The 55,492-nt window shown below is 58.6% G+C and carries 60 protein-coding genes (2 of these 60 only partly in view); 46 read left to right on the top strand and 14 right to left on the bottom strand.

The window, feature by feature from the left end; translation table 11 throughout:
- The 3 genes from BMY44_RS18090 to rpmG all read left to right on the top strand — a co-directional run.
- Nucleotides 1-267 carry the 3' portion of a hypothetical protein gene (locus BMY44_RS18090; RefSeq protein ID WP_131801590.1) on the top strand. The gene continues 228 nt to the left of window position 1, outside the view, so only the last 267 of its 495 coding nucleotides appear in the window; its start codon lies off the left edge, out of view; it ends in the stop codon at nt 265-267.
- 9 nt (nt 268-276) lie between these two features.
- On the top strand, nt 277-780 hold the full coding sequence (locus BMY44_RS09015) for a hypothetical protein (protein ID WP_089993006.1): 504 nt from the start codon (nt 277-279) through the stop codon (nt 778-780).
- Between the two features lie 97 nt (nt 781-877).
- Nucleotides 878-1,045: a 50S ribosomal protein L33 gene (gene rpmG, locus BMY44_RS09010; RefSeq protein WP_055082637.1), complete on the top strand. Its 168-nt coding sequence runs from the start codon at nt 878-880 to the stop codon at nt 1,043-1,045.
- Between the two features lie 82 nt (nt 1,046-1,127).
- Here the strand turns inward: rpmG and BMY44_RS09005 are convergent, their stop codons facing one another.
- A complete protein-coding gene (locus BMY44_RS09005; RefSeq protein WP_089993003.1) occupies nt 1,128-3,101 on the bottom strand; it encodes a PEP/pyruvate-binding domain-containing protein in 1,974 nt (657 codons plus the stop codon).
- A gap of 252 nt (nt 3,102-3,353) precedes the next feature.
- On the opposite strand from BMY44_RS09005, the gene BMY44_RS09000 reads away from it, so the two are divergent.
- Entirely contained in the window at nt 3,354-4,337 is a 984-nt protein-coding gene (locus tag BMY44_RS09000; RefSeq protein ID WP_207510502.1) for a membrane dipeptidase, read from the top strand.
- A gap of 87 nt (nt 4,338-4,424) precedes the next feature.
- On the opposite strand, the gene BMY44_RS08995 is transcribed toward BMY44_RS09000, so the two are convergent.
- Both BMY44_RS08995 and BMY44_RS08990 read right to left on the bottom strand, forming a co-directional pair.
- A complete protein-coding gene (locus BMY44_RS08995) occupies nt 4,425-5,222 on the bottom strand; it encodes a Bax inhibitor-1/YccA family protein (RefSeq protein WP_089992998.1) in 798 nt (265 codons plus the stop codon).
- Nucleotides 5,223-5,360: 138 nt separating this feature from the next.
- Nucleotides 5,361-5,576 carry a DUF1127 domain-containing protein gene (locus BMY44_RS08990; protein ID WP_242650509.1) on the bottom strand — a complete coding sequence of 72 codons (216 nt, stop codon included), beginning with the start codon at nt 5,574-5,576 and terminating at the stop codon, nt 5,361-5,363.
- Between the two features lie 114 nt (nt 5,577-5,690).
- Here BMY44_RS08990 and BMY44_RS08985 point away from each other — a divergent pair, with 114 nt between their 5' ends.
- The gene (locus BMY44_RS08985) at nt 5,691-6,539 is read left to right on the top strand and encodes a LysR family transcriptional regulator (RefSeq protein ID WP_089992995.1); all 849 of its coding nucleotides are present in this window, start codon (nt 5,691-5,693) and stop codon (nt 6,537-6,539) included.
- Here the strand turns inward: BMY44_RS08985 and BMY44_RS08980 are convergent.
- Complete coding sequence (locus BMY44_RS08980) at nt 6,536-7,495, bottom strand: NADPH:quinone oxidoreductase family protein (protein ID WP_423219748.1); 960 nt, start codon at nt 7,493-7,495, stop codon at nt 6,536-6,538. The genes BMY44_RS08985 and BMY44_RS08980 overlap by 4 nt on opposite strands.
- Nucleotides 7,496-7,760: 265 nt before the next feature.
- On the opposite strand from BMY44_RS08980, the gene BMY44_RS08975 reads away from it, so the two are divergent.
- The 3 genes from BMY44_RS08975 (at nt 7,761) to BMY44_RS08965 (ending at nt 10,342) form a co-directional block, all read left to right on the top strand.
- A complete protein-coding gene (locus BMY44_RS08975) occupies nt 7,761-8,132 on the top strand; it encodes a helix-turn-helix domain-containing protein (protein ID WP_089992990.1) in 372 nt (123 codons plus the stop codon).
- 70 nt (nt 8,133-8,202) lie between these two features.
- Nucleotides 8,203-9,018: an inositol monophosphatase family protein gene (locus tag BMY44_RS08970; RefSeq protein ID WP_089992988.1), complete on the top strand. Its 816-nt coding sequence runs from the start codon at nt 8,203-8,205 to the stop codon at nt 9,016-9,018.
- Nucleotides 9,011-10,342: an 8-oxoguanine deaminase gene (locus tag BMY44_RS08965; RefSeq protein WP_089992984.1), complete on the top strand. Its 1,332-nt coding sequence runs from the start codon at nt 9,011-9,013 to the stop codon at nt 10,340-10,342. Before BMY44_RS08970 ends, BMY44_RS08965 begins: the two co-directional genes overlap by 8 nt.
- Here BMY44_RS08965 and guaD read toward each other — a convergent pair.
- Nucleotides 10,339-11,625: a guanine deaminase gene (gene guaD / locus BMY44_RS08960; protein WP_089992981.1), complete on the bottom strand. Its 1,287-nt coding sequence runs from the start codon at nt 11,623-11,625 to the stop codon at nt 10,339-10,341. The genes BMY44_RS08965 and guaD overlap by 4 nt on opposite strands.
- Before the next feature lie 88 nt (nt 11,626-11,713).
- On the opposite strand from guaD, the gene mgtE reads away from it, so the two are divergent.
- The 11 genes from mgtE (at nt 11,714) to BMY44_RS08905 (ending at nt 24,182) form a co-directional block, all read left to right on the top strand.
- The gene (gene mgtE / locus BMY44_RS08955) at nt 11,714-13,090 is read left to right on the top strand and encodes a magnesium transporter (RefSeq protein WP_089992979.1); all 1,377 of its coding nucleotides are present in this window, start codon (nt 11,714-11,716) and stop codon (nt 13,088-13,090) included.
- Complete coding sequence (locus tag BMY44_RS08950) at nt 13,087-13,638, top strand: 5-formyltetrahydrofolate cyclo-ligase (protein WP_089992977.1); 552 nt, start codon at nt 13,087-13,089, stop codon at nt 13,636-13,638. The genes mgtE and BMY44_RS08950 overlap by 4 nt, the downstream gene beginning before the upstream one ends.
- 33 nt (nt 13,639-13,671) lie before the next feature.
- Nucleotides 13,672-14,484, top strand: a complete 813-nt coding sequence (locus BMY44_RS08945; protein WP_089992975.1) for a TIGR00282 family metallophosphoesterase — start codon at nt 13,672-13,674, stop codon at nt 14,482-14,484.
- A complete protein-coding gene (locus BMY44_RS08940; RefSeq protein WP_089992973.1) occupies nt 14,481-16,277 on the top strand; it encodes an SLC13 family permease in 1,797 nt (598 codons plus the stop codon). Before BMY44_RS08945 ends, BMY44_RS08940 begins: the two co-directional genes overlap by 4 nt.
- Nucleotides 16,278-16,433: 156 nt before the next feature.
- Nucleotides 16,434-17,183, top strand: coding sequence for a YebC/PmpR family DNA-binding transcriptional regulator (locus tag BMY44_RS08935; RefSeq protein WP_089992970.1), 750 nt, complete (start codon nt 16,434-16,436; stop codon nt 17,181-17,183).
- Between the two features lie 37 nt (nt 17,184-17,220).
- Nucleotides 17,221-18,120: a DMT family transporter gene (locus BMY44_RS08930; protein WP_242650508.1), complete on the top strand. Its 900-nt coding sequence runs from the start codon at nt 17,221-17,223 to the stop codon at nt 18,118-18,120.
- Between the two features lie 102 nt (nt 18,121-18,222).
- On the top strand, nt 18,223-18,792 hold the full coding sequence (gene betI / locus BMY44_RS08925) for a choline-binding transcriptional repressor BetI (RefSeq protein WP_089992966.1): 570 nt from the start codon (nt 18,223-18,225) through the stop codon (nt 18,790-18,792).
- Nucleotides 18,789-20,297: a choline-sulfatase gene (gene betC, locus BMY44_RS08920; protein WP_089992964.1), complete on the top strand. Its 1,509-nt coding sequence runs from the start codon at nt 18,789-18,791 to the stop codon at nt 20,295-20,297. The genes betI and betC overlap by 4 nt, the downstream gene beginning before the upstream one ends.
- A 46-nt stretch (nt 20,298-20,343) precedes the next feature.
- Nucleotides 20,344-21,798 (top strand): betaine-aldehyde dehydrogenase, encoded by a 1,455-nt coding sequence (gene betB / locus BMY44_RS08915; protein ID WP_089992961.1) that lies wholly within the window; start codon nt 20,344-20,346, stop codon nt 21,796-21,798.
- 1 nt (nt 21,799) lies between these two features.
- Nucleotides 21,800-23,455, top strand: coding sequence for a choline dehydrogenase (gene betA, locus BMY44_RS08910; protein ID WP_089992960.1), 1,656 nt, complete (start codon nt 21,800-21,802; stop codon nt 23,453-23,455).
- 85 nt (nt 23,456-23,540) lie between these two features.
- Nucleotides 23,541-24,182 (top strand): thermonuclease family protein, encoded by a 642-nt coding sequence (locus BMY44_RS08905; RefSeq protein WP_089992957.1) that lies wholly within the window; start codon nt 23,541-23,543, stop codon nt 24,180-24,182.
- Here the strand turns inward: BMY44_RS08905 and BMY44_RS08900 are convergent.
- From BMY44_RS08900 to BMY44_RS08890, 3 genes are all read right to left on the bottom strand, one after another.
- Nucleotides 24,179-24,619 (bottom strand): SRPBCC family protein, encoded by a 441-nt coding sequence (locus BMY44_RS08900; protein WP_089992955.1) that lies wholly within the window; start codon nt 24,617-24,619, stop codon nt 24,179-24,181. The genes BMY44_RS08905 and BMY44_RS08900 overlap by 4 nt on opposite strands.
- Before the next feature lie 61 nt (nt 24,620-24,680).
- Nucleotides 24,681-26,069, bottom strand: a complete 1,389-nt coding sequence (locus tag BMY44_RS08895) for a helix-turn-helix domain-containing protein (protein WP_089992952.1) — start codon at nt 26,067-26,069, stop codon at nt 24,681-24,683.
- A 31-nt stretch (nt 26,070-26,100) separates the two neighbouring features.
- A complete protein-coding gene (locus BMY44_RS08890) occupies nt 26,101-27,315 on the bottom strand; it encodes a multidrug effflux MFS transporter (RefSeq protein ID WP_089992948.1) in 1,215 nt (404 codons plus the stop codon).
- Nucleotides 27,316-27,494: 179 nt separating this feature from the next.
- Here BMY44_RS08890 and BMY44_RS08885 point away from each other — a divergent pair, with 179 nt between their 5' ends.
- The 9 genes from BMY44_RS08885 (at nt 27,495) to BMY44_RS08850 (ending at nt 34,094) form a co-directional block, all read left to right on the top strand.
- Nucleotides 27,495-29,027, top strand: coding sequence for an acyl-CoA carboxylase subunit beta (locus BMY44_RS08885; protein WP_089992945.1), 1,533 nt, complete (start codon nt 27,495-27,497; stop codon nt 29,025-29,027).
- Nucleotides 29,024-29,233 (top strand): hypothetical protein, encoded by a 210-nt coding sequence (locus BMY44_RS08880; RefSeq protein ID WP_089992943.1) that lies wholly within the window; start codon nt 29,024-29,026, stop codon nt 29,231-29,233. The genes BMY44_RS08885 and BMY44_RS08880 overlap by 4 nt, the downstream gene beginning before the upstream one ends.
- A complete protein-coding gene (locus BMY44_RS08875) occupies nt 29,230-29,616 on the top strand; it encodes a hypothetical protein (protein WP_089992940.1) in 387 nt (128 codons plus the stop codon). The genes BMY44_RS08880 and BMY44_RS08875 overlap by 4 nt, the downstream gene beginning before the upstream one ends.
- On the top strand, nt 29,613-29,987 hold the full coding sequence (locus BMY44_RS08870; protein WP_089992937.1) for a DUF6497 family protein: 375 nt from the start codon (nt 29,613-29,615) through the stop codon (nt 29,985-29,987). The genes BMY44_RS08875 and BMY44_RS08870 overlap by 4 nt, the downstream gene beginning before the upstream one ends.
- A 196-nt stretch (nt 29,988-30,183) precedes the next feature.
- Nucleotides 30,184-30,309 carry a hypothetical protein gene (locus tag BMY44_RS18470; RefSeq protein WP_278246568.1) on the top strand — a complete coding sequence of 42 codons (126 nt, stop codon included), beginning with the start codon at nt 30,184-30,186 and terminating at the stop codon, nt 30,307-30,309.
- 18 nt (nt 30,310-30,327) lie between these two features.
- Nucleotides 30,328-30,675, top strand: a complete 348-nt coding sequence (locus tag BMY44_RS08865) for a hypothetical protein (RefSeq protein WP_089992935.1) — start codon at nt 30,328-30,330, stop codon at nt 30,673-30,675.
- A 340-nt stretch (nt 30,676-31,015) separates the two neighbouring features.
- Nucleotides 31,016-31,216 (top strand): glycine zipper 2TM domain-containing protein, encoded by a 201-nt coding sequence (locus BMY44_RS08860; protein WP_089992933.1) that lies wholly within the window; start codon nt 31,016-31,018, stop codon nt 31,214-31,216.
- An 83-nt stretch (nt 31,217-31,299) separates the two neighbouring features.
- On the top strand, nt 31,300-33,300 hold the full coding sequence (locus tag BMY44_RS08855) for an acetyl-CoA carboxylase biotin carboxylase subunit (RefSeq protein WP_089992930.1): 2,001 nt from the start codon (nt 31,300-31,302) through the stop codon (nt 33,298-33,300).
- Entirely contained in the window at nt 33,297-34,094 is a 798-nt protein-coding gene (locus BMY44_RS08850) for a hypothetical protein (RefSeq protein ID WP_165611808.1), read from the top strand. The genes BMY44_RS08855 and BMY44_RS08850 overlap by 4 nt, the downstream gene beginning before the upstream one ends.
- Nucleotides 34,095-34,182: 88 nt before the next feature.
- Here the strand turns inward: BMY44_RS08850 and BMY44_RS08845 are convergent, their stop codons facing one another.
- Nucleotides 34,183-34,644: a DUF4174 domain-containing protein gene (locus tag BMY44_RS08845; protein WP_089992925.1), complete on the bottom strand. Its 462-nt coding sequence runs from the start codon at nt 34,642-34,644 to the stop codon at nt 34,183-34,185.
- Between the two features lie 99 nt (nt 34,645-34,743).
- On the opposite strand from BMY44_RS08845, the gene BMY44_RS08840 reads away from it, so the two are divergent.
- The 8 genes from BMY44_RS08840 to BMY44_RS08805 are packed head-to-tail and all read left to right on the top strand — an operon-like array spanning nt 34,744 to nt 41,506.
- Nucleotides 34,744-35,715, top strand: coding sequence for a hypothetical protein (locus tag BMY44_RS08840; protein ID WP_089992921.1), 972 nt, complete (start codon nt 34,744-34,746; stop codon nt 35,713-35,715).
- On the top strand, nt 35,690-37,816 hold the full coding sequence (scpA, locus tag BMY44_RS08835; protein ID WP_089992918.1) for a methylmalonyl-CoA mutase: 2,127 nt from the start codon (nt 35,690-35,692) through the stop codon (nt 37,814-37,816). Before BMY44_RS08840 ends, scpA begins: the two co-directional genes overlap by 26 nt.
- Nucleotides 37,813-38,304 (top strand): MAPEG family protein, encoded by a 492-nt coding sequence (locus tag BMY44_RS08830; protein ID WP_089992915.1) that lies wholly within the window; start codon nt 37,813-37,815, stop codon nt 38,302-38,304. Before scpA ends, BMY44_RS08830 begins: the two co-directional genes overlap by 4 nt.
- A gap of 26 nt (nt 38,305-38,330) precedes the next feature.
- On the top strand, nt 38,331-38,930 hold the full coding sequence (locus tag BMY44_RS08825; RefSeq protein WP_089992913.1) for a VOC family protein: 600 nt from the start codon (nt 38,331-38,333) through the stop codon (nt 38,928-38,930).
- Nucleotides 38,927-39,394, top strand: a complete 468-nt coding sequence (locus BMY44_RS08820; RefSeq protein ID WP_089992910.1) for a GNAT family N-acetyltransferase — start codon at nt 38,927-38,929, stop codon at nt 39,392-39,394. Before BMY44_RS08825 ends, BMY44_RS08820 begins: the two co-directional genes overlap by 4 nt.
- A 31-nt stretch (nt 39,395-39,425) precedes the next feature.
- Complete coding sequence (locus BMY44_RS08815; protein WP_089992908.1) at nt 39,426-40,109, top strand: TerB family tellurite resistance protein; 684 nt, start codon at nt 39,426-39,428, stop codon at nt 40,107-40,109.
- Nucleotides 40,106-41,095 carry an endonuclease/exonuclease/phosphatase family protein gene (locus BMY44_RS08810; RefSeq protein WP_089992906.1) on the top strand — a complete coding sequence of 330 codons (990 nt, stop codon included), beginning with the start codon at nt 40,106-40,108 and terminating at the stop codon, nt 41,093-41,095. The genes BMY44_RS08815 and BMY44_RS08810 overlap by 4 nt, the downstream gene beginning before the upstream one ends.
- A 36-nt stretch (nt 41,096-41,131) precedes the next feature.
- Complete coding sequence (locus tag BMY44_RS08805; protein WP_089992904.1) at nt 41,132-41,506, top strand: hypothetical protein; 375 nt, start codon at nt 41,132-41,134, stop codon at nt 41,504-41,506.
- On the opposite strand, the gene BMY44_RS08800 is transcribed toward BMY44_RS08805, so the two are convergent.
- The 4 genes from BMY44_RS08800 to BMY44_RS08785 form a co-directional block, all read right to left on the bottom strand.
- Complete coding sequence (locus tag BMY44_RS08800; RefSeq protein ID WP_089994718.1) at nt 41,503-42,981, bottom strand: Ppx/GppA family phosphatase; 1,479 nt, start codon at nt 42,979-42,981, stop codon at nt 41,503-41,505. The genes BMY44_RS08805 and BMY44_RS08800 overlap by 4 nt on opposite strands.
- 93 nt (nt 42,982-43,074) lie before the next feature.
- A complete protein-coding gene (locus BMY44_RS08795) occupies nt 43,075-45,243 on the bottom strand; it encodes an RNA degradosome polyphosphate kinase (RefSeq protein ID WP_089994716.1) in 2,169 nt (722 codons plus the stop codon).
- A gap of 41 nt (nt 45,244-45,284) precedes the next feature.
- The gene (locus BMY44_RS08790) at nt 45,285-45,953 is read right to left on the bottom strand and encodes a P-loop NTPase family protein (protein WP_089992901.1); all 669 of its coding nucleotides are present in this window, start codon (nt 45,951-45,953) and stop codon (nt 45,285-45,287) included.
- Nucleotides 45,954-47,048, bottom strand: a complete 1,095-nt coding sequence (locus tag BMY44_RS08785) for an AI-2E family transporter (RefSeq protein ID WP_089992899.1) — start codon at nt 47,046-47,048, stop codon at nt 45,954-45,956. It abuts the gene before it with no gap.
- Nucleotides 47,049-47,315: 267 nt separating this feature from the next.
- Between BMY44_RS08785 and proS the strand changes: the two genes are divergently transcribed.
- From proS to BMY44_RS08745, 8 genes are all read left to right on the top strand, one after another.
- Nucleotides 47,316-48,656, top strand: a complete 1,341-nt coding sequence (gene proS, locus BMY44_RS08780) for a proline--tRNA ligase (protein ID WP_089992896.1) — start codon at nt 47,316-47,318, stop codon at nt 48,654-48,656.
- Nucleotides 48,656-49,156 carry a hypothetical protein gene (locus BMY44_RS08775; RefSeq protein WP_089992892.1) on the top strand — a complete coding sequence of 167 codons (501 nt, stop codon included), beginning with the start codon at nt 48,656-48,658 and terminating at the stop codon, nt 49,154-49,156. The genes proS and BMY44_RS08775 overlap by 1 nt, the downstream gene beginning before the upstream one ends.
- A gap of 72 nt (nt 49,157-49,228) precedes the next feature.
- On the top strand, nt 49,229-49,822 hold the full coding sequence (locus BMY44_RS08770) for a DUF2937 family protein (RefSeq protein ID WP_089992889.1): 594 nt from the start codon (nt 49,229-49,231) through the stop codon (nt 49,820-49,822).
- Nucleotides 49,819-50,526, top strand: a complete 708-nt coding sequence (locus tag BMY44_RS08765) for a ThuA domain-containing protein (protein ID WP_089992886.1) — start codon at nt 49,819-49,821, stop codon at nt 50,524-50,526. Before BMY44_RS08770 ends, BMY44_RS08765 begins: the two co-directional genes overlap by 4 nt.
- Nucleotides 50,527-50,583: 57 nt before the next feature.
- Entirely contained in the window at nt 50,584-51,867 is a 1,284-nt protein-coding gene (locus BMY44_RS08760) for a lipoprotein-releasing ABC transporter permease subunit (protein WP_089992884.1), read from the top strand.
- Entirely contained in the window at nt 51,860-52,546 is a 687-nt protein-coding gene (locus BMY44_RS08755; RefSeq protein WP_089992881.1) for an ABC transporter ATP-binding protein, read from the top strand. The genes BMY44_RS08760 and BMY44_RS08755 overlap by 8 nt, the downstream gene beginning before the upstream one ends.
- A 3-nt stretch (nt 52,547-52,549) precedes the next feature.
- Nucleotides 52,550-53,530, top strand: coding sequence for an Ldh family oxidoreductase (locus tag BMY44_RS08750; protein WP_089992878.1), 981 nt, complete (start codon nt 52,550-52,552; stop codon nt 53,528-53,530).
- A gap of 106 nt (nt 53,531-53,636) precedes the next feature.
- Nucleotides 53,637-54,029: a c-type cytochrome gene (locus BMY44_RS08745; protein ID WP_089992875.1), complete on the top strand. Its 393-nt coding sequence runs from the start codon at nt 53,637-53,639 to the stop codon at nt 54,027-54,029.
- On the opposite strand, the gene BMY44_RS08740 is transcribed toward BMY44_RS08745, so the two are convergent.
- Complete coding sequence (locus tag BMY44_RS08740) at nt 54,026-54,727, bottom strand: DUF1194 domain-containing protein (protein WP_089992872.1); 702 nt, start codon at nt 54,725-54,727, stop codon at nt 54,026-54,028. The genes BMY44_RS08745 and BMY44_RS08740 overlap by 4 nt on opposite strands.
- Before the next feature lie 120 nt (nt 54,728-54,847).
- Between BMY44_RS08740 and BMY44_RS08735 the strand changes: the two genes are divergently transcribed.
- Together BMY44_RS08735 and BMY44_RS08730 are read left to right on the top strand one after the other, a co-directional pair.
- Nucleotides 54,848-55,489 (top strand): DUF3047 domain-containing protein, encoded by a 642-nt coding sequence (locus BMY44_RS08735; RefSeq protein ID WP_089992869.1) that lies wholly within the window; start codon nt 54,848-54,850, stop codon nt 55,487-55,489.
- Nucleotides 55,486-55,492 carry the 5' end (the start) of a CE1 family esterase gene (locus tag BMY44_RS08730; protein ID WP_089992866.1) on the top strand. It continues 782 nt past the right edge of the window, so the window shows 7 of its 789 coding nt (coding positions 1-7); its start codon is at nt 55,486-55,488; the stop codon falls past the right edge of the window. Before BMY44_RS08735 ends, BMY44_RS08730 begins: the two co-directional genes overlap by 4 nt.

Genomic DNA, 55,492 nt, shown 5'->3' with positions numbered 1-55,492 from the left:
GGCTTTCGGCGCAATGTGCGCGAAGTGTCGCTGGGGCCGACAGCCTTGCGGGCACCGAAAGTGCCGCTGAGCCGACGGATGGTCACTGTGCCTTATGAGCAGATCACCGACATCGCTCGCCAACGGATTTTCAGGGATACAATTCTGGTAATCAGTCACACCGGCGGCGAAATCCGCATTCCGCGTCTTTACCTTCCCAGTGCGGATGCGTTTACACAGATCGAAAGCGAATTAATGACACGCTGGGCTGCTGCCCGGCGCACCTAGGATAAGCCGATGCAAGACCTGACATTCAATTACAAGAACCGTCCGTTTGTGATGATCTTCTTGATCTTATTCGGGGCCGTCTGTGCGGCCGTGTTTGTTTACATGGCGCTTTCCGAGGATGATTTGCGGCTGGGTTTTCTCGGGGTGAGTGCTTCTGGGCTGGAGGCCACGGCGCTGGCGTGGTTCTTTGCTGTGTTCATGGCGGGTTTGGCTGTCTTCGGTGTCTACGGACTGGTGCGCATGTTGCAGACACCGCGTCAGATCAAGCTTGGTGCAACGCAGATGCAGGCCCCGAAAGCGCCGATCAGCAAGACCGTCATCACTGTGAACTATGCCGACATAGATAAGCTTCGGACCGAGGATGTGTTCGGACAGAAGATGCTTGTTATCGCCCACAAGGGCGGCAAGCTGAACATCACCAAAAGCTATTTGGCCGACAAGACGGCGTTCGACACGATCAAAGCGGAACTGAATGCGCGCCGGGACGCGGCGGCAGGGGTGCAGCTTCTCTAAATAGCGGTTGACTCATGGCTGATCCCGCGTAAAAGGCAGCTTCTAACGGAATTTCACGCGTGGCCGCATCTTTTGCCCGCGAGCTGGAGACACTGACATGGCGAAGCCAACCACGATCAAAATCCGCCTGAACTCAAGCGCGGGAACGGGCCACTTTTACGTGACGAAGAAGAACGCGCGCACGATGACAGAAAAGATGGTCGTCAAGAAATATGACCCCGTTGTGCGCAAGCACGTCGAATACAAGGAAGGCAAGATCAAGTAAGTTGATCGCCTTTGATGCAGACAAACCCGCACCGTCAGGCGCGGGTTTTTTTGTGCCTGAATGATCTGCTAAGCGCGAAGGTCTAGCCGACCCAGGGCCGCGCCTGTTTGATCGACAAAAGCCCGTTCCGATCCACCTTGAATTCGATATCCATCGCGAATGTCGGATCGTCGGTGCGCCCGTAAAGTTTCGCGAAATGGGCCTGTATCAGGCGCATCTGTTCGGTCAGCAACAGCAAGTCGTCCGGCTGGATCACGGTTTCACCTTCCCCCACCAGCGATGACCGGCGGACATAGATCATCTCGTATGGCCGGTCAGGTGTGCCGTTCAGGTCTTCCATGATCAAAAGCTCTTCTGCCGTCTCGTCGCCTGTCGGATTGGTGATCAGGTCTTCGCCCACCTGCGCGTTCACATAATAGCCGGGGAAGTTGTCGAAATAGAGGTTTCTGGTGATCGCGACCCCGTTGACCCGTTCGTCATCATAGTTGGGATGCACCAGCACACCCATGGCTGCTGTGAGATGGTCGATGCGATAGAATTCGCGTTCTTCAAAGGCGCGGAAATTCCACAGGCTTGCCCAGACCTGCTTGATGGATTTTTCGATGTGCCCTTCATCCAGCCGGTGCGTGTAGCTGTCATAAAGCCCGGCACCGGTGAACCCGATGGTGTCTTCCGCGTTTGCGCTTGATCGGCAACGCGGTGTTGTTCCGGCGGGAAAGGCCTTGTGCATGACATCCAACTTGCCGCGGATGTCGTTGGGCACCGGCGCGTCCTTTATGGTTCTGCGGAACGCTTTCAGCAGGTCCTTGCGCACCTCACCGTCCTGAAAATCACGCCGGGCCATCGTGCTTAATATCTGGTCGTACAACCCGTTCACCGTCATGAACGTGTGATAGAAGGAAAAGGGCACAGCAAACCCGTTGGGAACATAGCGCGGATCAATAGCGCGGCGCAGTTCGGCGACACCCGTCGCCTTGCCACCAAAGGCATCGCTAGCGCTGAAGGGCAGGTCATTTAGCGTGACAGTGTCGGTTGCTTTCAGATTGCGCGGTGGATAGGTCACTTGCGCCGGGCGTCGCGCATCGTAAGTGTCGCGTACTTCTTGGGGCGTGGCCTCCCTGATTTCGATGCGATCCGGTGTGACGGCCATCCACACGGTCTTGCCAATAAAATCGCTGAGAGGCGGTAAGGACGCGGCGTTTACCAGATAGGCATTCGGAATACCGTTCTGCTGGGCGCGCAGGTTGACGTGCGACAACGGCGTCTGCGGGGCCGAGGTGATGACACCGGCGACAAGTGGCAAATCATTCGGCAAGCGGTCGTAAATCACGATATCGGTGGCAGCAGCGGGTCGCGACTCTGTCCCGTTCAGGACGCGCAGTTCCCCGACAGCTTCTCCGAGGTTCAGTGGGTTGTAGGTGATCGACTCGAAGATGTCAGAGGTTGCGACCGTCGGCACGGCGTTCTGCGCGAAACGCTCTGCCTCGCGCGCGAACAACCGTTCCTGCAAATCGCCTGACGGATGATAGGCGAGCAGGTCCGCGGCAAACGGCATGCCATCTCGCAGCAAGCGATAGGCGCGGCTGACATGTGCAACGCTGACCGGATCGGTCGGCCAGAATTCCAGCGCGTACAGACCGGGTGATCCATCGGGGCGGGTATAGCTGTCGAATGCCAGCACGGACCCGACAAGAAACTGACGGTCCTCGGTAAAATAGGTAATCCTGTTGAACTCCGCAGTGGACAGGTCATAGCCCAGCACGTCTGTCACGAAATGATAATGCAACGGATGCTTGTTGCTGTTCATAAAGACCAGCCGCATATCGTCTGTCCCCACATCCGTGATGACGAACTTCAGCTCGCGCACACCCAATGCCCCCGGCACATCGTCCCGCACCGCAAATGCATCAAACGTGGCGCGGTCGGGGATAACGGTCAGGCTGTCGGTCTGCGGATCGATCTTGCCCAACGGTCCGCGATCAGGTGGCGCGATGCTGCGCGCATCATGCGGCAAAGCGGGCAGGCGCGGATGGGTCGGGGCGTGGCGGATTCGCATCTGTGTCCTCGTCAACGTGGGATATCTTCCCTTATGACGAATTTGCCTGCGCAATCCTTGGGCTGTCCATCCGGCACGGTGCAATCAGGCCTGATAATAACCAGTTGTGCCATGCAAACCGCCGACTTGCGGCCCATTGACGTTTGACACGGTCGCATTCGCCACGCTTATTGGGATCTGATCGCGTAGCAGGGAATGACGAATGATGGCAAAGACACAGCACGCTGCAACCGACGGCGCGGGGTAGGCGGGATGTACCGGATCGATTGCCTGCAATATGCGAACTGGTCAGAGAAGATTTTCCGCCAGATGCGCGAAGGCGGCGTTGACGCCGTGCACGTCACCATCGCCTATCACGAGAATTTTCGCGAAACCGTGCTGAATATCGAACGGTGGAACCGGTGGTTCGAACAGTTCCCTGACCTTATATTTCAAGGTGCATGGGCGCGTGATGTGGAAAAGGCGCGGGCGACCGGGCGCACCGCGATCTTTTTCGGCTTTCAGAACCCCAGCCCCATGGAAGATGATATTGGTCTAGTTGCGGTCCTGCACCGATTGGGTGCGCGTTTCATGCAGTTGAGCTACAACAACCAGTCGCTGCTTGCGACAGGCTGTTACGAGGCCGAAGACCCCGGCATCACGCGCATGGGCAGGCAGGTGATCAAGGAAATGAACCGGGTCGGCATGGTCATTGACATGAGCCATTCCGCGGATCGTTCGACGATCCAAGCGGCGGATCTTTCGCAGCGCCCCATCGCGATCACACACGCCAATTTGCATGCATGGCAACCCGCGCTGCGCAACAAGCGCGATGATGTCATCCGTGCGGTCACGCAGAACGGTGGCATGATGGGCTTTTCACTTTATCCCCATCACCTCAAAGACAAGTCGGCCTGCACACTGCAAAGTTTTTGCGAAATGATCGCGCGCGCGGCTGACGAGTTCGGTGTCCAGCACTTCGGGATCGGATCGGACCTGTGTCAGGACCAGCCCGACTCGGTCGTGGAATGGATGCGGGTGGGGCGCTGGACAAAAGAGATCGACTATGGCGAAGGCAGTGCAGCAGCGCCCGGCTTTCCGGATATGCCGGAATGGTTCCGCGACAACCGCGATTTCGGCAATATCTCTGATGGGCTGCACGACATCGGGTTCGACAAGGACGAGGTGGCGGCCTTGATGGGCGGGAACTGGTTCCGCTTTTTCGAGGATAGTTTTGGTCCAGTGAGACCGGATTAAGGCGGCTCATGCCGTTTGGACAGGTACGAAAAAACCCCGCCTGACATTCGGTCAGGCGGGGTCATTTTGTTCAGTGTCAGAGAGGTGTTATTCTCTGTTGCCCAGCAACTGCAGCAGGAACATGAACATGTTGATAAAGTCGAGATACAGGCTCAATGCGCCCATGATCGCAGCCTTACCCAGCCATTCCTGATCGCCAGCGGCGGCGTGCTGGATGTAGATGTTCTTGATGTTCTGCGTGTCATAAGCGGTCAGACCGGCAAAGATCAGCACACCAAGGATCGAGATCGCAAGGTCCAAGCCGGCAACCGGGGCACCTGTAAAGTAGGCAACGCCGATGTTCAGCAGGGATGCAGCGATCAGACCGATCACACCCATGATGAGGAAGCTACCCCAACCAGAGATATCTTTCTTTGTCGTGTAACCCCAGAGGGACAGACCGGCAAAGGCGATCGCGGTCACCAGGAAGACCTGGATGATCGAAAAGCCGGTAAAGACAAGAAAGATGGAACTGATCGACAGACCCATCAGAACAGCAAAGACGTAGAACGCTGTCTGGACCCCGGCTGCGGACAGGCGATTCATCGCCGCGCCGAAGCCGAAGAAGATAAAGGCAAGCGGCGCAAGCATGATAACCCAGCGCAGCGGCGACAGGTAGATCGCGGCACCAAGGCCGGACAACATCGTTCCGTTGCCGAGTGTTGCGGCAGCGGCAGCGGGATCATTCGTGACAGCCAGGCCGGAAATGGCCCAAGCGGCGGCAAATGTAATGAACATGCCCACGGACATTGTGCCGTAGACCTTGTTCATGTGGGCGCGTAGGCCCTCGTCGATCGCAGCCGCGCGGACCCCGCCCGCCGTCCGGATTGTTTGGTATTCAGCCATAGAGACCTCCAAAAAGAAAATTCCGGGCGCCGATTATCGGCATCCATGGCGTCGATATTGGCATGAAACGGGGCTAATTCAAGGGCCTTACGCGGTGCTTTCGCCTTAATCCGACCGATTTGCGCGGGAATGTCGCAGCTATCGACGAAACCAGTGGTCAGGCGCGTCCCAGATTGGCCGCTTTGCCTCTTTTTGGGCCTCTTGGGCATTTACGCCGATATCGGCGCGCAAGTGGGCGTCAAGGTCGGCCAGCGCGCGACGCTGCCGTGCAAGCGCGTGCATTTGCCTGAGCATGGCGAATACGCCGAAACGGGTGTGCCGCCGGGTGCGGAGGGTACTGTCCAGATATGCCATTACTTCAACCTTTCTGATGTGTTTGCGTCAATGCATGTCCATGCTTGATATATCGATGCTTGCAATGCATAAGTAAAACGAATGATTTTGAATTGAGACATCAGGAGTTGTGATATGTTGCGCAATCTGGACATGACCGCGCTGCGTTCCTTTGTAACGGTGGCCGAGTCCGGCGGGGTGACCCGTGCCGCGGGTATGCTGAACCTGACGCAATCCGCTGTTTCCATGCAGTTGAAGCGTCTGGAAGAAGCACTTGGTCTGCAATTGCTCGACAGATCGGCGCGCACAATCGGACTGACGGCGGCTGGTGAACAGCTTGTTGGCTACGGCCAGCGGATGCTTGCGCTGAACGATGAGATTTATCGCAAGCTGACGGCGCAGGAATTTGAAGGCGAACTCAAGCTTGGCGTGCCGCATGACATCATCTACCCCACGGTGCCGCGCGTGTTGAAACAGGTTGCGGCCGAATTTCCCCGGATGCGGGTCAGGCTGATTTCCGCCCCGACGTTACGGCTCAAGGAGATGTTCGCGCGGGGTGAGTGCGATTTCATCCTGACGACCGAAGACGCGTGCGATCCGAAGGGAGAAACGCTGATTTCTTTGCCGATGGTCTGGGTCGGGGCGGTCGATGGTGTGATCTGGCGCGAAAGACCGCTGCGGATTGCCCATTGCACGAAATGCATTTTCCGCACCGGTGTATTGCGCACGCTGAACGCGGCCGGGGTCCCATGGGAAATGGCTGTCGACTCAGAGCTCGACAACGCGGTCGAAGCCGCCGTCAGCGCCGATCTGGCCGTGACAGCCGCAATTGAAGGGGGCTTGCCGCCGCATACAGTTGTCATCGACCATGGTGGTGCCTTGCCTGATCTCGGCGCGCAGAACATCAATCTTTATGTGCAGCAACCGGGTGCGCATGTCAGCGCAGCAGTCGCCGCGATCATTCGCAAGGCTTACAAGGACTAGGGCGTCACCACGACCTTGCCGGTGGATTTGCGCTTTTCCAGCAGGTCAAGCGCATCCTGCGCCTGCGCCAGCGGCACAATGTGGCTGACGTGCGGTTTCAGACGGCCATCGGCCCACCATGTCATCAGCTCGGCAAGACTGTCGAGCAATGCCGCCTGATTGAACTTGAGATATCCGCCCCAATAGAATCCGATCACGCTGATGTTCTTGACCAGAATGATGTTGGCCGGAATTTGTGGCACGTCGCCACTTGCAAATCCGATTGTCAAAACGCGGGCTTCGCGGTTACAGGCTCGCAAGGCGGCTTTGAACAGATCGCCGCCCACAGGATCATACACCACATCCGCGCCGCCAAGCGCCTTGACCGCCGCGAGGATGTCATCGTTATCGCTGTCAAGCACATGATCGGCACCGGCGGCTTTCGCGACGGCCAGTTTATCCGCGCCGCGTGCAACAGCGATGACAGTCGCACCCAGCGCTTTGCCAACCTCGATCGCTGTCAGCCCGACACCGCCCGCCGCACCCAGAACCAGCAGCGTTTCATCCGCGCGCAAGTGCGCACGTCTGGTAAGTGCAAGGTGAGACGTGCCGTATGCAACCATGAACCCTGCGGCAACCTCAGCGGGCATTTTGTCCGGAACAGGCAAACACAGATCCGCCGGGAACACGCCCTGCTCGGCAAGCCCGCCCTGACCGCCGAAAACTGCGACACGCGCACCGATTTCGGGATGCGTCACACCTTCGCCGACTTCCAGAACGGTGCCGCAGACCTCCAGTCCCAAGGTGAAGGGAGGTTCGGGCGTGTCCTGATAGGTGCCCTTTGCCATCAGCAAGTCGGCGAAGTTCAGCCCACATGCCTCTATTTTGAGCAAAACCTGCCCTTTTTTCGGTGTCGGAGCAGCGATTTGGACCAGTTTCGGAGCAGTTTGCGGGGTCTGGACCTGAAAGGCGGTGATCATGCGGCGATTCCTTTGTCTACTGTGGTAGTCATACGCATGTGCGGGCGAGGTGCGAGTCGTCTGCCAGGTTTTTGACCGTTTTTCAGTTAACTCTTCCGAAGGAACCTGTCCTTAAGTTATGAAACCGAATGCAACCGTTGCGTGTTTTGCATGTTTTGTTTGATTGAGGTCGCAGATTGGATGCCGGCTCTTGATTCCGAAGCGTATCGACCGGCCCTCAAAGGACACATCGCGGAAGAGCTGCGAAAAGAAGGAAGCAAGCATGAAACACCCAGTTGACGTCCATGTTGGCAAACGTATCCGGCATCGTCGCTGGATGAACGGCACCACGCAGCAGCAGCTCGCTGAAAGCGTCGGGATCAAGTTCCAGCAGATTCAGAAATACGAAACCGGCATGAACCGGGTCAGCGCATCCCGGCTTTGGGATATCGCCACCGTGCTTGAAGTACCGGTTTCATTCTTCTTTGAAGGGTTGGACAGCAAGACGTCCGACCTGGCGGAGCGGTCAGATATTCCGGGGGATATCCTGACTGACAAGGAGGCACTTGAACTCCTGCGCTCTTACTATGCCATTCCCGAAAACCAGCGACGGCGTCTGTTCGATCTGGCCCGCGTGCTGAGTGAGGCGGCATAACAGGGCTTGCCTGATTGGGCGGTGCCTGTCAGCATTATCTACACTTTAATGACGTCAGGCAACGACACGCATGTCACCCGATTCTGCGACCAAAGATGATTTGATCCGCGTGGCGCATTTGCTTGCAGATGCGGCGCGCACCGAAACACTTCGCCTGTTCCGTGTGCCGGGACTGATGGCGGATGATAAGGCCGGTGATGGCCAGCTTTTCGATCCTGTCACCGAAGCGGACCGCGCCGCCGAAGCCGCGATGCGCCGCGTTCTTGAAACAGAACGGCCGGACGATGGCATTCTGGGCGAGGAATTCGGCACGAAACCCGGTTCCAGCGGGCTGACCTGGGTGCTTGATCCGATTGACGGCACGCGCGGCTATATCAGTGGCACGCCGACCTGGGGGGTTCTGATCTCGGTCGCCGACCAAACTGGCCCGCTTTTTGGCATTATCGATCAGCCCTATATTCAGGAACGGTTCGAAGGCGGTTTTGGCCGCGCGACGATGACCGGTCCGCAAGGCACGCAGCCGCTTGCCGCCCGCCGCAAAGTGGGTTTCGCGCAGGCGACGCTGCTCACCACATTTCCGGAAGTCGGAACGAACCTTGAACGGCGCGCCTTCGAAAAGATCGCGTCCGGCGTCAAACTGACCCGCTATGGTCTTGATTGTTATGCTTACGCGCTTCTTGCGGCCGGGCAGGTCGATCTGGTGATCGAAGCAGGGCTGCAGCCCTATGATATCCACGCACCGATCTGCGTCATCGAGGCAGCAGGCGGTATCGTGTCCAACTGGCAGGGCGGGGCTGCACACCACGGCGGGCGCGTGATCGCTGCGGCTAATCCCGATATCCATGCGGTCGCCCTGTCGATTTTGCAAGAAACCGTCGATGGCTGAAGTGCTCTTGAGGGGCGCGCAGCGCATCCTGACAATGGATGACGCTGGCACGGAACTGGCGGGCCACGATATCCTTTTGCGCGACGGCATCATCGCAGCCATTGGTCCTAATCTCGAATCTTCGGGCAGGGTGGTCGACGTGGCCACTTGCGTTGTGACACCGGGACTGGTGAACACGCACCACCATCTTTACCAGACGCTGACCCGCGCAGTGCCGGGGGCGCAGGATGCGCTATTGTTTGGTTGGCTGCAGACGCTCTATCCGATCTGGTCCCGCTTCGGTCCCGAGGAAATGTTTGTGTCGGCCCAAATCGGCCTTGCTGAACTTGCGCTGTCAGGCTGCACGCTGACCTCTGATCACCTTTATCTTTTTCCCAATGGCGCGCGCCTTGATGACACCATCGCAGCGGCCGCAGAGGTTGGCCTGCGCTTTCACCCCACGCGCGGCGCGATGAGTATCGGAGAAAGCGATGGCGGGTTGCCCCCGGATTCGCTGGTGGAACAGGAATCTGCAATTTTGAACGATTGCATCCGTGTTGTTGATGCCTTTCACGACCCGTCACCGGGGGCGATGGTCCGCGTCGGCATTGCGCCCTGTTCCCCGTTTTCCGTGTCGCGCGATTTGATGCGCAATGCCGCCATCCTTGCGCGCGACAAGGGCGTGATGCTGCACACGCATCTGGCCGAAAACGAAGAAGACATTGCCTATTCGCTTGAAAAATTCGGCTGCCGCCCCGGCCAATACGCCGAAGACCTTGGCTGGACGGGGCAGGATGTCTGGCACGCGCATTGTGTCAAGTTGGACACCCACGAAATCGACCTTTTCGCACAAAGCCGCACCGGTGTTGCGCATTGCCCTTGTTCGAACTGCCGGCTCGGGTCAGGTATCGCGCCGGTGCGCCGGATGCGCGATGCGGGTGTGAACGTCGGGCTTGGGGTGGACGGATCAGCCAGCAACGACGCGGGTAATCTGATCGCCGAGGCGCGCCAGGCCATGCTTTTGCAGCGCGTGCAGAACGGGGCCGATGCGATGAATGCGCGCGAAGCACTGTGGATCGCGACGCGTGGCGGGGCCGTTGTGCTGGGGCGCGATGATTGCGGCCAGATCTGTGTCGGCAAGCGCGCCGATCTCGCGATCTGGGACGTCAGCGGCATCGAAAGTGCAGGGTCATGGGATCCTGCGGCCTTGCTGCTTGCCGGGCCACAGCGGGTCCGTGATCTGTTCGTCGAAGGCCGCCAGATCGTCAGCGATGGCCGGATTATCAGTTTTGATGTTGAAACGGCGATCCGGCGACAAAATCAGTTGGCTGCAGCGCTCGCCTAGACACGCACCCCGGCAACATAAACATCCGCGATGGCGCGGTCATCGCCCATCATGATTGTCGGGAACAGCGCGTCCCAGAACCCGTTAGCGCGGATAGCGCGTTGCGCGATTGCCGGGGTCGATTGCAAGTCGATCACGCAGATGTCGGCAGCGGCACCCGCAGCCAAGTGACCGATATGTCCGGATTTTTTCAAGGCTCCCGCCGATCCTTCTGTTGCAAGCCACATCAGTTGTGCAGGGTGCAGGGCAGTGCCGGACAATTGTCCCACCTCGTAGGCGGCCGCCATTGTGCGCAGCATCGAAAACGAAGACCCGCCGCCCGTGTCCGTTGCCAGCCCGACAGCGATAGTTTGCTGCTTGAGCGCGGACACCGGACACAGCCCCGAGCCGATAAACATATTGGATGTCGGACAATGCACGATGGCCGCGCCTGCTTCCGCCAGACGATCACGTTCGCGCGTTGTCAGGTGGATCGCATGGCCGAACACGCCGTTTTCACCCAGCAGCCCGAAGGTTTCGTAAGTTTCCAGATAGTCGCGCGCGTCCGGAAACAGCTCTGCCACCCAGGATAGTTCTGCTGTCTGCTCGCTCAGGTGGGTCTGCATCAATACGTCTGGATGTTCAGCCCAAAGCGCCCCGAGTGCTGCAAGTTGATCCGGCGTCGACGTCGGTGAAAACCGCGGCGTGATCGCGTATGATGCGCGGCCCCTTCCGTGCCAGTGTTCTAGCAAGGCCTTGCTTTCATCATAGGCCCGCGCTGCAGTGTCGCGCAGATTGTCAGGCGCATTGCGATCCATGCAGGTCTTGCCTGCGACAACCGCCATGTTGCGGATGGCTGCCGCATCGAAAAAAGCATCAACGCTTTCGGGATGGATCGTGCAGAAACTGGTCAGCGTGGTCGTGCCGTTCGCAAGTGCAAGGTCAAGCGTGCGCGTCGCGACGTCGTCCGCATAGACCCGGTCACCAAAACGCGCTTCTTCGGGGAAGGTATATGTGTTCAGCCAGTCAATCAGCTGCTTGCCCCAGCTGGCGATGATGCCGGTCTGCGGATAGTGCATATGGGCGTCCACAAAGCCCGCACTGATCAGGTGATCGCCATAATCCACGACCATTGCATCAGGATGTCGCGCACGCAGGTCCGCACCGGTCCCAACGGCGGAAATGACACCATCCTTGATCAGCACCCCACCTGCGCTGTCGTGCTTTGTCACGTCCTCCCATGGGGCGATAAACGGGTCGCCGTCAAAGGAAAGGGTCTGGCCAAGAAGAAGCTGTGTCGTCATGTGGCGCAGACTAGCGATGTCATTCCTGAAACGCCATTGTGGTGGCACGCGGAAACTCTATGTTGTGGCTCAGCTTGCGAGGTGCCCCATGTTAGATAGCGATACCATCGATCCCGAAGACGAAGCCTTCGGCATTACAGACCGCGTGATCGCCGACGTTCTTGCGGCTGTCCAAGCACAAGACGTGGACACGCTCAACGCGATACTTGAGCCGATTCACCCTGCCGACATCGCGCATCTGATTGAACAGGTCGACGCGCGCGACAGACGGGACTTCCTGACGCTCTGGAAAGGCGGGATCGACGGCGAAACCCTGTCGGAACTTGACGAGAACCTGCGGGAAGAAGTGCTGGAAAGCCTCGCCCCCGAAGACCTTGCCACCGTGGTGCGCGATCTGGAAAGCGACGATGTCGTGGACCTTGTCGAATACCTGGACGAGGACCAGCAGGAACAGGTTCTTGACGCATTGGCAGCGCCGGACCGTGTCGCCGTCGAGCAGGCGCTGTCCTACCCCGAGGAATCCGCCGGGCGGCACATGCAAAGCGAACTGGTGCGCGCGCCTGAACACTGGTCTGTCGGAGAGGCCATCGACTACATGCGTTCGGACGTGATCCTTCCGGACCAGTTCTATCACATCATCCTTGTGGACCCGCGTCTAAAAGCAGTGGGTTACGTGACACTTGGGCGGCTGCTGTCCAGCCCGCGCGCGACACGTCTGCGCGACATCATGGAGGACAGCTTTCGCACCTTCCACGTCGCTCAGGATGTGGAAGAGGTGGCGCAGGCCATCAACCACTATCACATGATTACGGCCCCCGTGGTCGACGACGACGACCGGATTGTCGGCGTCATTACCATCGACGATGCAATGGCATTCCTTGAAGAAGAAGCCGAAGAAGACTTGCTGCGCCTTGCGGGTGTGGGTGAAGGCTCGCTTTCGGATGGTGTGCGCGAAACGACGCGCCAGCGATTTCCCTGGCTTGCCGTTAATCTTGTGACGGCTATCCTGGCTTCTATGGTGATCGGCCTGTTCGAAAACACGATTTCCGAACTGGTGGCCCTTGCGGTGCTGATGCCGATTGTTGCGTCAATGGGCGGGAATGCCGGAACACAATCACTGACCGTGGCTGTGCGCGCCATCGCGACACGCGACCTGACCGGCGCGAACGTCTGGCGCGTGATCCGCAAAGAGGCGCTTGTCGGCCTTATCAACGGCATCGTATTTGCCGTGGTCATGGGGGTCATCGGCGCGGTCTGGTTCGGGATACCGCAGCTGGGCTACGTGGTGGCGGCAGCGATGGTTGTGAACCTTGTCATCGCCGGACTGGCGGGCACAATGATTCCGGTTGTTCTGGACAAGCTCAAGGTCGATCCCGCGCTGGCATCGGGTGCATTCGTGACAACGGTAACGGACATTGTCGGCTTTTTTGCCTTTCTCGGGCTTGCTGCGATCTACCTGCTATGACGGATGCGAACATCAAAGCCGCGGCACGAACGGCCGCTTTTGCGCGGCGCAAGGCGGCACACGAGGCCGGGCAGGGCACAGCGGGCTATCTGTCGGAAGTGCTGGCTGGCTATCGCGGCGTGCCGCTGGCCGGTTACATGGCGATGCGCACCGAAATCGACCCGCTGCCCGCGATGGAAGAGGCGGCAGCGCACGGACCCGTCGGCGTACCGGTCATCATCGGGGCCGGTCAAGCGTTGAAGTTTCGCACATGGTCCCCGGGCTGTTGCATGGTTGCAGGAACGTTCGGGGCCGCAATTCCGGAAAGTGGTGACTGGATGACCCCCGAAATCCTGATCGTGCCACTTGTGGCCTTTGATCGCACTGGCGGCCGACTTGGGTATGGTGGCGGGTTTTATGATCGCACGCTCGCGGCATTGCGTGCCAAGCAGCCAACGCTTGCCATTGGTTTCGCCTATGCTGCGCAGGAGGCGGACGCGCTGCCGCTTGAACCCACGGACCAGCCGCTTGATATGATCGTCACCGAAACCGGTGTCATTTCCATCTAGAAGTGCCCCTCGCAAGGACCTACACCTCAAGCTATGAAAATATTGTTCCTCGGCGACATTATGGGTCGCGCCGGTCGCAACGCCATCACCACACACTTGCCGCGACTACGCGATTTGTGGAAGCTCGATTTCGTTGTCGTAAACGGGGAAAACGCGACCAGCGGTGTGGGGCTGTCGGCAGCCCACGCGAAAGTTCTGCTAGAGGCCGGGGCGGACGTGCTGACCCTTGGCGATCATGCGTTCGACCAGAAGGACATGCTGACGTTCATCGAACAGGAACCCCGGATCATTCGCCCGCTCAATTATTCCAAATCGGCTCCGGGTGCCGGGGCGCGGGTTTTCACCGCGACGCGCGGGCGCAAGGTGCTGGTGGCACAGGCGTTGGGGCAGGTTTTCATGAAGCGGCCCTTTGATGACCCGTTTTCGGCGCTCGATGGTGTATTACGCCAGTATCCGCTGGGCGGGGCTGTGCAGGCCAGCCTGATCGACATCCACTGCGAAGCGACATCCGAAAAGATGGCAACGGGCCATTTCTGCGACGGACGGGCCAGCGTCGTGGTCGGATCGCACACGCATGTGCCGACCGCCGATGTGATGATCCTGCCGGGAGGAACGGCATATCAATCCGATGCGGGCATGTGCGGCGACTACAATTCAGTGATCGGCATGGATAAGGCCGAGCCCTTGCGGCGCTTCATCACCGGCATGCCCAAGGCCCGCTTTACGCCTGCCAGTGAAGAGGCGACCCTTTCGGGACTTTACATCGAAACCGATGATCAAACAGGCAAGGCGACGCGGGTCGAAATGATCCGCGAGGGCGGACGCCTTTCACAGGCAAGCATATGACCGATTTTTTCCAGCTTACCGACATGCAGGGCGCAATTCTGACAATGGCGGTCGTGGCCGTCATGTTCCTGATGTTCCTGCGGGAAATCTATCCGACCGAGGTTGTCGCGATGATCGGCGTGTCGATATTGCTGGTCACGGGCGTGTTGTCCTATGGCGACGCCATCCTGACGTTCTCGAACCCGGCACCGTGGACGATCGCGGCGATGTTCATCATCGTTGGCGCGCTGGTGCGCACGGGTGCGCTTAACGAATTGACCCAATTCGTCGAACGGCTGGCCGCGAAAAGCCCCGCGCAGGCCGTCGGTGGTTCGCTGATTTTCGTAGCCTTCGCCAGTGCAATCATGAACAATACGCCTCTTGTCGTGGTGATGATCCCGGTGTTCATCCAGCTATCGCGCACATTGGGTACTTCGGCGTCCAAGCTGCTGATTCCGCTGAGCTATGCAGCAATTGTCGGTGGTACGATGACGTTGCTTGGTACATCAACCAACCTGCTTGTTGACGGCGTTGCCCGCTCGCAGGGGATGGAGCCGTTTTCGATCCTCGAGATTTTCCCCGTCGGCATCGTGGTGGTGGCGTGGACCTTTACCTATCTTTATTTTCTTGGCCCACGGCTGTTGCCGGAGCGGGCGAGCATGGGTGCGATGCTTTCTGACCGTTCCAAGATGCGGTTCTTTTCCGAAGCGGTGATCCCGCCGGACAGCAACTTGATCGGGCGCGAAGTCACGGGTGTGAAACTGTTCCAGCGCGATGGCGTGCGGTTGATCGACGTCATCCGCGGCGATGCCTCGCTGCGGCGCAACCTCAAAGCCGTGACGCTACAGGTCGGCGATCGTGTCGTGCTGCGCACCGCGATGGCCGAACTGTTGTCGCTACAGGCCACACCGGAACTGCGGCGGGTCGATCAGGTTTCGGCGGTCGAGACCACAACGGTCGAAGTGCTGATCACACCGAACTGCAAGATGGTGGGTCGCCGCCTCGGTTCTTTGCGTCTACGCAGGCGGTATGCAGTCTATACACTGGCCGTGCACCGGCGGGACACGAATATCGGCTCTCAGCTTGAAGATATCGTGGTCAAGGTGGGTGATACGCTGCTGCTGGAAGGGACACCGGACGACATCCAGCGCCTGTCGGACGACATGAACCTTGGCGACGTGTCGCTACCGTCCGAGCGGGCCTACCGGCGTGGCCGTGCCCCGATTGCAATCGGCGTGCTGCTGGCCGTTGTCATTCTGGCCGCACTCAACGTGGCACCGATCCTGCTGCTGGCCATGGTCGGCGTGACGATTGTCTTGATGACGGGCTGCATCGACGCGGAAGAAGCGTTTTCTCATATCGACGGGCGGCTTCTTGCGTTGATCTTCGCGATGCTGGGCGTCGGGGCGGCCCTGCAATCGTCTGGTGCGGTCGCATTGATCGCGGACAGCATCGCGCCGGTTATGCAGGTTATTCCCGGCTTCTTCGTGATCCTCTCGGTCTATCTGCTTTCCAGTATCCTGACGGAACTGGTAAGCAACAACGCGGTTGCGGTTGTCATGACACCGATTGCCATCGGTTTGGCCGCCGCGCTGGGCGTGGACCCGCGCCCGCTTGTGGTGGCGGTGATGATTGCGGCCAGTGCGTCATTTGCGACCCCCATCGGCTATCAGACGAATACGCTGGTCTATGGTCCGGGCGGCTATAAATTCGGAGACTTCCTGAAATTCGGCATCCCGCTGAACCTGTCGCTTGCCCCGATCGTGTCCTTCACCATTCCGTTTATCTGGCCGCTGACGTCTGCCGCCCAATAGGTTGCACCAACCGCGTTGATCTGGGGTTCCTCATGGGCCTCTCGATGCTGATCTTCGGATTCATCCTGCGCGCAATGTCCATGTCACAAAGGGTTGCGGCACAACGCGGCGTTGCCATATAGAGGCGCGAGATTGATCTGAGAAGAGGGTTCCGTCATGGCCGGACATTCCAAATGGGCAAACATTCAGCACCGCAAGGGGCGGCAGGACAAGCTGCGCTCAAAGCTGTTTTCCAAACTGTCCAAGGAAATCACGGTTGCCGCAAAAATGGGCGATCCCGACCCCGACAAGAATCCGCGCCTGCGCCTTGCCGTGAAAGAAGCCAAGTCGAATTCCGTGCCCAAGGATGTGATTGATCGGGCGATCAAGAAATCGCAGGGTGGTGACGCCGAGAACTACGATGAAATCCGGTACGAAGGTTACGGCCCCAACGGCGTCGCGGTGATCGTCGAGGCGATGACCGACAACCGTAACCGGACCGCTTCGACCGTCCGTTCGACCTTTTCCAAGAATGGCGGAAACCTTGGTGAAACAGGCTCTGTCGGGTTCATGTTCGACCGGAAGGGCCAGATTATCTATCCGGCCTCTGTCGCTGATGAAGATACGATGATGATGCACGCTATCGAAGCGGGTGCCGAAGACGTGCAATCGGACGAGGAAAGCCACGTCGTCATTTGCGCCGACACGGACCTCAACGATGTGTCCAACGCACTTGAAGCGGCACTGGGCGAGTCTGAGTCGACCAAACTGATCTGGCAACCGACCACCACGACCGAGCTCGACCTTGATGGGCTGACCAAGTTGATGAAACTGGTTGATGTTCTCGAAGAAGACGACGACGTGCAAAGCGTCACGACCAATTTCGAAGCCTCTGACGATGTCATGGAAGCATTCGCCAACAGCTGATCTTGCCAAGCGCGCTGATCGGTGACAGGTCAGTCGCATGGCAGTTCAACCCTCACGCCCGGTCGCAGGCATCCTTTGGATGGCATTGACCGGGTTTTTGTTTGTCTGCGTTACAGCGCTCGTCAAATATATCGGGGATGCCGTGCCAGCGGCGCAAAGCGCGTTCCTGCGCTACGTGCTCGGCCTCGTGTTCCTGCTGCCGATGATCCGTCCCATTCTGGCCGCGCGCCTCACACGACGGCAGGTCTGGCTCTTTTCGATCCGCGGCGTGGCCCATGCGCTCGCCGTGATCTTGTGGTTCTTTGCGATGGCGCGGATCCCGCTCGCGGATGTGACCGCGATGAACTACCTCAATCCTGTCTATGTCTCGCTTGGCGCTGCGCTGTTCATGGGGGAACGCCTGCCGTTCCGCCGCCTGCTGGCCGTTCTCGCTGCCCTGATCGGCGCGCTTATCATTCTGCGACCAGGTCTGCGCGAACTCGACACCGGGCATTTCGCGATGCTGGCCACGGCCATGCTCTTTGCCGTCGGCTATTTGCTGGCCAAGCAACTTTCGGGAGAGGTCACACCAGCCGTCGTCGTTGGCATGCTTTCAATCACTGTCACGATCTGCCTTGCACCGTTTGCGGCTGCGGTCTGGGTGCCGGTCTCGCTTGCCAACATCGGGGTGCTGTTCCTTGTGGCGTGTTTCGCGACGGCAGGGCATTACACCATGACCCTGGCCTTCGCGGCGGCACCGCTGACAGTCACCCAACCGGTCACGTTCCTGCAACTCGTCTGGGCTGTGCTGCTTGGGTATTTTGCGTTCAGTGAATCAATCGACGGCTGGGTGATCCTTGGCGGGGCAGTCATCATGGCGTCGGTCAGCTTTATTACATGGCGCGAGGCACGCGCCAGACGGATCATCACCCCGGCCGTACATTCCACGAAAAGCTGAACAAAAGAGGTGAAATCGGCCTGCGCTCTGACCTTCCTGTCATTTTTATTGATTGACGAGTCAATCAAAATCAGAGACGGATAAGAAGAAAGAGGGGATGTCATGCCAAAACTCGGAATGGAGCCGATCCGCCGCGCTGCATTGGTCGAAGCCACAATTGCAGAGATCGGCGAAGCAGGATCACTCGACGTGACGGTCAGCCGGATTGCCAAACGGGCCGGCATGTCAACGGCACTGGCACACCACTATTTCGGGGGTAAGGAACAGATATTCCTTGCCGCGATGCGCCAGATTCTGCGCGATTTCAGCGCAGAGGTGCGGGCTGAACTGGGCAAGGCCACGACGCCTGCGGCCCGTGCTGCGGCCATCGTCAAGGCAAGCTTTGCGCCCTCCTGCTTTGCACCCGCCACCGTTTCTGCATGGATGACCTTCTATGCTCAGGCGCAGACAAATCCCGAGGCGTTGCGGTTGCTACGGCTTTACCAGCGCCGTCTGCACTCCAATCTGGTCCACGCCTTGCGGCCTATCACGGACCAGCCGGTCAGCGCGGCGCAAACACTGGCGGCACTGATCGACGGGCTTTACATCCGTGCGGCACTGACAGCACCGGATGCTGATCCCGAGGGGCAGGCGCTGGCACTGCTTTCCGTGCTGACAGGGGGGCGCACATGACACGCCCGAACATCCTGATCATCATGGTGGATCAGCTGAATGGCACGCTCTTCCCCGACGGACCTGCCGACTGGCTGCATGCGCCGCACCTCAGGGCGCTTGCCGCGCGCTCTACCCGGTTTCAACATTGCTATACGGCCTCACCACTTTGCGCGCCGGGGCGGGCCTCGTTCATGACCGGGCAATTGCCCAGCCGCACGGGTGTCTATGATAACGCCGCTGAATTCGCTTCCAGCCTGCCGACCTATGCGCACCACTTGCGCCGCGCGGGCTATCACACGTGCCTGTCCGGCAAGATGCACTTTGTCGGGCCAGACCAATTGCACGGGTTCGAAGAACGTTTGACAACGGATATTTACCCGCCCGATTTCGGTTGGACCCCGGATTACCGCAAACCGGGTGAGCGGATTGACTGGTGGTATCACAACATGGGGTCGGTGACGGGCGCTGGCATTGCGGAAATCACCAACCAGATGGAGTACGACGACGAGGTTGCCTATCACGCAACGCGCAAGCTTTATGATCTGGCACGCGGGCACGATGCGCGGCCTTGGTGCCTGACGGTCAGCTTCACACACCCGCATGATCCTTATGTCGCGCGGCGCAAGTACTGGGATCTCTACAACAACTGTGACCATCTTTTGCCAGAGATCAGACCGATCCCCTACGCCGATCAGGATGCGCACAGCCAGCGTATCCTCGATGCGAACGACCATGAAAATTTCGACATCACCGAAGACCAGATCAAACGGGCGCGGCAGGCATATTTCGCCAATATCAGCTACCTTGACGACAAGATCGGGGACTTGCTGCAAACGCTAAAAGACACGCGGCAAGACGCGACGATCCTCTTCGTTTCGGATCACGGTGACATGCTTGGTGAACGCGGGCTCTGGTTCAAGATGTCCTTCTATGACGGCTCTGCCCGCGTGCCGATGATGATCGCCTCGCCCGAGATGGCGCCGGTGCTGGTGACCACACCGGTCAGCAACATCGACGTCTGTCCGACCCTTTGCGATCTCGCAGGCGTGGACATGTCCGAAGTCATGCCGTGGACCAGCGGCGAAAGCATTGTACCGCTCGGGCAAGGCGGTAGCCGGGACACACCCGTGGCGATGGAATACGCCGCAGAAGGCTCGTACGCGCCCCTCGTCTCGCTGCGCTATGGCAAATGGAAATTCAACATGTGCAGCCTTGATCCCGACCAGCTCTTTGACATGGAAAACGACCCTCAAGAGCTGACGAACCTCGCAAACCACCCCGACCACCAGGGCACACTGCAGACGATCAGGGCCAAGGCCGAGGCGCGCTGGGATCTTGCGCGTTTCGATGCCGACGTGCGCCACTCTCAGGCCGGGCGCTGGGTTGTCTACGAAGCTCTACGCAACGGGGCCTATTTCCCGTGGGATTTCCAGCCGCTGCAAAAGGCGTCCGAACGTTACATGCGCAACCACATGGACCTGAATGTCCTTGAAGAAAACCAACGTTTCCCACGTGGAGAGTAATCCCTCTTCATCTGGCCAAACAAACTCCCGCCGGAGGCTCCGACAGATGCAAACACAACCCAAAGCCAGCCATTTCATCGATGGCGAATACGTCGAAGATACCGCAGGCACGCCGATCGACGTGATCTATCCCTACACGGGCAAGATCATTGCATCACTCCATGCCGCCACGCCCCCGATCATCACGCAAGCATTGGCCAGTGCTGAACGGGCGCAAAGGGACTGGGGGGCAATGACAGGCACGCAACGGGGCCGTGTCCTGCGCCGCGCCGCTGACATCATGCGCGCGCGCAATCACGATCTGTCTGTTCTTGAAACCTTTGATACGGGCAAACCCTATCAGGAAACCTCTGTTGCCGACGCAACCTCTGGCGCGGATGCGCTGGAATATTTCGGCGGGCTGGCTGGGGCGATGACAGGCGAACATATCCCGCTGGCAGGCGGGGATTTCGTGTATACGCGGCGCGAACCGCTTGGCGTCTGCGTCGGAATCGGCGCGTGGAATTATCCCACGCAAATCGCTTGCTGGAAGGCGGCCCCTGCATTGGCTTGCGGCAACGCGATGGTATTCAAACCATCTGAAACGACGCCGCTTTGCGCGCTTCAGGTCGCTGAAATCCTGCACGAGGCGGGCGCACCGCCCGGTATCTTCAACGTCGTGCAGGGCATGGGAGACGTCGGCGCGTCACTGATCAGCGATGCGCGCGTGGCCAAGGTCTCGCTCACCGGGTCGGTTCCGACCGGGCGCAAGGTCTATGCTGCGGCGGCCGAAAATATCCGGCACGTGACAATGGAACTCGGTGGCAAATCACCCATCGTCATTTTTGACGACGCGGACATTGATAACGCGGTCTCGGGCGCGATCCTCGGCAATTTTTATTCCACAGGGCAGGTCTGCTCCAATGGCACACGGGTCTTTGTGCAAAAGGGGATTAAGGAGGCGTTCATCGCCCGCCTTGGTGCGCGGTTGCAGGGGGTCGTCATGGGCGATCCGCAGGATCCGACGACGAACTTCGGGCCGATGGTGTCTGATACCCAACGCAAGATCGTACAGGCCTACATTCAGAAAGGTGTCGCCGAAGGCGCCCGTTTGACAGCGGGCGGCAACACGCCGGATCGCGACGGTTTCTTTATTGAACCGACCGTCTTTGCCGATGTGACCGACGACATGACCATCGCGCGCGAGGAAATCTTCGGCCCCGTCATGTGCGTGCTCGACTTCGAGACCGAGGCAGAGGCACTGGCCCGTGCCAACGCCACTGAATTTGGTCTGGCCGCCTCTGTATTTACCAACGACCTTACCCGCGCGCACCGCATGGCCGCCGGGTTTGCAGCAGGTACCTGCTACATCAACACGCACAATCTTGCCCCGGTCGAGGCACCCTTTGGCGGCTCGAAACTCTCTGGTGTGGGGCGTGAAAATTCCAAACTTGCGTTGAACCACTATAGCGAAATGAAAGGCGTCTACGTCGCCATGAACGACGTCGAGGCCCCTTTCTGAAATGCAGGCTGCTTATGTGATTATTGGTGCGGGAAGTGCTGGATGCGCGCTGGCCTATCGACTGGCCGAAGCAGGCAAGGACGTGCTTGTCATCGAACATGGCGGGTCCGATGCTGGCCCGTTCATCCAGATGCCGGCTGCGCTGTCCTATCCGATGAATATGCGTATGTACGACTGGGGGTTGAAAACGGAACCCGAACCGCATCTGGGCGGGCGCACGCTGGCCGTGCCGCGGGGCAAGGTCATCGGTGGCTCGTCTTCGATCAACGGCATGATCTACGTGCGCGGTCATGCGCATGACTTTGATCACTGGGCAGCGCAGGGTGCCGCGGGTTGGGCCTTTGCCGATGTGCTGCCCTACTTCAAACGCATGGAAAACTGGCACGACGGCGGGCATGGTGGCGATCCGTCCTGGCGTGGTACTGACGGGCCGCTCCATGTTTCACGCGGGCCGCGTACGAACCCGCTGACCCGCGCCTTCGTCACAGCTGGACAGCAGGCAGGCTATCGCGTCACCCCGGATTACAACGGCGCACAGCAAGAAGGCTTCGGGGCTTACGATGCCACGATCTACAAGGGGCGGCGCTGGTCCACGGCGAACGCCTATCTGCGTCCGGCTCTCAAACGACCGAACTGCCGGCTGGTGCAGGCGCTTGCCCGCCGCGTCGTGATCGAAAACGGCCGCGCCGTCGGGGTCGAGGTGCTGCGGCAAGGCCGCACCGAAGTCATTCGTGCGGGCCAAGAGGTTATTTTGGCGGCCTCCTCGCTCAACTCACCGAAACTGCTGATGCTGTCGGGCATCGGACCGGGGGCGCACCTGCAAGACCATGGTATCGATGTTGTCGCGGACCGCCCCGGCGTGGGGCAAAACCTGCAAGACCACTTGGAACTTTATATCCAACAGGCCGCAACCCAGCCCGTGTCGCTTTTCAAGCACTGGAACCTTCTGGGCAAGACGATGATCGGGACGCAATGGCTGTTTACCAAGTCTGGTCTTGGCGCCTCTAACCAGTTTGAAAGTGCGGGCTTCATTCGCTCGCGCGCCGGCGTGCCTTATCCCGATATCCAATTCCATTTTCTGCCCATCGCCGTGCGCTATGACGGGCAAGTTGCCGCAGAAGGGCATGGGTTTCAGGCGCATGTCGGACCGATGCGGTCGGTGTCGCGCGGATCGGTGACGCTCCGCTCTGCAAATCCTCTTGATCAGCCAAAGATCTTGTTCAACTACATGTCTGATGCGTCCGACTGGGAAGATTTTCGTACCTGCATCCGGTTAACACGCGAGATATTTGCACAGCCCGTCTTTGATCCGTTTCGCGGCGACGAAATCCAGCCGGGTGCGGCAGCGCAATCGGATGCTGATCTTGATGCGTTCATCAAGGAACACGTCGAGAGCGCCTATCACCCGTGCGGCACATGCCGGATGGGGGCGCAAGACGACAGGCAGGCGGTCGTCGATCCAGACCTGAAAGTGATCGGCGTTGATGGGCTGCGGGTCGCAGATAGTTCGATATTTCCGCGTATCACGAACGGAAACCTCAATGCGCCGTCGATCATGACGGGCGAAAAGGCGGCGGATCATATCCTTGGCAAGCGGCTCGCGCCGTCGAATGATGAACCTTGGGTGCATCCGAACTGGCAGACGTCACAACGCTGAAAGGTTAGCAACCATTCGTTAACCTTTCTTAACAAAACCGCGAAACTGCCGTAGTCTGGTTCCAGCGACCACGAAGACTCGGCTCATGCGATATCTGACATTTTTCTTTTGTTTCTGGGGCTCTATCGCCGCAGCGGACATCAACGGGACCATCAGGGTCATCGACGGCGATACATTCGCTGTGGGCGATACCCGCGTGCGCCTTTTCGGGATCGACGCGCCTGAAAACGGGCAGCCCTGCCGCGACCGTGCCGGGCGTATGATGGATTGCGGCGACTGGGTGAGCGATCAGGTCGCAGCGCTTTATGACGGGCAGCGGACGACCTGCGTCGAAATCGAAAAAGACCGCTATGGGCGCTCTGTTGCGACCTGTCAGGTGCGCGGGCGCGATGTCGGTTCGCAGATTGTCGGCGACGGGCTGGCCTGGGCGTTCTTGCGCTATTCGGATGCCTATGCGCTGGATGAAAAAACAGCGGCGGTCGCTGAACGGGGGATCTGGGCGTTCGAGATTGACAACCCCGCGACCTATCGCGCCGTGCAGGCAGCCGCCCCGGACCCCACCGGCGATTGCATCATCAAAGGAAACATCTCGAACAGTGGCTATATCTATCATATGCCGCACAACCGCGACTACGGACGCACACGGATCAATGAATCCAAGGGTGAACGCTGGTTTTGTACGGAAAGCGAGGCGCGCGCGGCGGGCTGGAGACCGGCGCGAAACTAGCCTTCGACTTCGGACTGGAATTTTTCGAAGAACTGGTCGGCCATCCGGCGGGCAAACCCACCGACGATCCGACTCCCCAGCTGGGCGAGTTTGCCACCGACCTTGGCATTCGCGACATAGCTCAGTTCTGTGCCGCCTTCGACGTCCTTCAAAACGACATCCGCATGCCCCTTTGCAAAGCCCGCGACCCCGCCTTTGCCTTCTCCGACAATACGATAGCTGACATTCTCCACGATATCTTCAAGCCTAACCGAGCCTTGGAACGTCGCAGAAACCGGCCCGACCTTCTGTTTCACGGTCGCCGCAAACCCCTCTTGCGGTGATCCGGTCAGTTCCTGACAGCCGGGAATGCAGGCTTTCAACGTTTCCGCATCGTTAAGCCGCGCCCAAACCGTGGCGCGGTCGGCTGCGATTACACGTGTGCCGTCAAGATCCATCACGAAGTCCTCCCGATATCGGCGCATCTTGCCCGTGACAGGGCAGGAATGACAAGCGAAATCAGGCCACCTGATAGGGCAGTACACCGCGGATATTCGGGTCGACTTGCAACTGGCGTTCCAGCGGTGGCACGGAACGTTGATGGCAGGTCTGTCGTTCGCAAATACGGCAGGAAATGCCAATCGGTTCATAGGCTTGTGCGGTGCTGATCTGCAAATGATCGGCGTAGACCAACGCGCTGGCATGTTTGACCTCACACCCCAGCCCGATGGCATAGCGGCGCGTCGGCGTATCAAACGCCCCGCCGGATTTGCTGACATCGCGCGCCAGACAGAAATAGCGCACACCATCCGGGGTTTCGGCCAACTGGCGCAGGAACTGTCCCGGCGTTTCAAACGCCTTGTGCACATTCCAAAGCGGGCAGGCCCCGCCATAGCGGGCGAATTGCAGCGTCGTCGCAGAGTGTCGCTTGGTGATCGTGCCCGCCTGATCCACGCGCACAAAGAAAAAAGGCACGCCTTTGGCACCCGGCCTTTGCAAGGTCGACAGGCGGTGCGCGACCTGCTCGAGCGATGCCCCGAACCGGGCCGCCAATACTTCCAGATCGTGACGGGTTGACTGCGCCGCCTCCAGAAACGGGCCATATGGCATGAGCGCGGCCCCGGCGAAGTAATTTGCAAGCCCGACTTTCGCAATCGCGCGCGACTGCGGCGAATGGAACCGCGCGAGGTCCAGCGTCGCCTCGATCAACTGGTCCTGCGTCAGCAGTGCGACCTGTAAAAGCAGTTGAAATGTGCGCGTTGCAGGGCTTGCGTGTTTGGACAGATAAAGCGTGCGGCTGTGCGGATCAAAGCGGCGGACATCGCCTTGATCGGTGTCTTGCAGAGTGATCTTGTGTTTTAGCAGCGCCGCTTCGGCCTGCCGGGCGGCATCGCCGCCAGATGCGAACCGCTCTGCCGCACGATCCACGGCATCAATGTAGTTATCGCAATAGTGAAAGAAATCGCGCACCTCTTCCCAAGGGCTTGGCTGCAGGCGTGCATCCTCGCGCCCCAGCGCCTCATCCAATGAGGCAAGGCGTTCATGTGATTGGCGATAGGCGGCGTGCAGATCCAGAAAGGCGCGAGCGAGGGCAGGCGCATTGGACGCGGCAAGTCGTAAATCTGCAAGCGACGGCGGTGTCGCGCTAAAGACGGGATCGGCCAAAGCCTCGCGCATGTCGCTGAGCAATCGGGCTTCATCGCCCGATTGCAGTTCTGTCAGATCGAACCCGAAATCCTGTGTCAGCCCCAGCAAGACACCGGTCGAAATCGGCCGGTTATTGTTTTCCATCTGGTTGAGATAGGGCAGGGACACATGCAACGCCGCCGCCATATCCTTTTGCGTCAGCCCAAGACGGCCGCGCAATTCGCGCAGTTTCGCACCGGCATAGAGTTTCTGTGTTGCCATCTTTGCAAACTGCCCTTGCAAAGCCTGCAAATCAAGTCTCGATCACCCGGCCACGCCAGATCACGAACAGAATGCACAAGACCGCCATAAGCGAGGTCACGAACATGATCCATTGCAACGGTAAGGTACCTGTTTCTAAAGTCAGCAATCCCCCGGCGAACTGCGACAGTGCCGCACCTCCGCCAATCATCAACGCGCCGCCCAAACCGCTGGCCGTGCCGGCCAGATGCGGACGTACCGACAACAGACCTGCCGTGGCGTTAGGCAACATCAATCCGTTGCCGAAACCCAGAAACAGGCAAAAGCCGAAAAATAGAAGGGGCGATTGATACCCCAATAACGCAATGACAAGTGACACGCCCAAACCGCCGCTTGTCAGCAACATCCCCGTCAGTGCCATGGCATTCACACCAAACCGCACGGCATAGCGCCCGGAGATGAAATTACCGGCAGCGTAGCCCACGGCAGGGGCCCCGATCGCAAAGCCGCTCATGATCGGTGACATGCCAAAGACGCCTTCGGCAATGAATGACGCACCGCCCAATAAGGCAAAGAACGCACCCGACCCGAACGCCATGCAAAGCGCGTACCCCCAGAAGCGGGGCGAGGCGAATAGTGCGGGATAGCCCGCGATCTGGTCGCCGAAGGACATCCCGCCGTCGCGCACAGTTTCGCCCTGATCCAGAATGCACAAAAGCATGACTGCAACGCCGACAGCCGCCAGAAACAGAAATGTCGCGTGCCAGCCAAAGAATTGGTCGAGCACACCGCCAATGGTCGGACCGATCATCGGCACTAACGCCATGCCCATCGTGACATAGCCAATCATCGACGCGGCCTGATCCTGCGGAACCATATCCCGCACGATTGCGCGGCTTAGCGCCATACCTGATGCAACAGCGGCCTGCAAAATCCGAAAGATTAGGAAGGTTTCCACGGTCGTGGCGAAATAGGCACCCATTGTGGCCAGAACAAATATCGCAAGACCGCCAATCATCACCTTGCGCCGCCCGATCTTATCTGACAGCGGCCCAATGAAGACCTGCATGACAGCTGTCGCCGCCAGATATGCGGATACGGACAACTGCATCGTGGCATAGGTGGTATCGAAATCCGCCGTCATCTGGTTGAGCGAGGGCAGGAAAATAGACATGTTCAGCGCCGAAATCCCCGCCATCAGGATCAGCGTCACAATATGCGGAGGTGTCGTGCGATCCAGAAAACGGACGGTCGGGGCTGTGGTCATCTGACGGAATTAGTGCAGCGACGGGTCCAAGTCCATGTGCATCAGCGCAGGGTTGTGACGCAGTAACCTTTGCAGATTTGCAAACCGAGCATCGCTTGGGCGAAAAACTTTGCAAAACAACGCTTTTCCGGCCCCCCGCCTGTCTGGTAAACGGATGCAACATGTAATGGGGGCACATCATGAAAGATATTCTCGAAGAACTCGCCGATCGGCGCGCTGTTGCGCAGATGGGCGGAGGCGAACGCCGGATTGCATCCCAGCACAGCAAAGGCAAACTGACCGCGCGCGAGCGGATCGAGCTGCTGCTGGATACCGACAGCTTCGAAGAATTCGATATGTTTGTCGCCCATCGCTGCACTGACTTCGGCATGGAACAGGACCGCCCGCCGGGTGACGGGGTCGTCACTGGTTGGGGCACGATCAACGGGCGCATGGTCTATGTGTTTTCGCAGGATTTCACGGTGTTCGGGGGGTCGCTCTCGGAAACGCACGCGCAGAAAATCTGCAAGATCATGGACATGGCCGTCCAGAACGGTGCGCCTGTCATCGGCATTAACGATTCCGGCGGTGCACGCATTCAGGAAGGTGTCGCGTCGCTTGCAGGCTACGCCGAAGTGTTCCAGCGCAACATCATGGCATCCGGTGTGGTGCCGCAGATTAGTGTGATCATGGGGCCGTGTGCAGGTGGTGCGGTCTACAGCCCCGCGATGACCGACTTCATCTTCATGGTCAAAGACAGTTCCTACATGTTTGTCACCGGTCCTGACGTGGTGAAAACCGTCACGAACGAAGTCGTTACCGCCGAAGAACTGGGCGGCGCGTCGACGCATACCAAAAAGTCCTCTGTCGCGGATGGCGCGTTTGAAAACGATGTCGAAGCCTTGTCGGAAATCCGCCGGCTTGTCGATTTCCTGCCGCTTAACAATCGTGAAAAGCCCCCGACGCGTCCCTTTTTCGACGACGTGAACCGGATCGAGGACAGCCTTGATACGCTGATCCCCGACAACGCAAATACGCCCTACGATATGAAAGAGCTGATTACGAAACTCGGGGATGAAGGCGATTTTTACGAAATTCAGGAAGACTTCGCCAAAAACATCATCACCGGTTTCATTCGGCTTGAAGGATCGACTGTCGGTGTCGTTGCAAACCAGCCGATGGTGCTGGCCGGGTGCCTTGATATCGACAGCTCGCGCAAAGCTGCGCGGTTCGTACGCTTTTGCGATGCCTTCGAAATCCCGATCCTGACGCTTGTGGACGTGCCGGGTTTCCTGCCGGGCACCGGTCAGGAATTTGGTGGCGTGATCAAGCACGGCGCGAAACTGTTGTTCGCCTATGGCGAAGCGACAGTGCCCAAGGTGACAGTCATCACCCGCAAAGCCTATGGCGGCGCATATGACGTGATGGCGTCAAAGCATCTGCGTGGTGATTTCAACTATGCATGGCCGACCGCGGAAATCGCAGTGATGGGGGCAAAGGGTGCCACCGAAATCATCCACCGCGCCGATTTAGGTAACGCGGACAAGATTGCGGCCCACACCGCCGAATACGAAACGCGCTTTGCCAACCCATTTGTCGCGGCTGAAAAAGGCTTCATCGACGAGGTCATCATGCCTCATTCAACCCGAAAGCGTATCTGCCGGGCCTTCGCATCATTGCGGAACAAGAAACTTCAGAACCCGTGGAAAAAGCACGACAATATCCCGCTATGACGAACCGGGCCATCATTAGTTCGGCGGTTGTTTTCACGCCGTTTCTGCCTGCCGCGTCGTACGCTGACACGCAATGGGTCGACACGTCAGTGGATTCGCGGCTTGGTGCCCACACCCTGCAAAGCGACGAAGTGCAGCTTGCTGGTTTCCAAGTCATTTCTTCGGGTGACGCATACGAGATCGCCGAAATGGATCGCAGCCAATGAAGAAAATACTCCTGCTCATCGGAACGCTTGTTGTGATCGGGCTTGGCTGGTTCGGGTACTGGATCTATGACATCGTCCAGAACGGCGTGCGCCAATACACGATTGCTGGCGAAACGGTCGGTTTGGCCGGTTACGAAGCCAAGGCAAGCACGGGTGCACCAAATACGGCCGTGGCTACGTTTACCGAACGCCTGATGCCTTTCACGCGCGACACGTTCCCATTCGAAGACGCCTGCAGCGTACTGGCCCAAGATCCGCCAAGCCTGCCGGTCATCGGGATCATCAGCGCCGATATCATCACTGTTGTTGCCTCTGGAGACGATGGTTCGGTGGCGAAAACATACGACGTGACAAACGGCACATGTACGGAGCGGGGGACATGATGCGCCTTGCCGCTGGCATCGCCCTGATCGCAGCACCCGCAGTGGCGCAGGAGTTGACTGCACCTTCGGGGCTGAAACTGAACCTGTATGATGTGATTATCGAAGATGATGCAGCACTCGCGCGGTTCCGCTTCGAGGTGCCTGAGATCGCGGACAATGGCCTGCCATTTGCGGATGTCGCGGATGATCTTCAGGCGCTGTGTAACCAGACGTTGTTGCCCGGTTTGCAACAATCGGGCTGGGACGAAGGGCAGATCGTTGTGCAGCTTTCCGCCGAAAAGGTGGATTTCGGTGCAACGGTTCCGGACATCACCCAATATTTTCAGCCGTTCTCCATCGACGGTGACGCCTGCATCTGGGAGGATTTTTGATGCGGCCGCTACATCTAGCCACAACCCACCGCGATGATGCAAACGCAGCACAGCCTTGCGAAATCGCTTGCCAGGAATATCGCGAATCTGACACGCTCTTTATTGTTTCCTCAAGCGCATCAATAAGCGCGAGAGGCAAACACGGACAAAGACGGCAAAAACGCCGCGCGTCCACGGCAGTAAAGAGCAACAGATTATGTCAAACGGCACAAAGGCCTTTGTGGTCGCAGGATTCATGGCATTGGTCGCAATCAGCGGCAGCCAGGGTAAAGCAGCAAATATCCAATTCGACGACGCGCCCAAGCACGGAATCGTCCGCTAAAACAGACCGGGTGCCGCGATGATGAAACATCGCGGCTTTCCGGGGCGGCTTCCCGGCACGGATTTTCAGTTCATCATCCGCCGGGCGCACAAAGACGGCGCGACGAAACTTGTTGCCCGCACACGTTATCCAGACCGTAAACCGGCCGACAAGCGCGCCGACGCCGGCTTTATGCAGGCCCTGTGGGAGCATTTCGGCGATGCACCCTTCGAGCGGGGGAATCTGGATGCGGGCCGGCTGTCATGGCTTTTCGGGGAAGAGGTGATTCCGGCAGAGGATCCTTTTGACCCTGCCGATTATGGCGCCCTGCTACAGATCGACGTGGCGCGTGCGCGGATCAGCTTTCCAGAGGTATTCGGCAAATGATTCAGGCGTTTATCAGCCGGATCGCGCCGATGCGCGCGCAATCTAAGCGGGAATTCGCTCAAATTGCCGCTGGGTCAACCTTTGTGTGTTCCGACTCGGAAAACTCATGTGAGAGTGAATTGGTAGGCAGCGGTTCCAGCAAGCTTCTGTCTACGTTTTGTCAACACCGTTACCCTTCCCCTTGTCGGTCTGCTTTTACCCAAAGCAGACCGACATCCCATCTTGGGTGGGTATTTCCTGACTTGGCGACAAACCGCTATATGTGGTTTATGTGGCTTGAGTTGGCGGGGTATTTCGTCAACCTGTCGAACGGTAACACAAAACACAAAGGCAATATAAAATGCTCAAGAAATCCTGGATCATCGCGCTTCTCGCAACGACCGGCCTCGCTGGCTGCCTCGAGAATGACGCAGAACGCGCACTTGTCGGCGCTGGCGTTGGCTGCGTTGCTGGCGAAACAATCGGCAACAACAACTGTGTCCAAGGCGCGCTTGGTGGCGCAGTCATCGGCGCATTGGCTGACGACGTCACAGGCCGCTAAGACACTCCAGCAATTGCTGGCACAATTTGAACGCCGTCGGGGTCCGTCCCCGGCGGCGTTTTCTATTTGAAGGACTGCACATCATGTTCAAGAAAATTCTGATCGCCAATCGCGGAGAGATCGCCTGCCGGGTTATCAAGACCGCCAAGAAGATGGGCATCAAGACGGTTGCTATCTATTCCGATGCGGATCGCAACGCATTGCATGTGCAAATGGCGGACGAGGCGGTACATATTGGTCCGTCCCCGGCCAACCAATCCTACATCGTGATCGACAAGGTCATGGACGCCATCAAGAAAACGGGCGCCGAAGCTGTCCACCCCGGGTATGGTTTCCTGTCCGAAAACAGCAAATTCGCCGAAGCACTCGAGGCCGCTGGCGTGGCTTTCATCGGCCCGCCAAAAGGCGCGATCGAAGCCATGGGTGACAAGATCACGTCCAAGAAAATAGCTCAAGAGGCCAACGTCTCGACCGTTCCAGGTTACATGGGGCTGATTGCCGACGCGGAAGAGGCAGTGAAGATTTCCAACGATGTCGGCTATCCGGTCATGATCAAGGCTTCGGCCGGTGGTGGAGGCAAGGGCATGCGCATCGCCTGGAACGATCAGGAAGCCCGCGAAGGGTTCCAGTCTTCCAAGAACGAGGCCGCCAGTTCGTTCGGCGATGACCGGATCTTTATCGAAAAATTCGTCACCCAGCCGCGCCACATCGAAATTCAGGTGCTTGCCGACAGCCACGGCAATGCGGTCTACCTGCACGAACGCGAATGCAGCATCCAGCGGCGCAACCAGAAAGTCATTGAAGAAGCGCCATCACCCTTCCTTGACGAAGCCACCCGCAAGGCAATGGGTGAACAATCCGTGGCGCTGGCGCAGGCGGTTGGCTACACCAGTGCGGGCACCGTGGAATTCATCGTCGATGGGGACCGCAACTTTTATTTCCTTGAAATGAATACGCGCCTGCAGGTTGAACACCCTGTCACCGAACTCATCACAGGCATCGACCTTGTCGAACAGATGATCCGCGTCGCTTATGGCGAAACACTGCCCTTCAAGCAGGACGATCTGAAAATCAACGGCTGGGCGATGGAAAGCCGCCTTTATGCCGAAGATCCCTATCGCGGATTTCTGCCTTCTATCGGGCGGCTGACCCGCTATCGCCCGCCTGTGGAAATGGCGAACAAGAAAAAGGCCGTGCGCAACGATACCGGCGTCTATGAAGGCGGCGAAATCAGCATGTATTACGACCCGATGATCGCAAAGCTCTGCACATGGGCACCGGATCGTGCAACGGCCATTGAAGAAATGAGGCTCGCGCTCGATACGTTCGAGGTTGAAGGGATCGGGCACAATATCCCTTTCCTCGCAGCGGTCTATGAGCACGAGAAATTCACCTCTGGTAACATGACTACGGCCTTTATCGAGGAGGAGTACCCCGACGGATTCGACGGGGTGACCTTGCCCGAAGCGACGCTACACCGCATCGCTGCGGCAACGGCAGCCATGCATCGGCTTGCCGAAATCCGACGCAGCCGCATCAGTGGGCGGATGGACAACCACGAACGCCATGTCGGCAGCGACTGGGTCGTGACCCTGCAGGGACAGTCTTATCCGCTTACTATTGCGGCAGACAAGGAAGGCGCGACCGTCGCCTTGGGTGATGACGATACCTTTCGGGTTGAAAGCGATTGGACACCGGGCGATCCGTTGGCACGGCTGATGGTCGATGGCAGCCCGCTTGTGCTGAAGATCGGCAAGGTGCCCAGTGGGTTCCGCGTGCGTTATCGCGGCGCGGATTTGAAGGTGCAGGTACGCACGCCGCGTCAGGCCGAACTTGCAGCGCTTATGCCTGAAAAGCAGCCACCGGATACCTCTAAGATGCTGCTTTGCCCGATGCCCGGCTTGATCGTGAAGGTCGACGTGGCCGAAGGCGACGAGGTTCAGGAAGGTCAGGCGCTTTGCACGGTCGAGGCGATGAAGATGGAGAACATCCTGCGTGCTGAACGCAAGGGTCGCGTCAGCAAGATCAACGCCGGAGCAGGGGATAGCCTTGCGGTAGATGATGTCATCATGGAATTCGAGTGAACGGCGACAGCGGCATATGGGGCCTGAGCCTAGGGACATGGCAGGTGCTTTTCGCACTTGGCCTGCTCGGGCTTGGTTATCTGCTGACCATCAAGTTCAACCGGCGCAGTATCCTGCGGGTGCTTCCTGGCGTCATCCTCGTGCTGGGGCCTGTGATCTTGCTGGCCTCCAGCGGCATTCTGGCAGTTCTGGGTGCAGATGTGCTCGACATCCGGATCAAGCAGGCGCTGATCGCGGCGATCGCCATTGCCGCAGGCTGGCTTGCGCCATTTCTGTTGCAGGAATACCGGCGGGCTGACGAACGCGATGAACGCATCCGGGACATGCACCGTGCGATCTATGCAGATGTAGGAAGCTTTCTTGAGAATTTTTACAGCAGCGACGATCTTGAGCGGTATCTGGACACGATCAAATCCGAACTGGAAAAGGATGGGAACTATATTCCCTTTATTCCGGTGCCGCGGCGCAGCTTGATGTATCAGTCATTGACCGGGCAGGTCCACATCCTACCGCGTGTGACGATTGACCTGATCGTCTTGTTCTACGCGCAGGTCGATAACGTTGCCGATTTCGTCGAAAACATGAATTCTGACGCGTTTCGCCGCGTACCGGCCGCGCGCCGCGCACTGGCTTATGCCGACTATGTCGCAATGTTGGATTTCGCGCGCTTTCTTGGCGTGTCGACGCAACAAGTCGTGGCAGCATACGACAAAGAGGGGCCGCGCGTGGCGAAAGCCCTCTCAGAACATCTGAAAAGCCCTAGTAACCCGGCCGCGGACCGGTCCGGCCAGTGACGGGAATGGGCAGATATGTGGATGGCTTCAATGTCATGAACAATCCTCCTGTATCGAATATGGGAAGGAATTGTCTGATTTACAAGGGTTATCCGGCCTGGTTCTGCAACCGGCGGTCACGGATTTCCTGCTGGCGCAAGGGCATCTTGTCGATGGTGCGGGAAATTTCGCGCACGTCCCACGGGATCGGCTTGCGGAATTTGACCTGTCCGTCCTTGCCCAGCAAAGCAAGCATGAAGCCACGCGGACGCAGGCGCAGCCGCACGTCGGTACGGGCATCAGGGGCGGTATCGGCGATCATGATGACATCGCGTTCAGCCAGATCCTCTGCCGCTGCCAGCAAAAGCTCCATCTGTTGGCCAAATAGCGGATCGTTCGGGGAATCGGCGAAGACAAGAATTGCGCGCAACTGCCAGCGCAGCGCATCCAGATCGACCTCATCGCCAGCAAAGACATGCGTCGGATCCTCGCTCCAACGCAGCATGATATCGTCAGCCATCGACATGGCGGGCAGCGCAGTCAGCGCCAAAGACAAAAGAAATGTTTTCATACTCTACCATATAGGAGTGTTCCCCCCGAAACCTAAGCCGACGCGCACGAATTGCCAGCGCGATTTCAAGGTTAACGGTATAGTGACCATGGTGCCGATATGTTCTGCCTGATCAAGTCGATTGTGAACAGGGGGCTTCAGGCCGTGGATATTGCATTGCACCTTGGTGCGCATCGCTGCGCCACCACGACGTTTCAGACATTTCTAGACCAGAACCGCCAGCAGCTTGCAGGGCATGGTGTGCAGGTCTGGACACCTGCGAATACGCGGGCGGGATTATTCGACGGGCTGATCTGTCCACCGGATCAGGATGCAACGCGTGAAATCGCGCGGGCGCGGACCATGGCGGCGGGGTTGCAGGCCAGCCAACTTGTCGTGTCCGAAGAAAACATGATCGGGACGCCACGCAACAATCTCGCAGTGGGCGCGCTTTATCCGGGGCTTACACCCCGGCTCCAGCGGTTCGAACAGGTGTTCAAGGGGCAGGTGCGCCGGATCGGGCTGGCGATCCGTTCCTACGAAAGCTACTGGGTTTCCACGATGTCCTACGCTGCTATCCGCGGGCACGCCCTGCCGGACAGGGCAGCTTGTGCGGCACTGGCGACGCAACAGCGCAGCTGGACAGATATTGCCAGTGAAATCAGGGCGTTGTTCCCCAGCGTACCACTACACATCTGGTTGTTTGAAGTGTTCGCAAACCGCCCACGGCGACAATTCAACATGCTATCTGGACGACAGGATATCACCCACTTGCTAGACCAGACGCCCGCATGGAAAAACACAAGCCGTACGGCACGACAGCTGCGCAAGCGGCTCAAGGCGCAAGGGCGTTTGAGCGAACTTGCATTGCTGCCGCTGGGCGATCAGCGATGGCAGCCTTTCACGTCCCTTGAACAACACCACATGGCGGGCCGCTACGCGGATGACATCGCCTATTTTCGCAGCGGGACGGACCCGCTGATTCAATTCACGCAAAACGCAGCCATCAAAGTGTTGCGACGCAATAATACGCGGGCCACCCCCGCATTTGACATCGGAGAATACCATGACGGACACGCAGAAATGGGCTGACCTCGCCGCAAAGGAACTGCGCGGCAAGACGGTCGAAGACCTGACATGGCACACGCTCGAAGGGATCGCGGTCAAACCGCTTTATACAGCGGACGACACCGCAGAGCTTCCGCATATGAACGGAATTCCGGGCGATGCGCCTTATACACGTGGGGTCAAGGCAACGATGTATGCCGGGCGACCATGGACGATCCGGCAATATGCCGGATTCTCCACGGCAGAGGAATCAAACGCTTTCTATCGCAAGGCGCTCGCCGCCGGGCAGCAGGGCGTATCGGTTGCCTTCGACCTGGCCACCCACCGCGGCTATGACAGCGATCATCCCCGCGTCGAAGGGGATGTGGGCAAGGCAGGCGTCGCCATTGATTCAGTCGAGGACATGAAAATTCTGTTCGATGGCATCCCATTGGACAAAGTATCGGTCTCGATGACGATGAACGGGGCGGTGATCCCGATCCTCGCGAATTTCATCGTCACCGGTGAAGAGCAGGGACACGACAGGTCTGTGCTGGCAGGGACGATCCAGAACGACATCCTCAAGGAATTCATGGTCCGCAATACGTATGTGTATCCGCCTGAACCCTCGATGCGGATCATCGCGGATATCATTGGATATACAGCGGACTACATGCCAAAGTTCAACTCGATTTCGATCTCTGGCTACCACATGCAAGAGGCGGGTGCGAACCTTGTGCAGGAACTGGCATTCACGATCGCGGACGGGCGCGAATACGTGCGCACCGCTATCGCTGCAGGGATGGATGTCGACAAATTCGCGCCGCGTCTGTCTTTCTTTTTTGCCATCGGTATGAACTTCTTCATGGAGGCCGCAAAACTGCGCGCCGCCCGTCTGCTTTGGGCGCGGGTGATGGAGGAATTCAAGCCGCAGAACCCCAAATCCGCGATGCTGCGCACGCACTGCCAGACCAGCGGCGTGTCCTTGCAGGAACAGGACCCTTACAACAACGTGGTGCGTACCGCTTACGAGGCGATGGCCGCAGCCCTTGGCGGCACGCAGTCCCTTCACACGAACGCCCTCGACGAAGCCATTGCTTTGCCAACAGATTTCGCCGCCCGCATCGCGCGCAACACACAACTTATCCTGCAGGAAGAAACCGGCATTACCAATGTCGTCGATCCGCTCGCCGGCAGCTATTACGTCGAAAGCCTGACCCACGAACTGGCCGAGAAAGCATGGGCGCTGATCGAAGAGGTCGAGGAAATGGGCGGCATGACCAAGGCCGTCGCGTCAGGAATGCCTAAACTGCGGATCGAGGAATCTGCTGCGATGCGGCAGGCGATGATTGACCGTGGTACCGAAGTGATCGTGGGTGTGAATAAATATCGGCTCGACAAGGAAGACCCCATCGACATCCTTGATATTGACAATGCCAAGGTGCGCGACAGCCAAATCGCGCGGATCGAGAAAACCAAGGCCGGACGGGACGAAGAAGCCTGCGACGCCGCACTGACAGAAATTAGCCGCCGGGCCGCTGAAGGGGGCAACCTGCTGGATGCCGCCGTCACTGCCGCCCGCGCCCGTGCCACAGTCGGAGAAATCAGCATGGCCATGGAAAAGGTGTTCGGACGCCATCGCGCCGAAGTCAAAACGCTCGCCGGTGTCTACGGGGCCGCATACGAAGGGGACGAAGGTTTCGCTGCGATACAGGCCTCTGTCGAACAATTTGCCGAAGACGAAGGCCGTCGCCCGCGCATGTTGGTCGTCAAGATGGGACAGGACGGACATGACCGCGGGGCCAAGGTGATCGCGACCGCCTTTGCCGACATCGGTTTTGATGTCGACGTCGGCCCGCTGTTTCAAACCCCAGAAGAAGCCGCACAAGACGCCATCGACAATGACGTCCATGTCATCGGCATCAGCTCTCAGGCGGCGGGCCACAAGACACTGGCCCCCAAGCTGGTCAAGGCGCTCGAAGATGCGGGCGCGGGTGACATCCTTGTCATCTGCGGCGGCGTTATCCCGCAGCAGGATTACCAATTCCTCTATGACGCGGGGGTCAAGGCCATTTTTGGCCCCGGGACGAACATCCCGCACGCAGCAGAGGATATCCTGAAATTGATCCGGCAAGCACGAGGATGACAAAACGGGCGGTCATCCTGCTTGGTATGGCCGCGGGACTGATCTGGGCCTGCGCAGTGGTCTACTACGGGCTGCAATGGACCCAGATCGGGCGCACCGACACATCGCCACTTGCAGCAAGCGCAACCGGGCTCCTGTTTCCAGGCCTCGTCCTTGTGGCGCTTATTGCCCGTCTGGCGCAGCGGCGTTTCTTTGATGATGCGATGATCGACGGCCAGACATTGCAAGGCGGCGCATTGATCGACCAGCGCGTGCTGTCAAACACCATCGAACAGACGGTTCTTGCCATCTGCATCTGGCCTTGTGCCACGCTATTGTCCGGGGCTGTGGGGCTTCCTATAATTCTGGGCCTGTCATTCTTGCTTGCCAGGCTCTTGTTCTGGATCGGATATCACCTGTCTGCACCGTTGCGCAGTCTCGGTTTCGCAGCCACATTCTATCCGACCATCCTGACGGCGCTTTACGTGCTCTGGCAGTTTGTTCCCTAAGTAAGAAACGAAAGCCACTTACCGTTATGCTGACATTCGATCATATCGCCGTCGCAACCACCGATCTGGCCGAAGGCACTGCCGTGATTGCCGAAAAACTTGGCGTTGCGCTGCAACCCGGCGGCAAGCACGCGCATTTTGGCACCCACAACACGCTGTTGAATCTTGGTGATATCTACCTCGAAGTCATCGCCAAAGATCCGGACGCGCCCGCCACCGGACGCCTGACGTGGTTCGGACTTGATGATTTCACTGGCGCGCCACGGCCCGCGAACTGGATCTGCCGCACACCCGACTTTACTGGCATTCCGCCAGAGGTGGGCAAGCCGGTTGCCTTGCAGCGTGACAATCTGAATTGGGAACTGACCGTGCCTGACGACGGCACGCTGCCGTTCCAAGGGGCCTACCCAAGCCTGCTGCGGTGGGCAGACGGAACCGTCATGCCGTCTGCATCGCTGCCGGACCGGGGGTGTCGCCTTGTGTCATGGACCGTGGTCCATCCTGATGCGGCGGCCATCGGTCCGACCGTGCCGCTTTCGGATGATCGCGTGCAATTTGAAACAGGGCCAACACCCGCGTTTCGCGCCGTGATCCAGACCCCGACCGGAAAGGTGACGTTGACGTGATCCGTCCCGCGACAGCCGATGACGCACCTGCCGTCCGCACGATCTGGAACACGTTGATCCGGGAAACGACCGTCACTTTCAACAGCATCGGAAAGACCGAAGCAGAGGTCGCCGCGTTTCTGGAAAATGGGCCGGTGTTTGTGGCCGATATCGGCGGCGTGTGCGGTTACGCCAGCTTCGGGCCTTTTCGGGCCGGTGTGGGCTATCAACGGATTGCAGAGCATTCCATCGTGTTGACGGATGATGCCCGGGGCAAGGGCTTGGGACGCGGCCTGATGAACGCTATCGCAGAGCAGGCGGAATCGCAGGGGATCAACAGTCTGATCGCTGGCGTCAGCGGTGAGAATACAGCGGGGCAGGCGTTTCATGCGCACCTTGGCTTCAATCAGGTCGGCTATATCCCAGAGGCGGGCTATAAGTTCGGCCGCTACATCGACCTTGTGTTGATGCAAAAACGGCTCTGACATTCGCGCCGACCTGCGCTAGACATTGGGCATGTCACTTTGGTCACGCATTTCTGACGCGATCTCTGCACTTGCTGCAGGCGAAGGCCTGTCATCCGTGTTTGAGAAATTGCGCACGCCACCCGATCGGACCGTGGGTTTCACTATTGCCGTCATCGCCCTTGGTGCCAAGATGGCCAAGGCAGACGGGCAGGTCACACGGGACGAAGTTGCCGCCTTCCGCGAAGTTTTTCACATTCCCAAGACCGAAGAACAGAACGCGGCGCGGGTCTTCAACCTCGCCCGCACGGACGTGGCCGGTTACGATCAATACGCCCAGCGTATCAAGGCAATGTATGGTGATGACACGGCCCCGCTGTGTGACCTGATGGAAGGGTTGTTCCACATTGCCTTGGCCGATGGCGTCTATCATCCGGGCGAGGATGCGTTCTTGCAGGACGTGGCCACGATCTTTGGCTTTGACGAACGACGGTTCAGCCGCATCCGTGCGCAGTTTGTCACTGATGCGGATCGCGACCCATACGATGTTCTGGGGGTCGATCCGGATATGCCGCTGGCCCAGATCCGCGAGGCATGGCGCGCGCAGGTGCGTGATACACATCCCGATCGGCTGATCGCGCGCGGGGTGCCCGAAGAGGCGGTCAAGGTCGCCGAGAAACGGCTTGTCGCAATCAACCGTGCGTGGGAACAGATATCAGAGGCGCGGGCCGCGTGAAGCTGGTCACCTACAACGTGGAATGGTTCGACCGCCTGTTCAACGACAAGGGCAACCTGATCTACGACGGCACGTGGTCTGGGCGCTGGGATGTGACACGGGCGCAGCAGATCGACGCGCTGGCCCATGTGTTTCGGGCGTTGGATGCGGATGCAGTCATGATCATCGAGGCGCCGGATACGTCGCGCGCGCGCAACGGCATGGTCGCGCTTGAAACTTTCGCGGAAACCTTCGGGCTGCGTGCCCGCGAGGCGTTGATCGGATTTGCCAACGACACCCAGCAGGAAATCGCGCTGCTTTATGATCCTGACAAGTTCAGCGCGCGCCATTCACCGCTAGGATCGCCCCGCTTTGATGAAGAATTCCGTATGGACGTTGATATCGACGCCCATCCTGACCCGATCCGCTGGTCCAAACCGCCGCTGGAGGTCGCGCTATCCACCGGCACGCAAACGATTCAGTTGATCGGGGTGCATGCAAAATCAAAGGCACCGCACGGTGCGACGAACCACGCCGAAGCCACACGCATTTCGATTTCGAACCGGCGCAAGCAACTGGCGCAATGCATTTGGCTACGCCAACGGGTCGAACAGCATCTGGCTGCGGAAAGACCGCTGATCGTGATGGGCGATTTCAATGACGGTCCGGGCCTTGATGAGTATGAAAAGCTTTTTGGCCGCTCCAGCATTGAAATCGTGCTGGGCGAAGGCAACGGCACGCAATTGTTTGATCCGCATGCACGCATCGCGCTGTCACGGCGGCTGGGAGCGATCCCAACGACCTCGCGCTTTCGGCGCGAAGGTCAGCCCTATCTGCAGGCGCTGCTCGACTACATCATGGTGTCGCCCGATATCGCGGCACTGAAACCCGACTGGCAGATCTGGCATCCTTTCGACCATCCGGCGTGCTATGAGGATATCGCCCTGCGCGAAGCGCTTCTGGACGCGTCCGATCATTTTCCGGTTATGCTGACCCTGCCGGATTGATTTGGGTTTCGCCGTGACATCTCCTATATTGGGGACATGAAACAGATTGCCGCTTTTGCCCTGGCCCTATCGCTCGTTACTGCGCCTGCAACGGCGCAGGAAGCTGAAGAGGGTGTCGACCTGATGCAGGAAGGGGCCGAGCTTCTTTTGCGCGGTCTCATGAATGAAATGGAACCGGCGATTGATGACCTGAAAGGCCTGATGGAAGAATTCGGTCCCGCAGTGCGTCTTTTTGCTGATGAAATGGGTCCGGTTCTGGCCGAGATGCTGTCAAAGATCGATGACATCAAGCACTACGAGCAGCCGGAATTTCTGCCCAACGGCGACATTATCATTCGTCGTAGCCCTGACGCTCCGCCTTGGGAAGCACCCGACATGACGCCGGACGAGAATGAAGAGATCGAGCTTTAGGACTTGAAGATCACGATTGGTTCCGCCCCGATCGCCGCGGCCAATGCGGCGAAACGAGCCTCTGCAACTTCGCCGTAAAGCGGGCGCGCATGGGCGCTGAGGGTCAGCCGCAGCTCGCCCTTTTTCTTTGACCATTTTAGCGATCCGGGCGGTTCTTCGGCATTCAGCCACAGCATTGCGCCCAGCCGCATCGCCTTGCCCAGAATTTCCGCTTCGCGGCGCTGGTCCAGCGACAGCATTCCGTAAAGCGGCTCCATCCATTTTGCCGTCGCCTTGTTGGAATACCGCGTCAGCAGGGCCAGCCCCAGAAAGATACGCTCGGAATGCTTCAGCCCACCAAGATTCGCACGGGTTGCGTTATCAAACGTGACTTCGGCGCGATAATCGGGGTGCGCGCGCCAACTGACATCGTGAAGCAGGCAGGCCGCGCGGACGATCCGGATACGCTGCCAACCGGCGCGTGGAAACAGCGGAAGCACGAAATCATACAGCAGGCGACCAAAGCCGGGCAGGCGGGCGTCTTTGGCCTCGGCATAGCGGGCGGCTTCGATCAGCGGGTCACGCTCGCGCAATTCGTCGGGCATCTGTTCATACAGCATCCCCTCGCGGATACCGTAGGATGAAACTGCAACGTCCTTGGGTTTGAAGACCCGCACGACCTCTTTCAGGACATCGACGGCGTAGGGCACAAGTGACATCCGGCTATCGGATATGCCGCAGCGACCACGCAATTCCTGCAAATCGGATTGGCGGATGTATTCGCCGGTGCGGCTGATGCGACGCGCAGTCATGCGGTATTCGTGCAGTACGGTCAGCGGATAGCTTCGCCGCTCCATATCCACCCGTGCAATTGCCCGCCACGATCCGCCGACGAGAAACAGGCGCTGTCCTGTCACGAAATCCATTTCTTCGTGCAGACCGGCGACGACCTCGCGGATGTAGGCCTTGCGCGCTTTGCGCCCTCCGGGAATTTCGCGCAGTTTCAGTGGCCCCAGTGCTGATGTGACGCGCCGCCCGACGTTGCCGTCCTTGAGGTCGGCCAGTTCCATCGACGATCCGCCAATATCGCAGACCAGCCCATAAGAGCCAGGCCAGCCAAGCAAAACACCCTGCGCGGACAGCCGTGCCTCTTCCTTGCCGTCGATGATCCAGATTTTTACGCCGGTTTCGCGTTCAACCTCGTCACAGAATTCGCGTCCGTCCTCGGCTTCGCGCACGGCGGCGGTCGCAACGGCAGTGAGCGGCAGAATATCCATGCCCTCGGCAAGCGCTGCGAAACGTCTGATGGCAGACAAGGCACGGACCCGGCCTTCGGGGTTCAGCTTGCCGGTTTCGGACAGGCCCGCGCCAAGAGCGCACATGATCTTTTCATTGTAGAAATACGCAGGCGACCGCGCAGCACCGTCAAACACCACCAACCGTACAGAGTTTGAACCCACATCAACCACACCGACACGGCTGAGTTGCCTTGCCATATCATCGTTGAACAAAGGGCGACCGAAGGGACCCCAATCAATGCCGTCTTCCACGATGAATTCTCCCAGGTGCGTCCCCACACCCAACTCAACTTAATCGTCTGTATGTGTCAACCGCGGCACATCCGATGCGCCCGCCGATCCACGACCTGACAAGGACGGGTTTTCCATAAAGAAGCGATGGCAATTGAAGGCGAACGTGTCTTCGGGAATCGGTGCACGGGTGAATGCGCCATCGCCTGACATGACCCAGCTTTGTGCAACGTCGTGCAGGTTGGCCGCCATAATCTGGCTGACGATCTGTGCCTTTACCGTGTTGTTTGTGATTTCAACCAATGTTTCAACGCGCCGATTCAGGTTACGGCCCATCCAGTCGGCCGAACTGATGTAGACCCGCGCCTTTTTTGACGGCAGGTCGTGTCCATTCCCGAAGCAGACAATACGCGAATGTTCAAGAAAGCGTCCGACGATGGATTTGACGCGGATGTTTTCCGACAGCCCTTTGACCCCGGGACGCAAGCCGCAGATGCCGCGCACGACGAGGCTGATTTTTACGCCTGCCTGCGACGCCGCATAAAGTGCGTCGATCACGTCTTCTTCGATCAGGCTGTTCATTTTGGCCCAGATCGTCGCTGGTTTGCCCGCTTTGGCATGGGCGACCTCGGCCGCGATAAGCTCAAGCAGCGTCGATTTCAGATCAAGCGGCGCGATGGACAGGTTTTCAAGGGCGTCAGGCTGGGCATAGCCGGACAGGTAGTTGAACACCTTTGTCGCGTCCCGCCCCAGTTTGCTGTCGCATGTGAACAGGGACAGATCAGTGTAGATGCGCGCTGTAATCGGATGGTAGTTCCCCGTGCCGAAATGGGTATAGGTCACCAGTTTTTCGCCTTCGCGGCGCACCACGGTGCTGATCTTGGCGTGCGTCTTGTAGTTCAGGAATCCATACACCACATGCGCGCCGGACCTTTCCAGCCGCCGTGATTGCCGGATGTTCGCGGCTTCGTCAAAACGCGCTTTCAATTCGACTAGCGCGGTGACGGATTTGCCGTCTTCGGCCGCTTCGCAAAGCGCCTCTACGATCGGCGAGCGTTTGGATGTGCGGTAAAGCGTCTGTTTGATCGCCACAACATCGGGGTCGCGGGCGGCCTGTTGCAGAAAGCGGATCACCATGTCGAAGGTTTCGTACGGGTGATGCAGCAGCATGTCCTTTTGCTGGATCGCCGCGAACATATCGCCGTCGTGATCCTGCACCCGTTCGGGAATACGCGGCGTAAAGGCAGGCCAAAGCAGGTCAGGCCGATCGTCCAGTACCAGTTCGCCAAGGTCGGCAATGCCGATCAGGCCGGACACTTCGACGACGGCATCGTCACCGACCCGCAGTTCATCCATGACCAGACGTTTCAGCGGTGTGGGCGCATCGCTGGAAATTTTGAGTCGCACGACCTCGCCACGGCGGCGGCGTTTCAGCGCCGTTTCAAATTCACGCACAAGGTCTTCGGCTTCGTCTTCCAGTTCCAGATCGCTGTCGCGCAGCAGTTTGAATGCGCACGAACCTTTCATTTTGTGGCCTGGATAAAGCCGCCCGACAAACAGCAGCAGCAGTTCTTCGAGCGGAAGGAAACGTACGCAATCGTCGCCGGGCAGGCGCACGAAACGGTCGATCTGTGCGGGAACGGGCAACAGCGCGAAAAGCGGTTTTTTGTCTTTCAGCCGCTCAAGCTGCAGGGCAAGCGCGAAACCTTCGTTGGGCAGGAACGGGAACGGGTGGGCCGGGTCAATCGCGAGGGGAGACAGGACCGGAAAGACATTGTCCAGAAATACGCTGTCCAGATAGGCGGTGTCACCCGGTTCAAGATCACTGCCCTGCAGAATTTTGATTCCTGCATCTGACATTTCGGCGCGCAGCGTTTCCAGCACGGTCTGTTGACGTACCATCAGCGCGCGCGCATCTTCGTTGATGACCAGCAGTTGTTCGGTTGGCGTGCGTCCGTCGATGCTGGGAGCGTTGTTGCCTTCATGAACAAGTTCGCGCAGGCCTGCGACCCGCACGGTGAAGAACTCATCAAGGTTCGTTGCCGAAATCGACAGGAACCGCAGGCGTTCCAGCAATGGCACGCGCGGGTTCTCGGCCTCTTCCAGCACGCGCCAGTTAAATCCGAGCCACGACATTTCGCGGTTCACGAAGCGGGCAGGGGTCGCGAAATCAAGATCGAGGTCGATGGGGTCCGGCATGGCCCCGTCCAGAAAATCAGCTTGCATCATCGGGCTTTCATCACTGCAAACCATTGCAGTTTCATGACAAATTATGCGCCCTCTGCATCCCCTTTGTCCAGCAGCGTGCTGGCCAATTTGATCGAAGCGGGTTTCTTGCGCACCAGTGATGCGTGGTCGAGCCGGGCCACGATGTCGCCCACGGCGACGTAGGACCGTTCGATGCGCGTCGACAGGAATTGCACGACCGATGGTGGAGGGATGACCTGCCGGTCTGCAAAAAGCTTCATGATAAGCACTTGCAGCAGCATGTCGTCTGGGTCTTCGATATTCACGGGCGTGGTTGCCTGCATCCGGCTGGCCAGATCGGGCAGTGCGATATTCCAGCGCGCAGGGGGCAGGCGGTCGGTCATTAGCAGCGGTAGGCCAGCCCCCGCCATGTGGTTGTGCAGGTGGAACATCGCTTCTTCGCGGTCAGGCGGCAGGCCGGACAAGTCCTCGACCGCGAGTGGACCGTTGGGCCGCAATCCTTCTGGCAGGTCTGCTGCGGCGACGATCATCGCGTCGCTGGTAACCTGAAAGACGCGGGCGAGGTGGCTTTTGCCGCTGGATTCTGGGCCGGTCAGCACCAGCTTTCCATCAGGCCAGTCTTGTGGGGCCGCGATCAGCTGTGCGGCAACACGGTTCGCGTCCGATACGAAGAAGTCTTCAGGCCGCAGCGCGGTGTCGCGCGGCCAGTCAAAAACAAGTTGTTCCGGCATTTAATCGTTTCCGCTCTGGCCCTGATACAGCCTGCTGTCGCGATACTGTTCCAGCCCGAAACGCGCAAGTACGCCAAGCAAAGCGGCAACCGGCACAGCGACCAGCATTCCGACGAACCCGAACAGCGAACCGAAGACCGATAGTGCAAAAAGCAGCCAGACCGGATGCAGACCGACAGAATTGCCAACCAGTTTGGGCGTCAGGATGTTACCTTCAAGGAATTGGCCCAACATGAAGACAGCAGCCACGATCCCGATGCGCACCCAGTTTGTCGCCGTGCCACCATCGTCAAGTGGAATGCCGCCCCACCATTGAAACAATGCCAGCCCGACGGCCAGAACCCCGCCGACAAGCGCGCCGACATAGGGGATAAAAGAAATCAGTCCCGCGACGAAACCGATGACCAGCCCGAAGTTCAGACCGGCGATGGTCAGCGCGATCGCATAGTAGACGCCAAGCACGACACAGACCGTGCCTTGCCCGCGAATGAAAGACGCAAGCGTGTTGTCCATTTCCCGCCCCAGCCGCCGGATCGTATCGACGTGATCACGGGGCAGAAGTTCGTCGATCTTGGCGACCATGTTGTCCCAGTCCAGCAGCAGATAGAACGCCACAACCGGCACGATAACGATCAAAACCAGCACGTTCAGGATGCCGAGCGCCCCTGAAAAGAGCGTGTTCACCAATTCGCCGCCACGTTCCTGCACGAGCCCCGCGAGCTTGTCGAGCTGCTGGCGGATTGTGCTGCTTTGATCTTCCAGGCTGGGAAACCGTTCGGACAGCGTGGCTTGCAGTTTGTCGATCAGCGTCGGGATCTGTTGCACAAGACCCGTGGTTTCCCGCACAAGTGTCGGGATCACGAGCAGCACCAGCAGCAGGAAAAACAGCGCGGCAACCAATGTAATGATTGCCACCGATAGCACACGGCTGCACCCCAGTTTTTCAAGCCGGTCGGCGATCGGATCAAGGCAATAGGCAATCGCCCCGCCCAGAACGAAGGGCAGAATCACATCCCCGAGAAACCAAAGCGCCAGTACGAATACCGCAATCGCGACGCCCCAGTATTTTGCCTGTTGTTGAACGGAAAGTCCCATGCCTCACCCGTATTTGCTTTACTGATATGTGCGGGAGTGTCGCAGTGGATGCAAGCGGCAGGTCGCATTTGTTTCGCATGCGAAACATTTATGTATATATTTCAGTAACTTATTGTTAACGTTTCCGGCGGCGCTCCAAGCCGTGGTGGGTGGTAGAGGTCTTGATTTGCCGCAACGTCTGCCGCGCCGCCAATCCACTGACCGCGCTTGTGATGGCATCCCCTTTCCCCTAGGACTCATCGCGACAACAACCACAGGTCTTTTGTGATGCGCCTTTCCCGCTATTTCCTGCCCGTTCTGAAAGAAACGCCTCGCGAGGCGCAGATCGTCAGCCACCGCTACATGTTGCAGGCCGGCATGATCAAGCAAGCGAGCGCGGGGATCTATTCGTGGTTGCCGCTGGGTTTCAAGGTCTTGAAGAAGATCGAGAATATCGTGCACGAGGAGCAGGCGAAGGCCGGTCATCACGCCATGCTGATGCCCACGATTCAATCTGCTGATCTGTGGAAGGAAAGCGGACGCTATGATGCCTACGGTGAAGAAATGCTGCGCATCAAGGATCGCGGCGGCCGCGAGATGCTGTTCACCCCCACCGCTGAAGAACTGGTCACGGATATCTTTCGCGCCCATGTCACATCCTACAAAGACCTGCCGCTGACGCTGTACCAGATCCAGTGGAAGTTCCGTGACGAGGTTCGCCCCCGTTTCGGCGTCATGCGTGGTCGCGAATTCTATATGAAAGACGGTTATAACTTTGATTTGACAAAGGAAGACGCGCTACACGCCTATAACCGCCATCTGGTCACCTATCTGCGTACCTACGAGCGCATGGGGTTGAAAGCCATCCCGATGCGCGCGGATTCAGGACCTATCGGCGGTGATGATACCCATGAATTCCTTGTGCTGGCCGAAACCGGCGAGAGTGAAGTCTTTTATGACAGCGCTGTTACCGATCTGACCTTTGGTGACCGCGAAATTGATTTTGATGATAAGGCTGCCTGTGCTGCGATCATGGAGGAATTTACGACCCGCTATGCCCGCACCGACGAAACCCATGACGCCGCGTTGTTCAACGAGGTCCCAGAGGAGCGCCGCAAGACCGCACGCGGTATTGAAGTCGGCCAGATCTTCTATTTTGGCACCAAGTATTCTGACGCGCTGAATGCGGCCGTGGACATCCCCGGCGGCGAAAAGGTGAATGTGCACATGGGATCCCACGGGATCGGTGTGTCGCGTCTGGTGGGCGCGATCATTGAAGCCTCGCACGATGACAAGGGCATTATCTGGCCTGAAGGCGTGACGCCGTTCCATGTGGGCATTCTGAACATGCGCTCGGGTGATGAGGCCGCTGATGCAGCCTGTGAGGATTTGTATGCGGAGTTCATCGCCGCTGGTCTGGACCCGCTATATGATGATCGCGACGAACGGGCCGGTGCCAAGTTTGGCACGATGGATATGATTGGCCTGCCATGGCGGATCACCGTCGGGCCGCGTGGCTTGAAGAACGGGGTTGTTGAGCTGACCTCGCGCCGGACTGGGGAGAGTGAGGAACTCGCACCTGCGGATGCGGTGGCGAAGGTTGTGGAAATATATAATGAACACATTTAATGCGTGCGCTTCTTTGCCTTTTGATAACCGCTGCTAGCCCACTTTGGGCGCAGTACGCACATATCCTTGAAGAATACGGTGTTGCTGCCGATATCCCTGCTGGCTTTGAACTTAAGAGGTTTGGCTCGGACGAACGGACTGCATACTTTGGAAATAGCCAGTTGCCTTCGGCTGGTATCAGGATGTCTGCTGCGGGTCCGCTAACGATTTCCTTTGATGCTGCGATGGACTTGCATATGCGCCTTTTGGCCAATGACCAAACCACTATTCTTTCCACCCAAGGAGGGGACGATTGGTTCGGTGTCGTTTATGAGTTTCGCTTTAGTAAGGATGTAAAAATCCCGACACAGATACACCATTATTGGCGAGAGTTGACTACGTGTGATGGTAGGTTAATCAACGCTTTTGTTGAAGTCTATTATTTACCAGATGATGCGCCAACGATGGCATCTTTGGTCCAACCCGTAATCGATAGCTTGCGCATAAGAGACTGCAATTAGATTTGTGATGCTTTGCCCGAATCTGTGAACCCTGCTAAAACCGTTCCAACAATAAAGACGAGGCAGAGCAGTATGATCAGGATCATCGCCCTTGTGGCGGGGCTGTGCGGGGCATGTGTTTTTTCGCAAGCTCCTGAATTTACACAGCAATATCAGCAGCGCTTGGCCGGTCAGGTCGATGCGCTGACCAGCGTCGTTCTTGATTTCGACGCCTCGGCGCTTGAGGCCGGATTGGGTCGGGAAGAGGCGTTGTTGCAGATGGTGGGAACGCCGTTTCTGGAATCCCGCCAAGGTGATATGCGCCGCACATTCGCCCGCCATGCCGCGCTGTCAGATGCGCTGGTCGTTTTGCGCAATGCGACTCCGCTTGAGCGGCTGGCGATGCCTTTGCGTTATAGCGATGGCCCAACCTTTACCGCGACATGGGGCGAATTTGCGCCGGCACTGCCGTTATCGCTTGCGGGTATGGTCGCTGCCGGGCTGGGCGGCGTTATCGGCTGGCTGTCGGCCTTTGGTCTATTGTCTTTGCTGGTGATGCCGCTGCGCGGTCTGAAACGCAGCGCACCCCAACCCATGCCGCAACGCCGCGAGCCTGCATTGGTACGCCCGACCCTGACTGCGGTGCAAGATGATCCAAGGCCGCGTTTGATGGGGGCGACCCGATGAAGCGCGCTTTGATCGTCTGGGGCGGCTGGGACGGGCATGCGCCCCAGACGGTTGCCACGATCTTTGAGGACATCCTGACCGGAGCGGGTGTGTCTGTCGATGTTTCGGACAGTTGCGAGAGTTTCGATGATCCTGACCTTGGGCGGTATGATCTGCTGGTGCCGATCTGGACCGATGGCACGCTGAGCCGCGAAATCGGCCGGCACGTGGCTGAGGTTGTTGCCCGCGGCACTGGCCTTGCCGGGTGTCATGGCGGTATGTGCGACGCGTTTCGCAACAATACGTTGTGGCAATTCATGACCGGCGCGAACTGGGTCGCCCATCCGGGTGGGGACGGTGTGAAACACCGGATCAACATCGTATCGGATGATCCGCTGGTTGCGGGTATCGACGATTTCGATGTGGAGACAGAACAATACTATTTGCATGTCGACCCGGCAAATACCGTTCTGGCCACGACCCGTACAGACCCAGTCACATGGTATCACAGTCCTAACGGGGCCGTGGAGATGCCTTACGTCTGGACCCGTGCTTGGGGATTGGGTCGCGTCTATTACAATGCGCTTGGCCACCAGCCAGAGGTCATCGCGACGGGTCCGGCGCATGAAATGATCCGTCGCGGACTGCTGTGGGCGGTCGAGAGCAAAGCGGCTGCCAAGGGACGCGATTTGACGCCTTGGATGGCTGAGGGCAACCATTATTGATTGACCTTCCCCCGCCCAGCCCACAGGTTGCGCGCCAAGCAGTCAAGAAGGCCCGATATGGCAAACACCAGACCTTTCGCGAAATTCGAATGGATGATCGCGTGGCGCTATATTCGCGCGAAACGCGCCGAAGGCGGCGTCAGCGTCATGACGTGGATTTCCCTGATCGGAATCACGCTGGCGGTCTTTGCCCTGATCGTGACATTGGCCGTGCGTTCGGGTTTTCGTGCGGAATTTGTTGATACGATCCTGGGTGCCAATGCCCATGTGACGGTTTATAAACAGTCCGTCATCGAACAGACGGGGCAGGTGACCCGCCGCATTTCCGATTACGATGAATTGGCCGACCAGATAGAAGCCATTCCGGGCGTGACCCGGGCTGCGCCGCTGGTCAAACAGCAGGTCATGGCGAATTTCGGCAACCAGAATGCGGGCATCGAAATTTACGGCATTTCCTATGAGGACTTGCAAGGCATACCGCGCATCGCCGCCCCGCGCGAGAGCATGGGCCAGATTGAAAAATTCCAAGAGGGGATCGCGTTGGGATCCGTTGCAGCCCGTGATCTGGGCGTGACGATCGGGGACACGATCCGTGTCATATCACCGCAAGGCGCGTCGACCGCCATGGGCCGCACCCCACGTACCAATGCCTATGAAGTCGTCTATATCTTTACTGCCGGGCGTTACGACATCGATCGCACGCGCGCCTATCTGCCGATTGAGGATGCACAGTTCTTCTTCAACAAGGATTTCGTCGCGGACGAGATCGAGGTCATGGTCACTGATCCCGACGACATCGAAGCTTTTATCCCGTCGCTGCTTGATGCGGTGGGCGAGGGCGCTTTGCTGTGGACCTGGCGCGACAGTGCTGGGGCCTTTCTGCGCGCGCTGGCCATCGAGGACAACGTGATGTTTGTCATCATGTCCATCCTCGTCCTTATCGCGTCGATGAACATCATTTCCGGCCTGATCATGCTGGTGAAGAACAAGGGCAAAGATGTTGGCATTCTGCGCACCATGGGTTTGACCGAAGGGTCGATCTTGCGTGTCTTCTTTATCTGCGGTGCGGGTATCGGAACACTTGGCACGATCTTTGGCGTGATCTTTGGCGTCCTGTTCGTTGTGAATATCGACGCGATCTTTTCCTTTATTAATTACGTATCTGGCGGGGGCGTCTGGGATCCGTCGATCCGTGGCATCTATGAATTGCCTGCCGAGTTAAAGGGCGTTGATGTGCTGAAGTCTGTAGCACTGTCGCTAGGCTTGTCCTGGATCATCACGATCTTTCCGGCGCGTCGTGCGGCCCGCATGAACCCGGTCGAGGCGCTGCGTTATGAGTAATCCAACCTTGCAACTGACGGGCATCACGAAGGCCTACAACCACGGCAAGCCGAACGAGGTCAACGTTTTACAAGGCGTCGATCTGACGGTGGAAAAGGGCGAAATTGTTGCCCTTGTCGCCCCGTCCGGTGCCGGGAAATCCACCTTGCTGCATATCGCCGGTCTGCTGGACACGCCCGATAGCGGCACCGTCACGATCAACGGCGATGACATGACCGGCAAATCCGATAGCCGCCGCACGGCGATGCGCCGCGATGGTGTTGGGTTCATCTATCAGTTCCACCATTTGCTGCCGGAATTTACCGCCCTTGAAAACATCGTTTTGCCGCAGCTGGCAAACGGCATCGCGCAAAAAGAGGCAGAAGCCCGCGCGCTGGAATTGCTTGGCAATGTCGGCGTGGCAGAGCGGGCCGACCATCGCCCTGCTGCCCTGTCAGGTGGTGAACAGCAGCGTGTTGCATTTTGCCGTGCGCTGGCTAATCGTCCCACACTGCTTTTGGCTGATGAACCGACGGGCAACCTTGATCCCGGCACCTCTGATCGGGTCTTTGGAGCGCTGATGGATCTTGTGCGCGGCACCGGACTAGCCGCCGTTATTGCGACGCATAACCTTGAACTGGCTGCCCGTATGGACCGCACTGTGCATCTGACGGCAGGCAAGCTGACACATGGGGAATAGCTGATGCCAACAGTCACAACCGCAGAGATCGAAGACATATCCCACCGTGCCTTGGTTGCGCATGGTGCGGGCGAGATGCAGGCACAGGCGGTCGCCCGTGCCGTCGCGCGTGCCGAAGCCTTTGGTAATGTGATTTGCGGTCTCTATTACCTTGAAAGCTATTGCACACAACTGCGGTCGGGTCGCGTCAATGGCACAGTGACACCCGAGGTTAGCCGCCCAAGACCGGGCGCGGTGCTGGCTGATGCCGCATTCGGCTTTGCGCAACCCGCCTTTGCCGCCGCCTTGCCAGAGGCGCTGGACGCCGCACGCGAGAATGGTGTTGCAACCCTTGCTGTGGCGCATGCACACACCTGCACGTCACTTGGATATTTCACGGAGCAGATCGCGGATGCAGGGCTGATCGGCATCGGGTTTACGAACGCGTCACCCGTCGTGGCACCGCCGAACGGGAATGCTGCAGTCATCGGTACGAATCCCATCGCGATGTCCGTGCCAGGCGATGGTAAACTGGCGATGCATTTTGATTTTTCGACCTCTGCTGTTGCGCTTGGCAAAATCACCATGGCGAAGGCGGCCGGCGAGCCTATTCCCTTGGGCTGGGCCGTTGATTCCAATGGCCACCCCACGACCGACCCAGAATCCGCGCTGAAAGGCGCGCTTGTCAGTGCAGGCGGATACAAAGGTTGGGGTTTTGGTCTGATGGCCGAGTTGCTGGCGGCAGGCATGACGGGTTCGGTCAATTCGCTGGATGTCAGCGGACTGAAACTGCCTGATGGCAAACCCCATGATCTGGGGCAGTTCTATATCCTCATGGACCCCGGCACATATGGCGCGGATTTCGCAGCACGGTTTGAACGGGTGGCTGAGGCCGTTGCGGCGCAGGACGGAGCGCGCATTCCCGGTGCGGGCCGTCAGCCGATGGACCGCGTGGCGGTTCCGGAGGCACTGTGGACGCTTGTAACGGGACTGGCTGCCGCCTGATGGCAGGCAGGCCTGTTTTCGCCGACGGCGCGGGCGCATGATGTGGATCAAGGCTGGCCACGCGTCTGCGGCTATTCTAGCGTCAAAAGGAAACGGGAGCAGACTGATGAAAAACGCATTTCTTCTGTGCGGGCTGGTAGCGCTGACGGCTTGTATCGACGCGCCCGGCAATGTTGATGGTCGTAAGGAATATCTTGATAAATGTGCCGCTTGTCATGGCACCGATGCCAAGGGATCGGGTTCTTTCGGACGCAATCTGTTTGTCGAACCCCCTGATCTGACGACGCTGTCGCAGGACAACGGTGGAGTATTTCCGCGCACGGAAGTGATGAGCATCATCGACGGACTGCAGCGTGATCCCCACTTTAGCGGTGCGATGCCCGAATTCGGCGCTGGCGATCTGGGCGAGCTGGTCATTGTCGAAGAAGACGGGATTGGCACGCCGGTACCTGAAAAGCTGCTTGCCCTCACGGATTATCTGGAAAGCATTCAGAACTAGCGCGAGGCGAGGTCGTGTTCCGGCAGGATTCCCGCGATTTCAAGCACGAGCTTGCGTTGCACCGTCGCGGCAAAGCTGTCGCGGCTTTCAGCCGTTACCATGAACGCACCGGGGCCGCCGATGATGCGGTTGGCGTATTCTTCTTCAAGGTTGGCACCTGCGCGGCGACCGTCTTCGGGGCGCAGGATCGGCAGCGCGTTGATTGTGATTCCGGCGGCCAGCACCTCTTCACGGGCCAGCGCGATGGGCGGGCCGGATGAATTGCCAATGCTGTCGCCTGAAAAATCGATGACCTGACGAGGAGAGGTGATGTCGTTCTCTTCGATCAGCCGAAGCCCTTCGAGCAGCGCGCCACCAATGGCATTCCGGCCATAGACCTGCCGCGGTGGTCCGATCAGCGCATCCGCGAAAGCCTGTGCAGTTTGAGGGCTGTCGATGATCGTCCAGTCCACCACCACTGCCGTATTTGTCGCCCATTCCACGTAAGTGACGGCGATACTTCCGTAAAGTGATGTCTGGATTGCGGTCAGCACTTCGGGGTTTGTAATCGCGGCGGCGTAGCCTTGCCGCTGGAACACCAGTTCTTCGGCGTCAATGGACCCAGAGCCATCGGCGAGGAGGACAAGTTCTAACCCTGCCTCGCGCTGTTGCGCCTGTAACGGACCAGCAAGAAAAAGGAGCAAAACCAGAAATCGCATACGGAGATATTAGATCACGCACAGCCGTTGTCGATCTAACAAGCGCGTGAGCAGGCCAATTTGCTGGCACGTATTCGTGCAACCCCTGCTAGACCACATTCAAACAGCAGGAGATCACACATGCGCCTTGTTACCACCGCCGCCGTTTTGGCCGCCGTTCTCGCTCATCCGGCAATCGCAGGGCCGGTCAGTTTTGCATCGGGTTGGGCGGAACAGAGGCTGTCGCTTTTCTCGTCCAATGACTACAGCTTCGGTAATCAGCTTTCGATGGTCTCCAACGGGTCCGTGTCGATTGCGTGGACCCGTTTGCCACGCAGCGAATGGGCTGCCACCGGTGCCGCGTGGACATGGGCGGTCGAGCAATCCGTGCCCGCCACGAGCCTTGCGCAGAAGGGCGGGGACGACCGCAATATTGCGCTGTATTTCGTGTTTCTGCCAGAGAGCGCGGCAGAGGGTCTTGAAGGCGCGGGCATTCGCCAGCTTCTTGGCCGGTCCGACGTACGCACGCTGATCTATACATGGGGCGGCAACCACGGGCAGGGGCAGTTCATCCAGTCGCCCTATCTTCCGGGACAAGGTGTAACTGTCGCGCTGCGACAGGCCGGCACCGGCAGCCACAGCGAGAACGTCAATCTGGCACGCGACTATACGAATGCCTTTGGTGGCCAGCCAGGCGCGCTTGTCGGTCTTGCCGTATCGGGTGACAGTGATGACACATCGAGCGTCATCCGCGCCGCCATCAGTGGCTTGCGTTTGCAATGATGC

The sequence above is a fragment of the Cognatiyoonia koreensis genome (genome assembly GCF_900109295.1).
Taxonomy (GTDB): Bacteria; Pseudomonadota; Alphaproteobacteria; order Rhodobacterales; family Rhodobacteraceae; genus Cognatiyoonia; species Cognatiyoonia koreensis.
This window is presented reverse-complemented; position numbering and strand designations above follow the sequence as displayed.

Excerpts from the sequence above, each read along its gene's own strand:
- BMY44_RS08890 (WP_089992948.1), bottom strand. The coding sequence starts at position 27,315 with ATGACCACAGCCCCGACCGTCCGTTTTCTGGATCGCACGACACCTCCG.
- betC (WP_089992964.1), top strand. The coding sequence starts at position 18,789 with ATGACACGCCCGAACATCCTGATCATCATGGTGGATCAGCTGAATGGC.
- betB (WP_089992961.1), top strand. The coding sequence starts at position 20,344 with ATGCAAACACAACCCAAAGCCAGCCATTTCATCGATGGCGAATACGTC.
- BMY44_RS08860 (WP_089992933.1), top strand. The coding sequence starts at position 31,016 with ATGCTCAAGAAATCCTGGATCATCGCGCTTCTCGCAACGACCGGCCTC.
- BMY44_RS08740 (WP_089992872.1), bottom strand. The coding sequence starts at position 54,727 with ATGCGATTTCTGGTTTTGCTCCTTTTTCTTGCTGGTCCGTTACAGGCG.
- BMY44_RS08985 (WP_089992995.1), top strand. The coding sequence starts at position 5,691 with ATGTTGCGCAATCTGGACATGACCGCGCTGCGTTCCTTTGTAACGGTG.
- betA (WP_089992960.1), top strand. The coding sequence starts at position 21,800 with ATGCAGGCTGCTTATGTGATTATTGGTGCGGGAAGTGCTGGATGCGCG.
- BMY44_RS09015 (WP_089993006.1), top strand. The coding sequence starts at position 277 with ATGCAAGACCTGACATTCAATTACAAGAACCGTCCGTTTGTGATGATC.
- BMY44_RS08750 (WP_089992878.1), top strand. The coding sequence starts at position 52,550 with ATGCCAACAGTCACAACCGCAGAGATCGAAGACATATCCCACCGTGCC.
- rpmG (WP_055082637.1), top strand. The coding sequence starts at position 878 with ATGGCGAAGCCAACCACGATCAAAATCCGCCTGAACTCAAGCGCGGGA.
- BMY44_RS08990 (WP_242650509.1), bottom strand. The coding sequence starts at position 5,576 with ATGGCATATCTGGACAGTACCCTCCGCACCCGGCGGCACACCCGTTTC.
- BMY44_RS08855 (WP_089992930.1), top strand. The coding sequence starts at position 31,300 with ATGTTCAAGAAAATTCTGATCGCCAATCGCGGAGAGATCGCCTGCCGG.
- BMY44_RS08885 (WP_089992945.1), top strand. The coding sequence starts at position 27,495 with ATGAAAGATATTCTCGAAGAACTCGCCGATCGGCGCGCTGTTGCGCAG.
- BMY44_RS08935 (WP_089992970.1), top strand. The coding sequence starts at position 16,434 with ATGGCCGGACATTCCAAATGGGCAAACATTCAGCACCGCAAGGGGCGG.
- BMY44_RS08965 (WP_089992984.1), top strand. The coding sequence starts at position 9,011 with ATGGCTGAAGTGCTCTTGAGGGGCGCGCAGCGCATCCTGACAATGGAT.
- BMY44_RS08795 (WP_089994716.1), bottom strand. The coding sequence starts at position 45,243 with ATGATGCAAGCTGATTTTCTGGACGGGGCCATGCCGGACCCCATCGAC.
- BMY44_RS08785 (WP_089992899.1), bottom strand. The coding sequence starts at position 47,048 with ATGGGACTTTCCGTTCAACAACAGGCAAAATACTGGGGCGTCGCGATT.
- BMY44_RS08770 (WP_089992889.1), top strand. The coding sequence starts at position 49,229 with ATGATCAGGATCATCGCCCTTGTGGCGGGGCTGTGCGGGGCATGTGTT.
- BMY44_RS08880 (WP_089992943.1), top strand. The coding sequence starts at position 29,024 with ATGACGAACCGGGCCATCATTAGTTCGGCGGTTGTTTTCACGCCGTTT.
- BMY44_RS08975 (WP_089992990.1), top strand. The coding sequence starts at position 7,761 with ATGAAACACCCAGTTGACGTCCATGTTGGCAAACGTATCCGGCATCGT.
- BMY44_RS08845 (WP_089992925.1), bottom strand. The coding sequence starts at position 34,644 with ATGAAAACATTTCTTTTGTCTTTGGCGCTGACTGCGCTGCCCGCCATG.
- BMY44_RS08870 (WP_089992937.1), top strand. The coding sequence starts at position 29,613 with ATGATGCGCCTTGCCGCTGGCATCGCCCTGATCGCAGCACCCGCAGTG.
- BMY44_RS08950 (WP_089992977.1), top strand. The coding sequence starts at position 13,087 with ATGACGGATGCGAACATCAAAGCCGCGGCACGAACGGCCGCTTTTGCG.
- BMY44_RS08755 (WP_089992881.1), top strand. The coding sequence starts at position 51,860 with ATGAGTAATCCAACCTTGCAACTGACGGGCATCACGAAGGCCTACAAC.
- BMY44_RS08840 (WP_089992921.1), top strand. The coding sequence starts at position 34,744 with ATGTTCTGCCTGATCAAGTCGATTGTGAACAGGGGGCTTCAGGCCGTG.
- BMY44_RS08945 (WP_089992975.1), top strand. The coding sequence starts at position 13,672 with ATGAAAATATTGTTCCTCGGCGACATTATGGGTCGCGCCGGTCGCAAC.
- BMY44_RS08940 (WP_089992973.1), top strand. The coding sequence starts at position 14,481 with ATGACCGATTTTTTCCAGCTTACCGACATGCAGGGCGCAATTCTGACA.
- betI (WP_089992966.1), top strand. The coding sequence starts at position 18,223 with ATGCCAAAACTCGGAATGGAGCCGATCCGCCGCGCTGCATTGGTCGAA.
- BMY44_RS08900 (WP_089992955.1), bottom strand. The coding sequence starts at position 24,619 with ATGGATCTTGACGGCACACGTGTAATCGCAGCCGACCGCGCCACGGTT.
- BMY44_RS08970 (WP_089992988.1), top strand. The coding sequence starts at position 8,203 with ATGTCACCCGATTCTGCGACCAAAGATGATTTGATCCGCGTGGCGCAT.
- BMY44_RS18470 (WP_278246568.1), top strand. The coding sequence starts at position 30,184 with ATGTCAAACGGCACAAAGGCCTTTGTGGTCGCAGGATTCATGGCATTG.
- BMY44_RS08765 (WP_089992886.1), top strand. The coding sequence starts at position 49,819 with ATGAAGCGCGCTTTGATCGTCTGGGGCGGCTGGGACGGGCATGCGCCC.
- mgtE (WP_089992979.1), top strand. The coding sequence starts at position 11,714 with ATGTTAGATAGCGATACCATCGATCCCGAAGACGAAGCCTTCGGCATT.
- BMY44_RS09005 (WP_089993003.1), bottom strand. The coding sequence starts at position 3,101 with ATGCGAATCCGCCACGCCCCGACCCATCCGCGCCTGCCCGCTTTGCCG.
- BMY44_RS09000 (WP_207510502.1), top strand. The coding sequence starts at position 3,354 with ATGTACCGGATCGATTGCCTGCAATATGCGAACTGGTCAGAGAAGATT.
- BMY44_RS08775 (WP_089992892.1), top strand. The coding sequence starts at position 48,656 with ATGCGTGCGCTTCTTTGCCTTTTGATAACCGCTGCTAGCCCACTTTGG.
- BMY44_RS08800 (WP_089994718.1), bottom strand. The coding sequence starts at position 42,981 with ATGGCAAGGCAACTCAGCCGTGTCGGTGTGGTTGATGTGGGTTCAAAC.
- BMY44_RS08805 (WP_089992904.1), top strand. The coding sequence starts at position 41,132 with ATGAAACAGATTGCCGCTTTTGCCCTGGCCCTATCGCTCGTTACTGCG.
- scpA (WP_089992918.1), top strand. The coding sequence starts at position 35,690 with ATGACGGACACGCAGAAATGGGCTGACCTCGCCGCAAAGGAACTGCGC.
- BMY44_RS08995 (WP_089992998.1), bottom strand. The coding sequence starts at position 5,222 with ATGGCTGAATACCAAACAATCCGGACGGCGGGCGGGGTCCGCGCGGCT.
- BMY44_RS08895 (WP_089992952.1), bottom strand. The coding sequence starts at position 26,069 with ATGGCAACACAGAAACTCTATGCCGGTGCGAAACTGCGCGAATTGCGC.
- BMY44_RS08790 (WP_089992901.1), bottom strand. The coding sequence starts at position 45,953 with ATGCCGGAACAACTTGTTTTTGACTGGCCGCGCGACACCGCGCTGCGG.
- BMY44_RS08745 (WP_089992875.1), top strand. The coding sequence starts at position 53,637 with ATGAAAAACGCATTTCTTCTGTGCGGGCTGGTAGCGCTGACGGCTTGT.
- proS (WP_089992896.1), top strand. The coding sequence starts at position 47,316 with ATGCGCCTTTCCCGCTATTTCCTGCCCGTTCTGAAAGAAACGCCTCGC.
- BMY44_RS08825 (WP_089992913.1), top strand. The coding sequence starts at position 38,331 with ATGCTGACATTCGATCATATCGCCGTCGCAACCACCGATCTGGCCGAA.
- BMY44_RS08865 (WP_089992935.1), top strand. The coding sequence starts at position 30,328 with ATGATGAAACATCGCGGCTTTCCGGGGCGGCTTCCCGGCACGGATTTT.
- BMY44_RS08930 (WP_242650508.1), top strand. The coding sequence starts at position 17,221 with ATGGCAGTTCAACCCTCACGCCCGGTCGCAGGCATCCTTTGGATGGCA.
- BMY44_RS08875 (WP_089992940.1), top strand. The coding sequence starts at position 29,230 with ATGAAGAAAATACTCCTGCTCATCGGAACGCTTGTTGTGATCGGGCTT.
- BMY44_RS08830 (WP_089992915.1), top strand. The coding sequence starts at position 37,813 with ATGACAAAACGGGCGGTCATCCTGCTTGGTATGGCCGCGGGACTGATC.
- BMY44_RS08815 (WP_089992908.1), top strand. The coding sequence starts at position 39,426 with ATGTCACTTTGGTCACGCATTTCTGACGCGATCTCTGCACTTGCTGCA.
- guaD (WP_089992981.1), bottom strand. The coding sequence starts at position 11,625 with ATGACGACACAGCTTCTTCTTGGCCAGACCCTTTCCTTTGACGGCGAC.
- BMY44_RS08735 (WP_089992869.1), top strand. The coding sequence starts at position 54,848 with ATGCGCCTTGTTACCACCGCCGCCGTTTTGGCCGCCGTTCTCGCTCAT.
- BMY44_RS08905 (WP_089992957.1), top strand. The coding sequence starts at position 23,541 with ATGCGATATCTGACATTTTTCTTTTGTTTCTGGGGCTCTATCGCCGCA.
- BMY44_RS08760 (WP_089992884.1), top strand. The coding sequence starts at position 50,584 with ATGGCAAACACCAGACCTTTCGCGAAATTCGAATGGATGATCGCGTGG.